Annotated in this window: 50 protein-coding genes and 2 tRNA genes (1 of these 52 only partly in view); 34 read left to right on the forward strand and 18 right to left on the reverse strand. The window is 71.4% G+C overall.

Translation table 11 applies throughout. From position 1 onward, the window contains the following. The first annotated feature begins 131 nt into the window (after positions 1–131). The 4 genes from mobC to AB0C35_RS39530 all read left to right on the forward strand — a co-directional run bounded on the left by mobC (position 132) and on the right by AB0C35_RS39530 (position 2,787). Positions 132–320 (forward strand): plasmid mobilization relaxosome protein MobC, encoded by a 189-nt coding sequence (gene mobC / locus AB0C35_RS39515; protein ID WP_358467513.1) that lies wholly within the window; start codon positions 132–134, stop codon positions 318–320. Continuing rightward, on the forward strand, positions 317–1,849 hold the full coding sequence (locus AB0C35_RS39520; protein WP_358467515.1) for a hypothetical protein: 1,533 nt from the start codon (positions 317–319) through the stop codon (positions 1,847–1,849). The genes mobC and AB0C35_RS39520 overlap by 4 nt, the downstream gene beginning before the upstream one ends. Before the next feature lie 195 nt (positions 1,850–2,044). Continuing rightward, entirely contained in the window at positions 2,045–2,578 is a 534-nt protein-coding gene (locus AB0C35_RS39525) for a hypothetical protein (protein WP_358467517.1), read from the forward strand. A gap of 2 nt (positions 2,579–2,580) precedes the next feature. Then, complete coding sequence (locus AB0C35_RS39530; protein WP_358467519.1) at positions 2,581–2,787, forward strand: DNA-binding protein; 207 nt, start codon at positions 2,581–2,583, stop codon at positions 2,785–2,787. 244 nt (positions 2,788–3,031) lie between these two features. Here the strand turns inward: AB0C35_RS39530 and AB0C35_RS39535 are convergent. Further along, positions 3,032–3,102, reverse strand: a tRNA-Gly gene (locus AB0C35_RS39535). A 124-nt stretch (positions 3,103–3,226) separates the two neighbouring features. Here AB0C35_RS39535 and AB0C35_RS39540 point away from each other — a divergent pair. Then, positions 3,227–3,300: transfer RNA gene (locus AB0C35_RS39540), tRNA-Pro, on the forward strand. 74 nt (positions 3,301–3,374) lie between these two features. Here the strand turns inward: AB0C35_RS39540 and AB0C35_RS39545 are convergent. The 5 genes from AB0C35_RS39545 to AB0C35_RS39565 form a co-directional block, all read right to left on the reverse strand. Next, positions 3,375–3,644, reverse strand: coding sequence for a WGxxGxxG family protein (locus tag AB0C35_RS39545; RefSeq protein WP_358467521.1), 270 nt, complete (start codon positions 3,642–3,644; stop codon positions 3,375–3,377). A gap of 143 nt (positions 3,645–3,787) precedes the next feature. Continuing rightward, positions 3,788–4,279, reverse strand: a complete 492-nt coding sequence (locus tag AB0C35_RS39550; protein ID WP_358467523.1) for a hypothetical protein — start codon at positions 4,277–4,279, stop codon at positions 3,788–3,790. A 59-nt stretch (positions 4,280–4,338) separates the two neighbouring features. After that, a complete protein-coding gene (gene alaS, locus AB0C35_RS39555) occupies positions 4,339–6,963 on the reverse strand; it encodes an alanine--tRNA ligase (protein ID WP_358467525.1) in 2,625 nt (874 codons plus the stop codon). After that, entirely contained in the window at positions 6,950–7,081 is a 132-nt protein-coding gene (locus AB0C35_RS39560; RefSeq protein WP_358467527.1) for a hypothetical protein, read from the reverse strand. The genes alaS and AB0C35_RS39560 overlap by 14 nt, the downstream gene beginning before the upstream one ends. 105 nt (positions 7,082–7,186) lie before the next feature. Continuing rightward, complete coding sequence (locus tag AB0C35_RS39565) at positions 7,187–7,564, reverse strand: helix-turn-helix domain-containing protein (RefSeq protein WP_358467529.1); 378 nt, start codon at positions 7,562–7,564, stop codon at positions 7,187–7,189. Between the two features lie 122 nt (positions 7,565–7,686). On the opposite strand from AB0C35_RS39565, the gene AB0C35_RS39570 reads away from it, so the two are divergent. Next, the gene (locus tag AB0C35_RS39570; protein WP_358467531.1) at positions 7,687–8,268 is read left to right on the forward strand and encodes a YceI family protein; all 582 of its coding nucleotides are present in this window, start codon (positions 7,687–7,689) and stop codon (positions 8,266–8,268) included. Positions 8,269–8,320: 52 nt separating this feature from the next. Here AB0C35_RS39570 and AB0C35_RS39575 read toward each other — a convergent pair whose 3' ends face one another. From AB0C35_RS39575 to AB0C35_RS39590, 4 genes are all read right to left on the reverse strand, one after another. Beyond that, positions 8,321–8,704 (reverse strand): HAD family hydrolase, encoded by a 384-nt coding sequence (locus tag AB0C35_RS39575; RefSeq protein WP_358467533.1) that lies wholly within the window; start codon positions 8,702–8,704, stop codon positions 8,321–8,323. Beyond that, positions 8,701–9,525, reverse strand: coding sequence for an alpha/beta fold hydrolase (locus AB0C35_RS39580; RefSeq protein WP_358467535.1), 825 nt, complete (start codon positions 9,523–9,525; stop codon positions 8,701–8,703). The genes AB0C35_RS39575 and AB0C35_RS39580 overlap by 4 nt, the downstream gene beginning before the upstream one ends. A 159-nt stretch (positions 9,526–9,684) precedes the next feature. After that, on the reverse strand, positions 9,685–11,526 hold the full coding sequence (locus AB0C35_RS39585) for a glycosyl hydrolase family 18 protein (protein ID WP_358467537.1): 1,842 nt from the start codon (positions 11,524–11,526) through the stop codon (positions 9,685–9,687). 195 nt (positions 11,527–11,721) lie between these two features. Next, complete coding sequence (locus AB0C35_RS39590; RefSeq protein WP_358467539.1) at positions 11,722–12,198, reverse strand: MarR family winged helix-turn-helix transcriptional regulator; 477 nt, start codon at positions 12,196–12,198, stop codon at positions 11,722–11,724. 61 nt (positions 12,199–12,259) lie between these two features. On the opposite strand from AB0C35_RS39590, the gene AB0C35_RS39595 reads away from it, so the two are divergent. Beyond that, positions 12,260–12,679 carry a cupin domain-containing protein gene (locus AB0C35_RS39595; protein ID WP_358467541.1) on the forward strand — a complete coding sequence of 140 codons (420 nt, stop codon included), beginning with the start codon at positions 12,260–12,262 and terminating at the stop codon, positions 12,677–12,679. 19 nt (positions 12,680–12,698) lie between these two features. Here the strand turns inward: AB0C35_RS39595 and AB0C35_RS39600 are convergent, their stop codons facing one another. Next, the gene (locus AB0C35_RS39600; protein ID WP_358467543.1) at positions 12,699–13,343 is read right to left on the reverse strand and encodes a response regulator transcription factor; all 645 of its coding nucleotides are present in this window, start codon (positions 13,341–13,343) and stop codon (positions 12,699–12,701) included. Next, positions 13,295–14,602: a sensor domain-containing protein gene (locus tag AB0C35_RS39605; RefSeq protein ID WP_358467545.1), complete on the reverse strand. Its 1,308-nt coding sequence runs from the start codon at positions 14,600–14,602 to the stop codon at positions 13,295–13,297. Before AB0C35_RS39605 ends, AB0C35_RS39600 begins: the two co-directional genes overlap by 49 nt. 322 nt (positions 14,603–14,924) lie before the next feature. Between AB0C35_RS39605 and AB0C35_RS39610 the strand changes: the two genes are divergently transcribed. Continuing rightward, positions 14,925–17,471 carry a Tex family protein gene (locus AB0C35_RS39610; RefSeq protein WP_358467639.1) on the forward strand — a complete coding sequence of 849 codons (2,547 nt, stop codon included), beginning with the start codon at positions 14,925–14,927 and terminating at the stop codon, positions 17,469–17,471. 120 nt (positions 17,472–17,591) lie between these two features. Here the strand turns inward: AB0C35_RS39610 and AB0C35_RS39615 are convergent, their stop codons facing one another. Next, on the reverse strand, positions 17,592–18,770 hold the full coding sequence (locus tag AB0C35_RS39615) for a DMT family transporter (RefSeq protein WP_358467547.1): 1,179 nt from the start codon (positions 18,768–18,770) through the stop codon (positions 17,592–17,594). Positions 18,771–19,091: 321 nt separating this feature from the next. Here AB0C35_RS39615 and tig point away from each other — a divergent pair, with 321 nt between their 5' ends. The 4 genes from tig (at position 19,092) to clpX (ending at position 23,708) form a co-directional block, all read left to right on the forward strand. Next, entirely contained in the window at positions 19,092–20,591 is a 1,500-nt protein-coding gene (gene tig, locus AB0C35_RS39620; protein WP_358467549.1) for a trigger factor, read from the forward strand. Positions 20,592–20,903: 312 nt separating this feature from the next. Continuing rightward, complete coding sequence (locus AB0C35_RS39625) at positions 20,904–21,536, forward strand: ATP-dependent Clp protease proteolytic subunit (protein ID WP_239067243.1); 633 nt, start codon at positions 20,904–20,906, stop codon at positions 21,534–21,536. A gap of 28 nt (positions 21,537–21,564) precedes the next feature. Beyond that, the gene (locus tag AB0C35_RS39630; RefSeq protein WP_358467551.1) at positions 21,565–22,260 is read left to right on the forward strand and encodes an ATP-dependent Clp protease proteolytic subunit; all 696 of its coding nucleotides are present in this window, start codon (positions 21,565–21,567) and stop codon (positions 22,258–22,260) included. A gap of 173 nt (positions 22,261–22,433) precedes the next feature. Beyond that, positions 22,434–23,708: an ATP-dependent Clp protease ATP-binding subunit ClpX gene (gene clpX / locus AB0C35_RS39635; RefSeq protein WP_358467553.1), complete on the forward strand. Its 1,275-nt coding sequence runs from the start codon at positions 22,434–22,436 to the stop codon at positions 23,706–23,708. Positions 23,709–23,834: 126 nt separating this feature from the next. Here clpX and AB0C35_RS39640 read toward each other — a convergent pair whose 3' ends face one another. From AB0C35_RS39640 to AB0C35_RS39650, 3 genes are all read right to left on the reverse strand, one after another. Next, a complete protein-coding gene (locus AB0C35_RS39640; RefSeq protein WP_358467555.1) occupies positions 23,835–24,488 on the reverse strand; it encodes a response regulator transcription factor in 654 nt (217 codons plus the stop codon). After that, a complete protein-coding gene (locus AB0C35_RS39645; RefSeq protein WP_358467557.1) occupies positions 24,489–25,286 on the reverse strand; it encodes a sensor histidine kinase in 798 nt (265 codons plus the stop codon). It lies immediately after the preceding gene. A gap of 158 nt (positions 25,287–25,444) precedes the next feature. Continuing rightward, entirely contained in the window at positions 25,445–26,161 is a 717-nt protein-coding gene (locus AB0C35_RS39650; protein ID WP_358467559.1) for a hypothetical protein, read from the reverse strand. 176 nt (positions 26,162–26,337) lie between these two features. On the opposite strand from AB0C35_RS39650, the gene AB0C35_RS39655 reads away from it, so the two are divergent. Beyond that, positions 26,338–28,959 carry a valine--tRNA ligase gene (locus tag AB0C35_RS39655; protein ID WP_358467561.1) on the forward strand — a complete coding sequence of 874 codons (2,622 nt, stop codon included), beginning with the start codon at positions 26,338–26,340 and terminating at the stop codon, positions 28,957–28,959. Positions 28,960–29,062: 103 nt separating this feature from the next. Further along, complete coding sequence (locus AB0C35_RS39660) at positions 29,063–30,118, forward strand: hypothetical protein (protein WP_358467563.1); 1,056 nt, start codon at positions 29,063–29,065, stop codon at positions 30,116–30,118. On the opposite strand, the gene AB0C35_RS39665 is transcribed toward AB0C35_RS39660, so the two are convergent. After that, complete coding sequence (locus tag AB0C35_RS39665; RefSeq protein WP_358467565.1) at positions 30,090–31,292, reverse strand: hypothetical protein; 1,203 nt, start codon at positions 31,290–31,292, stop codon at positions 30,090–30,092. The two genes, AB0C35_RS39660 and AB0C35_RS39665, sit on opposite strands and share 29 nt — an antisense overlap. A 107-nt stretch (positions 31,293–31,399) precedes the next feature. Between AB0C35_RS39665 and AB0C35_RS39670 the strand changes: the two genes are divergently transcribed. The 18 genes from AB0C35_RS39670 (at position 31,400) to AB0C35_RS39755 (ending at position 54,344) form a co-directional block, all read left to right on the forward strand. Beyond that, positions 31,400–32,770, forward strand: a complete 1,371-nt coding sequence (locus tag AB0C35_RS39670) for a folylpolyglutamate synthase/dihydrofolate synthase family protein (protein WP_358467643.1) — start codon at positions 31,400–31,402, stop codon at positions 32,768–32,770. A gap of 5 nt (positions 32,771–32,775) precedes the next feature. Next, positions 32,776–33,120, forward strand: a complete 345-nt coding sequence (locus AB0C35_RS39675; RefSeq protein ID WP_358467567.1) for a DUF4233 domain-containing protein — start codon at positions 32,776–32,778, stop codon at positions 33,118–33,120. Between the two features lie 130 nt (positions 33,121–33,250). Beyond that, a complete protein-coding gene (locus AB0C35_RS39680) occupies positions 33,251–34,684 on the forward strand; it encodes a hypothetical protein (RefSeq protein WP_358467569.1) in 1,434 nt (477 codons plus the stop codon). A gap of 44 nt (positions 34,685–34,728) precedes the next feature. Further along, positions 34,729–35,139, forward strand: coding sequence for a nucleoside-diphosphate kinase (gene ndk, locus AB0C35_RS39685; protein ID WP_358467571.1), 411 nt, complete (start codon positions 34,729–34,731; stop codon positions 35,137–35,139). 180 nt (positions 35,140–35,319) lie between these two features. Next, positions 35,320–36,354: a rod shape-determining protein gene (locus tag AB0C35_RS39690; RefSeq protein WP_132152770.1), complete on the forward strand. Its 1,035-nt coding sequence runs from the start codon at positions 35,320–35,322 to the stop codon at positions 36,352–36,354. Between the two features lie 52 nt (positions 36,355–36,406). Beyond that, positions 36,407–37,399, forward strand: a complete 993-nt coding sequence (mreC, locus tag AB0C35_RS39695; RefSeq protein ID WP_358467573.1) for a rod shape-determining protein MreC — start codon at positions 36,407–36,409, stop codon at positions 37,397–37,399. Position 37,400: 1 nt separating this feature from the next. After that, complete coding sequence (mreD, locus tag AB0C35_RS39700; protein ID WP_358467575.1) at positions 37,401–38,000, forward strand: rod shape-determining protein MreD; 600 nt, start codon at positions 37,401–37,403, stop codon at positions 37,998–38,000. Beyond that, positions 37,997–40,069: a penicillin-binding protein 2 gene (mrdA, locus tag AB0C35_RS39705; RefSeq protein WP_358467577.1), complete on the forward strand. Its 2,073-nt coding sequence runs from the start codon at positions 37,997–37,999 to the stop codon at positions 40,067–40,069. The genes mreD and mrdA overlap by 4 nt, the downstream gene beginning before the upstream one ends. Continuing rightward, on the forward strand, positions 40,066–41,250 hold the full coding sequence (gene rodA, locus AB0C35_RS39710) for a rod shape-determining protein RodA (RefSeq protein WP_358467579.1): 1,185 nt from the start codon (positions 40,066–40,068) through the stop codon (positions 41,248–41,250). The genes mrdA and rodA overlap by 4 nt, the downstream gene beginning before the upstream one ends. Positions 41,251–41,302: 52 nt before the next feature. After that, positions 41,303–43,225 carry a TIGR03960 family B12-binding radical SAM protein gene (locus AB0C35_RS39715; protein ID WP_358467581.1) on the forward strand — a complete coding sequence of 641 codons (1,923 nt, stop codon included), beginning with the start codon at positions 41,303–41,305 and terminating at the stop codon, positions 43,223–43,225. 203 nt (positions 43,226–43,428) lie between these two features. Further along, on the forward strand, positions 43,429–44,289 hold the full coding sequence (locus AB0C35_RS39720; RefSeq protein WP_358467582.1) for a TIGR03936 family radical SAM-associated protein: 861 nt from the start codon (positions 43,429–43,431) through the stop codon (positions 44,287–44,289). 202 nt (positions 44,290–44,491) lie between these two features. After that, the gene (locus AB0C35_RS39725) at positions 44,492–47,614 is read left to right on the forward strand and encodes an Rne/Rng family ribonuclease (RefSeq protein WP_358467584.1); all 3,123 of its coding nucleotides are present in this window, start codon (positions 44,492–44,494) and stop codon (positions 47,612–47,614) included. 288 nt (positions 47,615–47,902) lie between these two features. Then, positions 47,903–48,217 carry a 50S ribosomal protein L21 gene (rplU, locus tag AB0C35_RS39730; protein WP_358467586.1) on the forward strand — a complete coding sequence of 105 codons (315 nt, stop codon included), beginning with the start codon at positions 47,903–47,905 and terminating at the stop codon, positions 48,215–48,217. 12 nt (positions 48,218–48,229) lie between these two features. Beyond that, on the forward strand, positions 48,230–48,487 hold the full coding sequence (rpmA, locus tag AB0C35_RS39735) for a 50S ribosomal protein L27 (protein WP_131894964.1): 258 nt from the start codon (positions 48,230–48,232) through the stop codon (positions 48,485–48,487). A gap of 79 nt (positions 48,488–48,566) precedes the next feature. Then, on the forward strand, positions 48,567–49,964 hold the full coding sequence (gene obgE, locus AB0C35_RS39740) for a GTPase ObgE (RefSeq protein WP_358467588.1): 1,398 nt from the start codon (positions 48,567–48,569) through the stop codon (positions 49,962–49,964). Positions 49,965–49,985: 21 nt separating this feature from the next. Further along, positions 49,986–51,101, forward strand: coding sequence for a glutamate 5-kinase (gene proB / locus AB0C35_RS39745; RefSeq protein WP_358467590.1), 1,116 nt, complete (start codon positions 49,986–49,988; stop codon positions 51,099–51,101). 73 nt (positions 51,102–51,174) lie between these two features. Continuing rightward, positions 51,175–52,506: a glutamate-5-semialdehyde dehydrogenase gene (locus tag AB0C35_RS39750; protein ID WP_358467592.1), complete on the forward strand. Its 1,332-nt coding sequence runs from the start codon at positions 51,175–51,177 to the stop codon at positions 52,504–52,506. Between the two features lie 83 nt (positions 52,507–52,589). After that, positions 52,590–54,344: a TIGR03767 family metallophosphoesterase gene (locus tag AB0C35_RS39755; protein WP_358467594.1), complete on the forward strand. Its 1,755-nt coding sequence runs from the start codon at positions 52,590–52,592 to the stop codon at positions 54,342–54,344. A gap of 75 nt (positions 54,345–54,419) precedes the next feature. Here the strand turns inward: AB0C35_RS39755 and AB0C35_RS39760 are convergent, their stop codons facing one another. Continuing rightward, complete coding sequence (locus tag AB0C35_RS39760) at positions 54,420–55,454, reverse strand: M48 family metallopeptidase (RefSeq protein ID WP_358467596.1); 1,035 nt, start codon at positions 55,452–55,454, stop codon at positions 54,420–54,422. 102 nt (positions 55,455–55,556) lie between these two features. Here AB0C35_RS39760 and AB0C35_RS39765 point away from each other — a divergent pair, with 102 nt between their 5' ends. Beyond that, entirely contained in the window at positions 55,557–56,843 is a 1,287-nt protein-coding gene (locus AB0C35_RS39765) for a phenylacetate--CoA ligase (RefSeq protein ID WP_358467599.1), read from the forward strand. Between the two features lie 51 nt (positions 56,844–56,894). After that, positions 56,895–57,210, forward strand: partial view of a nicotinate-nucleotide adenylyltransferase gene (gene nadD / locus AB0C35_RS39770; RefSeq protein WP_358467602.1) — the beginning only. The gene runs 344 nt beyond the window's last position; the window shows 316 of its 660 coding nt (coding positions 1–316); its start codon is at positions 56,895–56,897; its stop codon lies beyond the right edge, outside the window.

The following is a 57,210-nucleotide window of genomic DNA, read 5'->3' on the forward strand; positions in this document are numbered from 1 at the left end:
CGACTCCGCATCTACCAGGGGCCTCGCCGCATCACCGGCCGGATCCGCCTACCGCAACCAGCCCGTGACCAGCACGATCAGGATGGAAAAGGCTCCATGAACAGCGGCCCCTGGACGGGGCGCTTGTGGCGATGCATGCCGAGCTGCGGAATGCCAGCCGTCAGGTCAACGCGGTCGGGGTCAACCTCAACCAGCTTGTGCGCCATGCCAACGCCTACAACGGGGTCCCGGAATCGGTGTCGTGGTTGGCGGCGTACTGCTTCCAGGTGGTGCGGCGGGCGGAGGCCGTCATCGTGGAACTCGGCAGGCGTCTGCCGTGATCGCGAAGGTCACTCGCGGCTCCGATGTCGGGAACCTGTTGCGCTACCTGTACGGGCCGGGTAAGCGGAACGAGCACGCCGACCCGCACATCGTTGCCGGGTACCGGCACCCGGCTGCACTGGAACCAGTAAGACGCGCGAGCGGGAAGCGCGATCTCCGTCCGGTTGCCGAGGCGCTGCGCTCGCCGCTGGAGACGATGAGGCGAAGTCGGCCAGCCGAGCCGGTCTGGCAGTGCTCGCTCCGGACGGCCCCCACGGACCGCGCCTTGACGGATGAGGAGTGGGCCGACGTCGCCGAGGAGCTGATGCACCAGACCGGCATTGCGCCACGCGGCGATGCAGAGGCGTGCCGGTGGGTCGCCGTGCGTCACGCGGACGATCACATCCATGTCGTGGCAACGCTTGCACGTGAGGACGGTCGTAGACCGAACGTCACCCGGGACTACCTCAAGGCGCGGACGGCGTGTCAGATCGTCGAGCGGCGGTACGGCTTGTTCCGCACTGCGCCTGCGGACGGGACGGCGGCACCGCGTCCATCGCGCGCTGAACGGGAACGAGCAGAGCGCGCTGGCCTGGAGGAACCGCCTCGCGTCAGTCTGCGCCGCCAGGTGGCGACAGTGGCTGCGGTCGCCGAGAGCGAAGACGCGTTCTTCGTGGGTCTGCGTGAGCGCGGTCTCCTGGTCCGGTTGAGATTCAGTGTCCAGACACCGGGCCAGATCACCGGATACGCGGTAGCGGTTCCGGGATACACGAACAGCGCGAACGCCCCGATCTACTTCTCTGGAGGCAAGCTTGCCGCTGACCTCACATTGCCGAAGCTGCGGTATCGGTGGGGTGTGGGGTTGACCGCCCCGACCGCGCGGCGGGTGACCAGGACTCGGCAACCGGTTCTCGGCCATGAGGCGCGAACCGCGGCCTACCAGGAGGCCGCACATGCGGCGGCTACGGCGGCCTGGCACATGCGACATACCAGTGATCCGGGAGTGTGCGCGGACGTCGCATCTGCGGCCTCCGACGTCTTGCACGTGACAGCGGATATCACCGGGAACAGGGAGCTTGCGAAGGTCGCCGATGTCTACGACCGTGCTGCGCGGGAACCGTTCGGACGCCCTTCTCCGACTTCCTCGTCCGGCAACGGGCTGAGGGTAGCCGCGCGGATCATGGCCGTCACCAACATCGGTAGGGGAGACCAACGTGATCGGAGTCGGGATCTCACGGTCGAGCTACTGTTCCTGATCGCCAACCTGGTGGAGATCATGGATGCGGTCGCTGCCCATCGGGAGTCGCAGCAACGTTCCGCGCAGGCTGGGGCAGCGCGGCAAGCCGCCGGACGACTTCGTACCGTCCAGCGACAAGCGTCCTTGCTCGTCCGACCGACGCCGCCCCGAGTTGCCGAAGTACAGGACGCCGGACGACTGGCGGCGGAGTCCTTCCCCATACCGCTGAGTGATGGCTTGCGGCGGGAGTCGGCGGGACTCCCGCGCCCTGACCGGGACCACCAGCCCCGCCGTCGCGGCCCCAAGCGCTGACCTGGGGCAGACGGAACACGCCGCGTGCACGCAGATCGTGGAGTAAAGATCATCGCGCATGCACAATTACGGAGCGTAAAGAACACCAAAGCGTGCCAGGTGAACCTACCTGTCACTCCCGCGAGGAAGGACGAGCCATGACCGCGCTTACCCCTGCACGAGACGCAGGAAGACAACGCAGCAAGGAGCATGTGCATGACCCATGACCGTTACGACCTCGGAGCCACCTCCGAAGATGACGGGGCGACCGAGCAGATCGTCCATGACCTTCGCGAGCGCGTCCGAGACCTCAACCGTGCCACCGCAGGACCACCGGGTCTGACGATGCCGGCGACCGCCTATGCGGTGCTGGGAGCTCTCGCGTCGGCCGCCTACGGGCTCGACCAGACCATGCGGCAGTTGGACGAGTTCCTACTGCGGGAGCACCGAGAGCACCGCCTCGGCCACGATCACGGAGCGGACCTGGACGAGGTCCTGGACGCCTACAGCCGCGCCATCCTCCACGCACGTCATCTCACCACCGGGCTCGGCGACGCCGCCGGACACGCGCAGAGCGCGATCAAGTCCGTCAACGGCCTTCCTCGTCTGGACGATCACCGGTCGCCCGTGAGGAGCGCAACACCCTCAGCGCGTCCTGAACTGGACGACCCGGGACCGAACGTCGAAGCGCCACCACGTAGACAGCCTCCACGTCCGCGATGGGCCAGGAGCCGGGGGAAGGGGGCCTGAAGATGGAGTTGATGAGCCGCGAGGAACTCCTCGCGCTGCCCACCACCACGAACATCGAGACTGCCGCGCGTGCCATCGGGCTCGGACGCACCCGCGCTTACGAACTCGCTCGGACGGGAGAGTTCCCCTGCAAGGTGATCCGCGTGGGGGCCAGCTACCGCGTCATCACCGCCGACCTGCGTCGGCTGCTCGGGGGAGAAGCGAGCTAGAAAGACGTCCGCTGGCTGAAGGTCCGGTTCCCCCCGACGGGAGCCGGGCCTTCGGCGTTGAGGCTGCCTGCTCCTGCGCCGTGTCGATCTTCGCCAGAGACGCTCAAACCATGATCACCAAGGTTCGCAGTTGAACCAGGATGCCGCTCAGACGTGCCAGATCCCAGTGACAAATGGGTGACAAATGATCTTCAGAGGGTCGATCAAGATCGCCCCACAAGGCTCTGACCTGGGGAAACAAGAGAGCGGGCGACGGGAATCGAACCCGCGTAGCCAGTTTGGAAGACTGGGGCTCTACCATTGAGCTACGCCCGCGAGCGGGAGGGCTGGGCCCTCGATCGCCAACCCGTAGCGTACAGGGTTCCGGGGGTGGTGCGGGCGCGGGGTAAGGAGCGGCGGCGGGGGTCGATCGGGTCTAGACTTCTCGCGTCATCGTGTGCGGGCTGTAGCGCAGTTTGGTAGCGCACCGGCTTTGGGTGCCGGGGGTCGTGGGTTCAAATCCCGCCAGCCCGACGTGACGTCCCGGGCCGCCGCTCGGTCGACGCCGTGAGGCGCGCTCGGGCGGCGGCCGGATGCTGGGACATGTCCTACATTCCCGGGCCTTCGCGACGGCCGGTGCCGGTGCGGCTCTCCGCGGTTCCGACCTTCGGCTTGGACTTCCTCATGCCCATCGCGCCGAGGAGGCCGAGGAGGCCGAGGAGGCCCCACAGGCCCGCCTTGCTGCCGCCGTCGTCCTCGTTCTGCGCCTGCTTCACCTGCTGGACGGTCGGCTTCTCGGCCTGTTCCGCGAACGCGGGTGCCGCGGGACCGAACGCGACCAGGGCGGCCAGGCTCACCGCTCCGAGGAACTTGCGCATGCTCTTCCCCATTTCCTTCAGTAATGAGTGGCGGATCCAGTCGGTGTCGGGCCGTTCCCGGAAGGGCTGGCGCGTAACACCTCATACCTGGCGATCGCCGTTTGTTGACGCTTTTCTGAAGCGTGGGAAAGGGGCGGGGCAGGTCAAGAGGGGCGTATAGGCGTGGTGGCGAGGGTGCCGGCGCGGACCTCGCCGAGGACGGTCGCGACGGTGCCGACGACTTCGGGGACCGCTTCGCGGAGGGCCTCGGCGGAGGCGTGGTGGGCGTGGGCGTCCACGTGGGCGGCTTCGAGGAGGGGGAGGACGTCGGAGAGCTGGTGTTTGAGCCAGCCCATGGGGTCGGCGGTGAGGCCGGGGGCGAAGACGCGCGGGCCGGGCTCGCTGTCGATCATGGCCGGGTGGTGGTGCATGCGGTCCTTGGAGCCCGGGCCGCCGGCGGCCGACTCCAGGAAGTCGGCCCGCCAGACGGCCCGGTCCGCGATGATCTGCTGGGACGCGTTGGGGGAGCCGCGCCAGGGCGGTGTGCCGAGCAGCCGCAGTTCGACGCGGACGCCGCGTTCGTGTCCGCCGCGGGGGTCGGGGTCGGCCAGGCAGAGGTCTTCGACGGTGATTCCGAGGGTGTGGAAACAGAACATGCGCAGCACTTTCAGGCTCCCCTCGCTGTCCTGTTTCGTACGATACGTGGAGTTTTGGGCTAATCAAGGGCGAGGAGTGCCCGGGCCTGCCGTGCCGCGGTGGTGATCGCCTTCGGCAGGTTGCCGGGGTTGCGGCCGCCCGCGTTCGCGATGGGGCCCTTGCCTCCGGCGCCGCCGCCGACCTCGCGGGCCGCGTCCGTCAGCAGGTCGCGTGCGCGGATCCCGGTGTCCGCGGCGACGGCTGCCACGAGCGCCGCCTTGCCTTCTGTTTCGGTGCCCAGGACGACGATGCCGCGGCCCTTGTGGTGGGTGAGGATCTTGGTGGTGAGGGTGCGGAGGTCTGCGCCGGTCTTGCTCGGGACCATCTGGGCGACCAGCCATCCGCCGGGTACGGGCTCGGCGAGGGACGCCAGGTGTTCCGCCTGAGTGTCCAGGCCCGCCTGGCGGAGGGTTTCCAGGTGTCGCTGGGTCTCCGCGAGGGTTTCCAGGCGTTGCCGCAAGCGGTCGGGCGCCTGGTCGGGACGGACGTTCAGCATCGCCGCGAGTTCGTTGAGGATGTCGCGCTGATGGTCGTGGTGGCGTAGTGCATCGGCTCCGGTGAGCGCCTCGACGCGCCGCAGCCCCGTGCCGATCGACGATTCCCCGACGATGTGGACGGGACCCGCCTGGGATCCGTGCCCGACGTGCGTCCCTCCGCACAGTTCGCGGGACGCGTCGCCGATGTCCACGATGCGGACGTCCTGGCCGTACTTCTCGCCGAACAGCGCGAGCGCGCCCGCCGCCTCGGCTTCGGCGCGGGTCGCCTCCCAGACCCGGACTTCGGGGTCGTCGAGGAGGTAGTCATTGACGAGGGTCTGGACGGGGCCGGTGTCGACGGGGGAGAAGTGCGCGAAGTCGAAACGCAGGCGTCCGGGCTCGACGCGGGAGCCGCGTTGCGCCGCGTGGTCGCCGAGGAGCCGGCGCAGCATCGCGTGCAGGACGTGGGTGGCGCTGTGCGACCGTGCGGTGGCCGCCCGGCGGTCCGCGTCGACGACCGCCTCGGCCTCGTCGCCGGGACGCAGTTCGCCGTCCAGTATGCGGACGGTGTGCACGTGCAGATCGTCGAGGCCGAGGCGGGTGTCCAGAACTCGCAGGGTCGCTCCGGAGGTGCGCACCGTGCCCGTGTCACCGACCTGGCCGCCCGATTCCGCATAGAACGGGCTGCGCGTCAGGATCACCTCGATTTCGTCGCCTTTGCCCGCTGTGTTCAGTGTCCCGTGCGGGCCGAGCAGCGCTTGGACGCGTGTTTCCGCCGTTGTCGACGCGTGGCCGACGAAATGCGTCGGCCCGTGTTCGGCGGTGATGCGCCGGTAGGTGTCCTGGCGCGCCACCGCGTCGCCCTTCTTGTCCTGGCCGGCCCGGTGCGCCTTGTGGCGCTGTTCTTCGAGGAGCGCGGCGAACTCGTCTTCGTCGACGGTGAGGCCTGCCGAACGTGCGGCGTCGATGGTCAGGTCGATCGGGAAGCCGTAGGTGTCGTGCAGGTCGAACGCGGTGCGCCCGGAGATGGTGGTGGTCGCGCGGCCGATCGCCGATTCCAGGAGGCGGGAGCCTTGGCGCAGCGTCCGCTCGAAGCCCTCTTCCTCGGCCGTGACGACCTGGCGGATCAGTTCGGACTGCCGTGCCAGCTCCGGCCATGCCCGGCCGAGGGTGCCGATGACGCTGGACGTCAGCGCCGGCAGGGCGAGGTCGTCGATGCCGAGCCTGCGCGCGTGCCGGACGGTGCGGCGCATCAGGCGCCGCAGCACGTAGCCCCGGCCGTCGCGCGCGGGCATGACGCCGTCGGCGATGAGGAACGCGATCGACCGCGCGTGCTCGGTGACCACGCGGATGGACGTGGAGTCTTCGCCGGCGCGTCCCGGGTATTCGCGGCCCGCCATTTCCTGGACGAGGCGGAACGTCGGCGCCAGCAGGTCGGTTTCGCACACCGTGTCCACGTCCTGCAGGATCGCGGCGAGTCGGTCGAGACCGAGCCCTGTGTCGATGTTCCTTGCAGGCAGTTCACCGAGAATCGGATATTCGTCCTTGCCGGAGCCCTCCCCACGGAGGTTCTGCATGAAGACCAGATTCCACAGTTCCTGGTAGCGCTCGCCGTCCACGGCCGGTCCGCCTTCACGGCCGAAGGACGGCCCCCGGTCGTAGTGCAGTTCGGAGGACGGTCCGCAAGGGCCGGGTATGCCCATCGACCAGTAGTTGTCCTCCATGCCGAGTCGCTGGATCCGCTCCTGGGGGACGCCGACGCGCCGCCACAGGCGTACGGCCTCTTCGTCGTCCAGGTACACGGTGACCCATAGACGCTCTGGGTCGAGGTTGTAGTGGCGGGTGAAAAGCTCCCACGCCCAGGAGATCGCCTCCGCCTTGAAGTAGTCGCCGAAGGAGAAGTTGCCGAGCATTTCGAAGAACGTCGCGTGCCGGGTCGTGCGGCCCACGTTCTCAATGTCGGACGTACGTGCGCACTTCTGCACGGACACCGCGCGAGGGTGTTCGGGTGTGGTCTCGCCGAGGAAGTAGGGCTTGAACTGGTTCATGCCCGCGTTCGCCAGCAGAAGTGTGGGATCGGACGGGATCAGCGGGCTGGACGGCACGACGCGGTGGTCGCGCTTCTGGAAGAAGTCCAGGAATGTCGAACGTATGTCAGTCGAGCGCATGGGACGGCCTCACGAGGTCGATGGGATGACGGCCCACACCGCCGAGCCGGGCCGGGCACGACTGCTCGTCCCCCAGCTCGGCGCGGCTAGCTCGCCGTCCCACCTCGTGAAAGTCCATCGCCTCGAAACTACCGCCCTGCGCCGAGCGACGGCACATGAATTTCGCGTCGCACCACGCCTGCGTCTTCGGAGTCCTGGATGTGCGTCTTCTGCGGCGCGGATCTCACGGTGCCTTGAGGGCCTCCGCCTCCGCGGTACGGATGTCGTAGTCGGCGCGGGCGGCGTCGATGTCGTTGAGGTGGGATTCCGCCCATCTCACGAGGGTGCTGGCCGCGTCCATCAGCGTCGCGCCCATCGGGGTGAGCGAATAGTCCACGCGCGGCGGCATCACCGGGTACACGGTGCGGCTGACGATGCCGTCGCGTTCCAGGCCGCGCAGCGTGACGGTGAGCATTCGCTGGCTGATGCCGTCGATCTCGCGCTTGAGTTCGGTGAAGCGCTTGGTGCGCTCGCCGAGCAGTGAGATCACCTGCAGCGACCACTTGTCGCCGACGCGGTCGAGGATCTCGCGGGCCCGGCAGTTCGCCGCCGTGTGCTCCATGGTTATCTCCAAGTGACCAGGGCAGAAAAAAGTGCCTTCTTGTGCCGACTCCCGGGGTGTCCGCACCATGGAGGCGGTTCCGCATCGGAACCGCCTTACTACTCGTAACCCTAGGAGACACGATGACCGCCGAGCTTGTCGAGATCCCCGGCTACATCGCCGGAACCTGGACCATCGACCCCGTCCACTCCGACGTCGGCTTCACCATCAGGCACCTGATGGTCAGCAAGGTCCGCGGGCGCTTCGGGACGTTCGAGGGGACGGTCGTGACCGGCGACGACCCCACCGGGTCGTCGGTGACCGCGACGATCGACCTGGCCTCGATCGACACCGGCAACGCCCAGCGCGACGCGCATGTCAGGTCCGCGGACTTCCTCGACGTCGAGACGTACCCGACGATGACGTACCGCTCCACCGGCGTGCGTCCCGACGGGGACGATTTCGTCCTGGACGGCGAGCTGACGCTGCGCGGCCTGACCAAGCAGGTCCCGCTCAATCTGGAACTGGGCGGGTTCGGTCCGGACCCGTTCCGGCAGGACGACCCGTTCAAGGGCGCACGCGCCGGTTTCACCGCGACCGGCGAGATCAGCAGGCTGGAGTTCGGTGTCGGCGACACCACGAAGGTGCCGGGCGGCAACGGGCTCGGGCTGAGCGACAAAGTCCAGATCATCCTGGAGATCCAGGCGAGCCTCCAGACGTCCTGACCCGGATGCGCGCCGGGCGGCGCCGGGACACGGTCGGCGCCGCCCGCGGGGATCACCCGACCAGGCGGGGGAGCGCGTCCAGTGACGTGATGCGCGAGACCTCCAGGTCGTCCAGGACCCGCCCCGCCTCGGGAAACGGGCGCCAGGCCGCCTGGTACAGGGCCAGGAACCGGGCGATCTGCGCATCGGCGCGGGCGTCGTCCCAGTCCCCGAGCCCCAGTTCCCGGGCCAGCGGGACGATCCGGGCGCGGCGCTGCGCGGCGAGGCTCAGCTCGCCCGCGAGGTACCGGTCGATCGCCGCCTCGCTCAGCTCCGTCCAGCGGGGGACGAGCCACGCCGGGTCCGCGTCCGGGAACGAGCGGATGATCGCCTCGGCCGCCGCGCCCTCATGGTCGAGGAGCGTCCCGTCGAGGTCGAACAGCACTGCCGCGATCATGTGAGGAAGCCGGCGAGCGCGGCGGTCAGCTCGGCGGGCGCGTCCTCCTGCACCAGATGCCCGGCCCCGTCGATCAGGTGGAGGCGCGAACCGGGGACGAGGGCGGCCAGCTCATGGCCCTTGGCGACGGGGATCCAGGTGTCGGAGGCGCCCCAGCAGATCAGGACCGGGAGTGTCAGCTCGCCGTAGCGGCCTTGGACCTCGTCGGTGTAGTGCTGGTCCGCCTGGGCGATCTGCCGGTAGAACGCCGGCTGCCCGGCGTCCCCCAGCCAAGGGTCCACCAGCGCCTCCAGGGCCGCTGGGTGCAGGCCACGGTTGCTCGCGGACGACACGTATTCGCGGACGAGCGCCCCGTGCAGCGCTGGCGGGAGCTGCTCGAAAACCTCCGCGTTGGCCCCGACCAGACGGAAGAACGGCGACCCCCACGGGGCGAGCGCCACGGGATCGACAAGCGCGAGGGCACGATAGCGGGCGCCGTGCAGGAGGTGCGCCCGGAGGGCCACGGCACCGCCGAAGTCATGCGCCACGACATACGGCTCGTGCAGACCCCAATGCGCCAGCAGTTCGGTGAAGACTTCGCCCTGCGCGGCCAGCGAGACGTCCTGCCCGGCGCTCATCTCGGACGTCCCGTACCCCGGCATGTCCCACACGTACACGCGGTGGGTCGTCGCCAGAGCGCGCGCGACACCACGCCACACGTAGGACGAGAACGGAGTGCCGTGCAGGAGGACGACCGGGTCCGCGTGCTCGTCCCCATGCACGTCCCACCGGACCTCACCGGCCTTGCTCCGGTACGTCTTGCCCAGCGTCCAGTCGTGCAAGGGAAAGCTCCTAACGTCGTCGGACGAACAACCCTCTCCATATCCTCGTGCCTTCGCCCGCAACGCGTGGAACGGGCCCCTGACCGGCGTCCAAGGTGGTCAGGGGCCCGATGTCTCGGCTGCCTGCGGGGGCTGGGAGGTCCCCCTATGGCGAACGGCTCAGCCGAGACCGTTCTTGATCGCGGTGATCAGCTCACCGTTCGCGGTGTCGCCGCTGAGCTCCCAGAAGAAGGCGCCCGCCAGGCCCTCGTTCTGGGCGTAGGTCATCTTCCCGCCGATGGTGGACGGTGTGTCGTAGCTCCACCACTGGCTGCCGCACTTGGCGTACGCGGTGCCGGCGACGGTGCCGGTCGCGGGACACCGGCCCTTGAGGACCTTGTAGTCCTCGATGCCGGCCTCGTAGGTGCCGGGTGCGGCTCCCGTCGCGGTCCCGCCCGGCTCGGACTGGGTGACGCCCGTCCAGCCGCGGCCGTAGAAGCCGATGCCCAGCAGCAGCTTGCTCGCCGGGATGCCCTTCGACTTCAGCTTGGCGATGGTGTCGGCGCTGTTGAAGCCCTGCTGCGGGATGCCCGGGTAGGACGTCAGCGGCGAGTGCGGTGCCGTCGGTCCCTGGGCGGCCCAGGCGCCGAAGTAGTCGTAGGTCATGGGCATATACCAGTCGACGTACTGGGCGGCGCCCGCGTAGTCGGTCGCGTCCATCTTTCCGCCGGCGCTGGCGTCGGCGGTGATCGCGGCCGTCACGAGGTTGTTCGAGCCGAACTTGGAGCGCAGCGCCGACAGCAGGTTCTCCAGCGCCTCCGGGCCGCTGGTGTCGCAGGTGAGGCCGCAGGCGTTCGGGTACTCCCAGTCGATGTCGATGCCGTCGAACACGTCCGCCCAGCGCGGGTCCTCGACCAGGTTGTAGCAGGACTCGGCGAACGCGGCCGGGTTCTGCGCGGCCTGGCCGAAGCCGCCCGACCACGTCCAGCCGCCGAACGACCAGATCACCTTCAGGTCCGGGTGCAGCTTCTTCAGCTTGCGGAGTTGGTTGAAGTTGCCGCGCAGCGGCTGGTCCCAGGTGTCGGCGACGCCGTCGACGCTCTGGGCGGCGGTGTAGGCCTTGTCGGTGGCGGCGTAGGCGTCGCCGATGGTGCACTGGCCGCCCTGGACGTTGCCGAAGGCGTAGTTGATGTGGGTCAGCTTGTCGGCGGACCCGCTCGTCTCGATGTTCTTGACGTGGTAGTTGCGCTGGTAGACGCCCCACTCGGCGAAGTATCCGATGACCTTCTCGCCGCCGTTCCCGGGGCCGCCGCCGCCCTCCTCGGTGGTGACCGAGACGGAGGCGGACGCGGGGGAGCTGTTCCCGGCGGCGTCGTGGGCCCTGACGGTGAAGGAGTAGGCGGTGCCGGCCGACAGCCCGCTGACGGTCGCGCTCGTGCCGGTCACGGAGGCGGCCTTCGCGCTGCCGTTGTAGACGTCGTAGCCGGTGACGCCGACGTTGTCGGTTGACGCGTTCCACGCCAGCGAGACGCTCGTGGCGGTCTTGCCGGTGGTCCGCAGACCGGACGGGGCGGCGGGCGCCTCGGTGTCGTCGCCGGGTCCGCCGGGCCCGCCGGAGCCGTCGCAGGCCGCGCCGTTGACCGTGCAGCCGGTGAACCAGCCGGGCCCGGTCCCGTTGAACCCGAAGCTGGCCTTGGCGCCGGCAGCGAGTGTCCCGTTCCAGCCGGCGTTGGTGAACGTGTAGTGGTTGCCGGAGACGCTCTTGGTCGCGTCCCACACCGACGTCACGGCCGTACCGGACGGCATGTCGGCCTCGAGGGTCCAGCCGTTCAGGGACGCGTCCGTCCCGTTGGTGATCGTGCACGTGCCGCCGAAGCCCGTGCCCCAGTCCTGGGTCTTGGTACAGGTGGCGGTGACCGTCCCCGCCGACGACGCCGGTGGCGCCGTGAGCAGGGCGGTGGCCACCGCCAGTGATGTCGCGCCGGCGAGCGCCATGGCCCGCCGTCCGCCCGGTCTTGACATGATTCTCCGTTCGTTCGGCCCCCGAGCAAACAGGAATCCCCGCTCAATTCTTAGGAAAGTTTCCTAAGAATTGGCCAGATGGTAACCGGGTGGAACGGTGCGTTCAAGGGGTCCGGGACGGCCCGTGAACGCCCGCGATCGGTGGTCTAAGCGGCTGCCTGGGCACATACGGGCGGACGTTCCCGGAAAGAATCTTCACGGCGTCCCGAACCAGCCGGGGAAGTCCAGCCGCCACATGTCTGCGGGGGTGACCTGCCGGAGGTCGTGCTCCAGAGCGCGGACGCGGCCGGCGCCCAGCCGCCGCACCCAGTCGTCCCGGATCCGGTCGAAGATCCGCGCGGACCGGTCCAGGGAGTCCGCGCCCCGCGCCGTCAGCCGGACGATCTTGCGCCGGGCGTCGGACGGGTCGGCGGTGCGCTCGACATAGCCGATCCGCTCCAGCGACTCGACCATCTTGCCCGCGGCCTGCTTGGACACCCCGAGCCGGCGGCCGAGCTCCACGGCCGTCGTGCCGTCCGGGCCGATCGCCTGGAACACGAAGCCGTGCATCGGGCGCAGGTCGGGATGCCCCTGGTCGGCCAGTTCGGCGTGCAGCTCATCGATGATCACCCGGAAGGCGAGGAAGAGCCGCAGCGGCAGCTCGAATCCCGGGGCGTCGCCGTCACTTGACATAGAAGACAACCTCATTGACTATATGGACAACCACATTGTCTAACTTAGGGGATCGGGGCTCATGACGCTCATCCGCGACGCCGAAAGCCGCCGCACCGAGACGCCCAACGGCACCATGACCACCTTCGCGACGCCCACCCAAGGCGGCACGCGGGGCCTCGCCGTCTGGCGCGTCGACATGGCGCCGGGCAAGACCGGCCCGCTGCACGCCTTCGACACCGAGCAGGTCTGGACGTTCCTGGAAGGCGCCGCCACCATCGACCTGGACGGACGCAAGCTGGAGGCGGGCCCCGGCGACACCGTCGTCCTGCCCGCCGACGCGCCGCGCCAGATGACCTCGCGTCCCGACGCCGGATTCACCGCCGTCGTCGCCGCCCACGCGGGCTGCCTCGCCTTCGACCCGGACGCGGTCGTGGACGAGACGAAATGCGAGATCGCGCCCCAGGGCGACGAGCGGCTCATCCCGCCCTGGGCGCGGTGACCCCGGCGCGGTCGAGCCGTCAGGCGCCCAGGTAGGCGAGGACGGCGAGGACCCGCCGGTTGTCGTCCTCGGACTGCGGCAGCCCGAGCTTGCCGAAGATGCTGTTGGTGTGCTTGCTGATCGCCTTCTCGGTGACGAACAGCTTCCCGGCGATCGCCGCGTTCGAGCGGCCCTCGGCCATCAGCCCGAGCACCTCGCGCTCGCGGGGGGTCAGCCGCTGCAGCGGCTCCTCGCGGGCGTGCCGGGTCAGCAGCTGCGCCACCACGTCCGGGTCGAGGGCGGTGCCGCCGTCCGCGACCCGGCGCACCGCCTCCACGAACACCTTGACGTCCGACACCCGGTCCTTCAGCAGGTAGCCGATGCCGCCCCGGCTGTCGGACAGCAGCTCCCGCGCGTACAGCTGCTCCACGTGCTGCGACAGCACCAGCAACGGCAGCCCGGGGATCTCCCGCCGCGCCTCCAGCGCCGCCTTCAGGCCCTCGTCGGTGAACGTCGGCGGGAGCCGCACGTCCACGACCGCCACGTCCGGACGGTGCGTGGTGAGCGCCCGCAACAGCGACGGGCCGTTGTCGACGGCCTCGACGACCTCGAACCCGAACGCCCCGAGCAGGCGGATCAGCCCGTCTCGGAGGAGGGCGAGATCTTCGGCGATGACAACGCGCACGGCAGCTCCATGGTCACGACGGTCGGCCCGCCGGGCGGGCTCGTCACGGCCATCGTCCCATCGAAGGCCGCGAGCCGGCGCTCGATGCCGCGCATGCCGGAGCCCCGCGCGGGGTCGGCGCCGCCCGTCCCGTCGTCCCCGATGATCATAAGCAGCCGGCCGTCCGAGTGCTCGATCTGGAGCCACGCACGCCGTGCGCCCGAGTGCTTCACCACGTTGGCGAGCATCTCCGCCACCGCGAAGTACGCCGCCGACTCGACGGGGGCGTCCGGACGCCCGGGGAGATCGACATGGACGTCCACGGGCAGCGGCAGGGTCAGCGCCAGCGCCCGGACGGCCCCGTCCAGACCCCGCTCGGCCAGGACCGGCGGGTGGATGCCCCGGACCAGGTCGCGCAGCTCGGTCAGGGCCGTCCCGCTGGCGGCGCGGGCCTCGGCGAGCAACTGCCGCGCGGTCTCAGGATCGTGCTTCATCATCTCCTCGGCGAGCCCGATGTTCATGCTCAGCGCGACGAGCCGCGCCTGCGCGCCGTCGTGCAGGTCCCGCTCGATGCGGCGCAGCTCGGCGGCGGACGCGTCGACCGTCTCCGACCGCGTCTCGGTGAGCCGCTGGACGCGCTCGGTCAGGGCGCCCCGCGTCGGCGCCAGCAGCGACCGGCCGAACAGCGCGAGCGCCTTCAGGAACACCGGCCCCAGCGGGACGGACGCCGCCACCATCCCGGCCCCGAGGACGATCGGGCCGACCAAGCCGAGCAGCCCGTAGTCGTCCAGCATCCAGAACGGGCCCCAGCCGAAGGTTCCGAACAGCGCGAACCACGGCGCGACGAGAACGCCCTCCAACCCGTACACCGCCAGACCGCCCGCCAGGATCCCGAGGACGAGCGCGACCGGGATGCTCACGAACGTCCACAGCAGGTCCCGCCACGACGCCGGATCGGCCAGCAGCCACCGCAGGCGCGCGAACGGGCCGAGCCCGCCCGGCGGCTCCGGCCGGTAGGGGACGGCGATCTGCACGCCCGACCACTCGGCCGCCCACACCCGCTGCTGGTTGGCGATCGTGCGGATCGCCTGGAACACGACCGGTGTCAGCACGACCCCCACGCCCAGCGGGATGAACACCAGCGACAACACCGCGAGGATGAACAGCGGCAGGTTCACCGTGAACGCCAGCACGATCTGGACGACCCCGCGGAGGAAACTCGTGTAGACGCGCCGTGCGTACTGTGCGAGCAGCTCGACGACGCGCTGGCGTTCGCTCACCTGGTCCTCCGTGGGCGTTTCCATCCGGTCAATCCGGTTGATTCCGATCCCCTCATTGTGGTCTGCCCCGGTCCAGGGCTCGGTGGTGCTAAGCCCACTCTTACGGGCCCGAGCAGGGGGCCTAGACCTACCCCGCACCTGGCGCAACCACGTGTTCGACGGCGATCGAGCGGTAACAAGACACCGCGGTGACAAGACAACGAGGCCCGTTCCCTGGACAATGCACGCTGACATCCAGGGGAGAAAGCGAATTCAAGCTGTGACAGCGACCACCAGCCAGACGTCCACCGGCCAGCAGGGCACCGAGCCCGCGGTCCGGCCCATCACCCAGCGCATCGCCGAGGAGATCGGTGTCGGCGAGGGACAGGTGCGGGTCGCGGTGGACCTGCTCGACGGCGGGGCGACCGTCCCGTTCATCGCCCGCTACCGCAAGGAGGCGACCGGCACCCTCGACGACGCGCAGCTGCGCGCGCTGGAGGAGCGGCTGCGCTACATGCGCGAGCTGGACGAGCGCCGCGCCGCGATCCTGGAGTCGATCGAGTCGCAGGGCAAGCTCGACGACGCGCTCAAAGCCCAGATCATCGCGGCCGACTCCAAGGCGCGGCTGGAGGACATCTACCTCCCGTACAAGCCGAAGCGGCGCACCAAGGCGCAGATCGCCCGCGAGGCCGGTCTCGAACCGCTCGCCGCCCTGCTGCTGGACGACCCGTCCCACGATCCGCAGGCCGCCGCAGGCGACTACGTGGACGCGGACAAGGGCGTCGCCGACGCGGCCGCCGCGCTGGAGGGCGCGCGGGCCATCCTCGTCGAACGCTTCGCCGAGGACGCCGACCTCATCGGCGCCCTCCGCGAACGCATGTGGAACCGGGGCCGGGTGGTCTCGCGGGTCCGGGACGGCAAGCAGGAGGCGGGCGCGAAGTTCTCCGACTACTTCGAGTTCGCCGAGCCGTTCACGAGGCTGCCCTCGCACCGTGTCCTCGCGCTGTTCCGCGGCGAGAAGGAAGAGGTCCTCGACCTCGACCTGGAGCCCGAAGAGGCACCGGAGGAAGGCGCGCGCAGCTCGTACGAGGTGGAGATCGCGCGCCGGTTCCGGATCACCGACCAGGGCCGTCCGGCCGACAAGTGGCTGTCGGACGCCGTCCGCTGGGCGTGGCGCACCCGCATCCTCGTCCACCTCGGCATCGACATGCGCACCCGGCTCCGGCAGGAGGCGGAGGACGAGGCGGCCCGCGTGTTCGCCGCGAACCTGCGCGACCTGCTGCTCGCCGCGCCGGCCGGGACCCGGGCGACGATGGGCCTGGACCCCGGCCTGCGCACCGGCGTCAAGGTCGCCGTCGTGGACTCCACGGGCAAGGTCGTCGCCACCGACACGATCTACCCCCACGAACCCCGCCGCAAGTGGGACGAGTCGATCGAGACGCTCGCCCGCCTCGCCCGCGAGCACAAGGTCGACCTGGTCTCCATCGGCAACGGCACGGCCTCCCGGGAGACCGACAAGCTCGCCGCCGACCTGATGGCCCGGCACCCCGACCTCAAGCTCACCAAGATCATGGTGTCGGAGGCCGGCGCGTCGGTGTACTCGGCCTCCGAGTACGCCGGACGCGAACTGCCGGGCATGGACGTCTCGCTGCGCGGCGCCGTCTCCATCGCCCGCCGGCTCCAGGACCCGCTCGCCGAACTCGTCAAGATCGACCCGAAGTCGATCGGCGTCGGCCAGTACCAGCACGACATCTCCGAGGTGAAGCTGTCCCGGTCGCTCGACGCCGTCGTCGAGGACTGCGTGAACGCCGTCGGCGTCGACGTCAACACCGCGTCCGCGCCGCTGCTCACCCGCGTGTCGGGCATCGGCGACGGGCTCGCGGAGAACATCGTGGCCCACCGCGACGCCAACGGCCCGTTCCGGACCCGCGGCGGGCTGAAGGACGTCCCGCGGCTCGGCCCGAAGGCGTTCGAGCAGTGCGCGGGCTTCCTGCGCATCCCCGGCGGGGACGACCCGCTCGACGCCTCCAGCGTGCACCCGGAGGCGTACCCGGTCGTCCGCCGGATCCTGGACGCGGCCGGCAACGACATCAAGGCGCTCGTCGGCAACACGGCCGCGCTGCGCTCGCTCAGGCCCGCGGACTTCGTCGACGACACGTTCGGGCTGCCGACCGTCACCGACATCCTCGCCGAACTGGAGAAGCCCGGCCGCGACCCGCGCCCCGCGTTCAAGACCGCCACGTTCAAGGAGGGCGTCGACAAACTCGCCGACCTCGAACCCGGCATGATCCTTGAGGGCGTCGTCACCAACGTCGCCGCGTTCGGCGCCTTCGTGGACGTCGGTGTCCACCAGGACGGGCTCGTCCACATCTCCGCGATGTCCGACAAGTTCGTGTCCGATCCGCGTGATGTCGCCAAGCCCGGCGACATCGTCCGCGTCAAGGTCCTGGACGTCGACCTGCAGCGCAAGCGCATCTCCCTCACGCTCCGGCTGGACGACGAGCCCGGTGGTGGCAAGCAAGGTGGAGACAGGCAGGGCGGTGGCAAGCAGGGCGGTGACAGGCAGAGCCGCGACAGGCAGGCCGGTGACGGGCAGGGCGGCGACAGGCAGGGCGGCCGTGACCAGCAGGGCGGCGGCCGGCGCGGTGAGCAGCGCGACCGGGGCGGCCGCCAGAACCGCGGCGGCGGACGAGGCGGCCAGGGCGGCCAAGGCGCCGGTCAACGCGGAGGCCAGGGCGGAGGCCAAGGCGGCGCACGCGGCGGGCAACGCGGTGGCGGACGCGGCGGCCAGGGAGGCGGCGACGCCCCCGGCGGCGGCGCCATGGCCGACGCCCTCCGCCGCGCGGGCCTCGACAAGGGCCTCCCCGCCAAGGACCGCAAGAACCGCTGAGTTGTGGCGTGTCGCCCTTAACGCGGCCTCAAGGGCGACACGCCGCGACGAACATCGGACGGACGCGCGGGCGGGCGCGCGGGCGGACGCGCGGGCGGGAGCGCGGGTGGGGGGAACCGGTCAGTCGCTGAAGCCGCGCCAGCGTCCGTCGTTGCCCGTCTCCGTAGGGCTCTGCGGGCGGACGGGCCGGCGCGGCGGCCGCGGCTCGGCCCCCGGCCGGTTGTACGGGCCCTGGCCGAGCGGGTCGTGCGCGTACGGGGAACGCTGCGGCGGTACCGGCGGGTGCCGAGTGCCGTCCTCGGCCCACTCCCCGTCCCCGGGGAGCGGCTGGTCCGCATGGCGGAACTGCGGCCCCCCGAGCGCCGGCCCGCCCACCGCGGAACCGCCGAACGGGTCGTTGGCGGAAGCGGCGGCCTCGCCGGAGTCGCGGGGCTCCTCCGCGACGGGCCTGTGCCGGGGGAACTGCAGGACGGCGATCGCGCCCAATGTCAGCGCGCCCAGCCGCATCGCGGAGTACGCCGCGTCCCGCGGCCACGGCTCCTCGTACATGAACGTGCCCATCGCCAGCAGGTAGGTCTTGGCGCTGACCGTCATCACGGTCGCCACGATGGACACCCGGCAGCGCTGGAACGCCATGACCATGATCCCGAACCCGATGGCCGCCGCGATCACCGTCAGATACGGCCACGGCGTCAGCGCGATCCGCAGGCTGGTGGCGTCGGCGTGGTCGCTCCAGCCCTTGATCGCCAGCTCGGCGGTGCCGACCGGGAAGCCCGAGCTGAGCCCGTAGGCGATCCCGGTGACCGGGCGGGCGTGCCGGCCGTCCGGCCGGTAGTCGCCGAGCACCAGGATGAGCACCGGCACCAGCACCGCCGGGGCGACCACCACCGCGATCTTCCACAGCGGCGCGTCCGCCGAGCCGATCGGCTCGTCCCCGCTGAGCGACGCGGTGAGCAGCAGGATCGCCGCGCCGATCAGCACCACGCTCAGCCACTCGCGCGGGGTGAGCCGCTCCCCGAAGAACACCAGCGCGATCAGCAGCAGTGGGACCATGCCGGACATGAAGATCGGCACGGCGGTGGACAGCGGCAGCATGCTCAGGGCGAGGATCTGCAGGCCGAGGCCGCCGAGCACGAACGCGAGCGCGATCAGGAAGATCCAGTTGCTCACGATCGTCCAGATCATGTGCAGGATGCGATTGCCCCGGAGCGGGGCCATCCGGTCCGCCGCCAGTTTGAAGACGGCGAACCCGAGGTAGTAGAGACCGGTCGCACTGAAGGCCGCAGCTATCCCGTTCATCCCGGACGAGTATGGGGGTTCCGATGGGTTATGTCACTGCCCGTGCGGGATCGTTGACGCGGATTCGCCGGTCTTGTGGGCGTCCGATGTCCGCACACGGCGCCGCTACCCCATAGACTTGGCCGCGCGAAGGCGCGGAGCCGTATTCGGCGTGCCCGCGCCGCTGAGAGACTGACCGGCTGAGTGACGACGCAGACGGACCGGGTATCGGGCCCGTAGGCGTGCAGGCCGAGGGCTCGCAGGCAACAAGCTCGAAGGCAAGAAGAAGTACGCGTCGAACGCCGCGGCCGAGACAGCGCCCGATCAAGGAGACCTACCCCAGTGAAGACCGATGTCGAGGAGCTGACCCCCACGCGGGTCAAGCTCACCGTCGAGGTTCCGTTCGACGAGCTCAAGCCGAACCTCGACAAGGCGTACAAGGAGATCTCGCAGCAGGTGCGGATCAAGGGCTTCCGGCCCGGCAAGGTTCCCGCCCCGCTGATCGACAAGTACGTCGGCCGGGGTGCGGTCCTGCAGGAGGCGGTCAACGACGCGCTTCCCGAGCTGTACGGCCGCGCCGTCGAGGAGTCCGAGATCTTCGTGCTCGGACAGCCCGAGGTCGAGGTGACCGAGCTGGAGGACGGCACCCAGTTCGCGTTCACCGCCGAGGTCGACATCCGGCCGAAGTTCGAGGTGCCCGACTACGACGGCCTCGAGGTCGTGGTGGACGACGCCGAGGTCACCGACGAGCAGGTCGACGAGACGATCGACAACCTGCGCGAGCGGTTCGCGTCCCTCACCAACGCCGAGCGGGCCGTCGAGGAGGGCGACTTCGCCACCGTCGACCTGGTCGCGCGGATCGACGGCGAGGAGATCGAGGACGCCTCCACCAGCGGCTACTCCTACGAGGTCGGCAGCAAGTCGGCCGTCGAGGGCCTGGACGAGGCGCTCATCGGCCTGGCCGCCGGCGAGGACAAGACGTTCACCGGCACCCTGGCCGGCGGTGAGCACGCCGGCGAGGAGGCCGAGATCACCGTCACCGTGCAGGGCGTCAAGGTGAAGAACCTGCCCGACCTGGACGACGAGTTCGCCCAGCTCGCCAGCGAGTTCGACACCATCGGCGAGCTCCGCGACGACGTCCGCTCGCGGCTCGGCCGGCAGGTGAAGATGCAGCAGCTGTCCGATGCGCGCGACAAGGCCCTCGAAGCGCTGCTGGAGAAGGTCGAGATCCCGCTCCCCGACAAGGTCGTGGAGGAGGAGATCGGCCGCCGCAACCAGCAGCTGGAGCAGCAGCTGCAGATGGCGGGCATGACCAAGGACGACTACCTCTCCGGCGAGGAGAAGACCGCGGAGGAGTTCGACACCGAGGTCGCCGACGCGGCCCGGCTCGCGGTCAAGGGCGGGTTCGTGCTCGACCAGCTCGCCGTCCAGGAGGAGCTGAACGTCGAGAACGAGGAGCTCAGCGAGTACGTCGTCACGCAGGCGATGCAGATGGGCGTGCAGCCGCAGCAGCTCGCCGAGTACCTCACCCAGAACAACCAGCTCCCGGCCATCGTCTCGGAGGTGCTGCGCAGCAAGGCGCTGAACCTCGTCGTCGAGCACGTCACCGTCAAGGACGAGTCCGGCAACGAGATCGACGTCGAGGCCGTGCAGCGTGAGCTGAACGGCGAGACGGGCGAGACCGTCCAGGCCGAGGACGCCGACGGCGCCCAGGACACCGACGGCACCGAGGACGCCGAGACCGCCGGGGACGCCGGGGAGGAGCCCGCGCAGACGGCTGAGGACTCCGCAGCGGAGGCCCCGGCCGCCGACGCGAAGGACGCGCAGGACAAGGACTCCTAGGTCGTCCTGGACGTTCTCTGAGCATCGGGCACGCGCCCCGCATCCGGTCACCGGGTGCGGGGCGTCTGCTTTGGGGGCGGCTGCTCGGAGGAGTGCGAGCCAAGGGGGCGGAGCGGTGTGAAACGGGTGTGGGAGACGTCCCCGGGGGGATGTCGCCTTCATGAAGATCGCCGGGAGTGTCGGGAGGCATCCGGTGCCGCGCGGGTACGCCCCTGGCGAAAAGGCGGCCCCCCGGGCTTAAGCAAGCCCGTACGCGCGTTAATGTCCAATCATCCGAACCGATTAAAAAGGACCGGAGGAACACCGGTGAGCATGCCTCCGACTTTCGACGAGTCGTCGCGGATCCAGGCGCGGGTCGCCGAGGCGCCCCTGTCGCCTCTGGGCGACCAGCTGTTCCAACGGCTGCTGCGCGAGCGGATCGTCTTCCTCGGCCAGCAGGTCGACGACGACATCGCCAACCGCATCTGCGCCGAGCTCCTGCTGCTGTCGGCCGAGGACGGCCGCCGCGACATCACTCTCTACATCAACTCGCCCGGCGGCTCCGTCACCGCCGGCATGGCGATCTACGACATCATGAAGTACGTCCCGAACGACATCGTCACGGTGGGCATGGGCCTGGCCGCGTCGATGGGCCAGTTCCTGCTGTGCGCCGGGACCACGGGCAAGCGCTACGCCCTGCCGCACGCGCGCATCATGATGCACCAGCCGTCCGGCGGCATCGGCGGCACGGCCTCCGACATCAAGATCCAGGCAGAGCAGATGCTCTACGTCAAGAAGACGCTCGCCGAGAAGATCGCCGAACACACCGGCCAGTCGCTCGAGCAGATCGAGCGCGACTCCGACCGCGACCGCTGGTTCACCGCCGACGAGGCCAAGGACTACGGGCTGGTGGACCACGTGGTTCTCAGCGCCACCCAGGTGCCCTCCGAAGGCACCGTCTCCTGACGACCTGTTCACTTATCGGAGGCACACAGTGAGCGACCACATCCGACCCGGCTTCAGCGATCCGGTCCGGCCCGGCGTCCAGGCGGGCGGCTCCCCGGCGCCGGCGCAGAGCCGCTACATCATTCCGTCGTTCGTCGAGCGCACCACGTACGGGGTCAAGGAGATGAACCCGTACAACAAGCTGTTCGAGGAGCGCATCATCTTCCTCGGCGTGCAGATCGACGACGCGTCGGCCAACGACGTGATGGCCCAGCTGATCACGCTGGAGTCGATCGACCCCGACCGCGACATCAGCATCTACATCAACTCGCCCGGCGGCTCGTTCACCGCCATGACGGCGATCTACGACACGATGCAGTTCGTCAAGCCCGACATCCAGACCGTCTGCATCGGCCAGGCCGCCTCGGCCGCGGCGGTGCTGCTCGCGGCGGGGACGCCGGGCAAGCGGGCCGCGCTGCCCAACTCGCGGATACTGATCCACCAGCCCGCGACCGAGGGCACCTACGGCCAGTCCAGCGACATAGAGATCCAGGCGCGCGAGATCATGCGGATCCGCGAGCTGCTGGAGAGCATTCTGGCCGAGCACAGCGGCAGGAGCATCGACGAGGTGCGCCGCGACATCGAACGCGACAAGATCCTCACGGCGGACGAGGCGAAGGACTACGGTCTCATCGACGATGTCTTCGCCAGCAGGAAGCGCAAGGCCGAGGTAGTGTCGTCCTGAGACGACACGAGGACGCGGAGGTCCCCGAGCCCGGCCGCCACACTTCCGGGCGAGGGGCTTTCCAAGTCCGTTGGAGGCGGTAACGTCGAGTCCAACGTCGAGAGCCTTCGGGACGCAACCGAGCTGCGCCGCATCCTCCAGGGCGGGCGGCCCCACGAAAAGGAGACAGTTGGGTGGCACGCATCGGCGACGGTGGTGATCTGCTGAAATGCTCGTTCTGCGGGAAGAGCCAGAAGCAGGTCAAAAAGCTCATCGCGGGTCCGGGCGTGTACATCTGCGACGAGTGCATCGATCTCTGTAACGAGATCATCGAGGAGGAGCTCTCCGAGACCTCCGACCTCAAGTGGGACAACCTGCCCAAACCGCGGGAGATCTACGAGTTCCTGGACTCCTACGTCATCGGGCAGGACACGGCGAAGAAGGCGCTGTCCGTCGCCGTGTACAACCACTACAAGCGGATCCAGTCGGGTGACACCGGCAGGGACGACCCGGTCGAGCTGGGCAAGTCCAACATATTGCTGCTGGGCCCCACCGGATCGGGCAAGACGCTGCTCGCGCAGACGCTCGCCAAACTCCTCAACGTCCCGTTCGCCATCGCGGACGCCACGGCGCTGACGGAGGCCGGATACGTCGGGGAGGACGTCGAGAACATCCTCCTCAAGCTGATCCAGGCGGCCGACTACGACGTCAAGAAGGCCGAGACCGGGATCATCTACATCGACGAAGTCGACAAGATCGCCCGTAAGAGCGAGAACCCCTCGATCACGCGGGACGTCTCGGGCGAGGGCGTCCAGCAGGCTCTGCTGAAGATCCTCGAGGGCACCACCGCGAGCGTCCCGCCGCAGGGCGGCCGCAAGCACCCCCACCAGGAGTTCATCCAGATCGACACCACGAACGTGCTGTTCATCTGCGGCGGCGCGTTCGCCGGCCTGGAGAAGATCGTCGAGTCCCGGGTCGGCAAGCAGGGCATGGGCTTCGGCGCTCAGATCCGCTCCAAGTCCGACTTCGAGGAGTCGTCGGCCGTGTTCGGCGAGGTGATGCCCGAGGACCTGCTGAAGTTCGGGTTGATCCCCGAGTTCATCGGCCGGCTCCCGGTGATCACCTCGGTGCACAACCTGGACCGCGAGGCCCTGATCAACATCCTCACCGAGCCGAAGAACGCGCTGGTGCGCCAGTACCACCGCCTCTTCGAACTCGACGGCGTCGACCTGGAGTTCACCGACGACGCGCTGGAGGCGATCGCCGACCAGGCGATCCTGCGCGGTACCGGCGCGCGCGGCCTGCGCGCCATCATGGAGGAAGTGCTCCTGTCGGTGATGTACGAGGTGCCGAGCCGGCAGGACGTCGCCCGCGTCGTCATCACCCGCGAGGCCGTCCTGGAGCACGTCAACCCGACCCTCGTCCCCCGGGACCGCCCCAAGCGCGAACCGAGGGAGAAGAGCGCCTGAACAGAACACCCGAACGCCCCCGGCCGCGGGGGCGTTCGCGTGTTCCAGGCCACGCGTCTGCGGGCCGTCAAAGACTTTGCAGCGGCGCCTCGGCCATGCACGCGAGCGCGGTGGGCCGTACCGCGATCAGCGCGCGGTTTCGCCGAGGCCGGCCTCGCGGGCGAGGACGATGGCCTGCGCGCGGTCCGCGACGTGCAGCTTCATGAAGATGTTCGACACGTGGTTGCGGACGGTCTTCTGGCTGAGGAACAGCGTCCCGGCGATCTCGGCGTTGCTGCGGCCCTGCGCGATCAGTTCGAGGACCTCCCGCTCGCGCTCGGTCAGCTCCGGGAACGCGGCCCGCCGCGGGTCGGGCATGTCGGTGAAGTAGGTCAGCACACGGCGGGCGATCTCGGGCCCGTAGATGGCCTCACCCGCCGCGACGGCCCGCACGGCGCGGGCGATCTCCTCGGCGCCCGACTCCTTCAGCAGGTAGCCGCGGGCGCCGGCGCGCATCGCCGCGAAGACCGAGTCGTCGTCCCGGAACATCGTCAGGACCAGCACGCCGATGCGCGGACTGGTCCGGGTGATCGTGCGGGTGGCCTCGATGCCGTTGCCGCCCGGCATGTGGAGGTCCATCACGACGACGTCCGGCTGCAGTTCGGCGGCGAGCCGCACCGCCTCCGGCCCGTTCTCGGCCTCGCCGACGACCTCCACGCCCAGCGCGTGCAGCAGCCCCTTCAGGCCCTGCCTGAACACCGGGTGGTCGTCGGTGATGAGGACCCGGATGTTCTCGGTCATCTACGCCCGCCTCTTCCCGGTCGAAGGACGATGATACCCGGCGGCGGTCTCCGCGGCGGCGAGCGGCAGGCGGACCGAGACGACGGTCCCGCCGCCGTTGCGGGACGTGATCGTGCAGCTGCCGCCGAGCTCGGCGGCCCATTCCTTCATCGCGGCCATCCCGCGCCGGGACCTCGGCTGGCCGCCGTTGCGGGCCAGGTCGGGCAGGCCCGGCCCGGTGTCGGCGACCACGAGCCGGAAATCGGCGTCGCGGGACAGCCGGACCGTCGCGGTGCTCCCGGGCGCGTGCAGCCGGACGTTCGTCAGCGCCTCCTGGACGATCCGGTACGCCGCCACCTCCACCGCCGCGGGCAGTTCCAGATGCTCGCCGTCGAACCGCACGTCCACCCGTTCGCAGCAGCCCTCGGCGAACGACTCGATGGCGGCCACGAGCCCGAGGTCGTCCAGGGCGGGCGGGCGCAGCCCGTGCGCGAGGTCGCGGATCTCCCCGACGGCCGTCGCCAGCCGGTCCCGGACGTCCGACAGCAGCGGTTCCATCCGCTCCGGCTCGCCGGCGAGCGTGATGCGCGCCGCGTCCAGCGACATCGCGAGGCTGGCCAGCGTCGGCCCGAGCCCGTCGTGCAGGTCGTGCCGCAGCCGCCGCCGTTCCTCCTCGCGGCTGGCGAGGATCCGCTCCCGCGAGCGCTGCAGGTCGGCGGTGAGGCGGCGGAGGTGAGGGATGGTCGCGGCACGTGCCGCCACGGCCCCCGCGGTGAACGCGCCGGCCAGCACGGCGGCGCGTGCCAGTACCGCTCGCATCCCGTCCCTCTCCTTCCGCCCCGCCGTCGCGGGCGTTCACCATCACCCTTTCCGGCGGGGCGACCCGGTGTCAGGGGACCTGTGTCCCGACCCTCACGGGAAAACGCTCTCAGGGAGCGGGCCGCCGCGCGAACACGCGTCCGGCGCCTCCGTTCGGGTCAGTCCTCCACGTCCGCGCGGAGCCGGCGCGTGATCTCCGCGACCTCGTCCCTGGCATAGGTGGTCGTGGGCGTCAGAGCACCCGGCTCCGGGGCCGGCGCGACCCAGCCGACGCTGCCGGCCGTCGACCACACGCACAGGGCGGTTTCGCGGATCTTGGGGTCCGCCAGGCTGGGAGGCGGATTGTAGATCGTCGAGCAGGCCATCTGCCCGTCGGCGCCGTTCGTGCCGGCGATCGTCGTCAGCGTGAAGACGGCGGCGGCCCCCCATCTGTCGTCCATCGTCTTGGTGAGGTTGGTTCTGAGCTTGTCGGGCTCGAACGAGCCGGTCCCCCCGACGAACAGATAGCGCTCGGCGCCGGAGCCGTATACGCCGATCCTCGGATTCCCGCGGGGACCGAAGCCCGACGCGATCCCGATGGCCTTCAGGGCGTCGATCTGCTCGGCGAACGCGCCGCCCTGGACGTCCTCGCGATCCATGCCGCCGGCCCGGGAGGGGGTGGTGATCGTGTGCTCCTTCTCGGCGTTCAGCAGGATGACCGCGCCGACGCCGATCGCGATGAGCACGGCGAGACCCGCGGCGGCCAGCCCGATGACCAGCCCCCCGGACGACCGCCGGGCGGGCGGGTAGGGCGTGCCCGGGCCGGGCGGGGCGCCGTGGGGGACGCCGCTCGGGGGCATGCCGCCCGGGGGAGGAGGGGGATTCCAACCGCTCATGTCGACTCCTTCGACGAGGCCGGGCGAGCGGTTGGGAGCAGGATGCCCGCCGCTGGGGTTTCCGTTCAATGGACGCACCGCCGGCACCCCGCGTTCCGGCGTTACTCCTAAAATAGGACGGGCATGGGGCCGGGGCGGGGAGTTCTGGTGTTCCGGTCCCCGTAGAATCGTCAGCCGTGACACAGCCCAGCACTGAGCGCGGCCAGGGGGCCGCCGCGGACGTCGACCTGCCCACCCAGTACCGACCGGCCGATGTCGAGGGCCGGCTCTACGAGCGGTGGGTATCGGAGGGGCTGTTCACCGCGGACCCGGGGCGCGCCCCCGACCGGCCCCCGTTCTCGATCGTGATCCCGCCGCCGAACGTCACCGGCTCGCTGCACATGGGGCACGCGCTCGACCACTCGATCCAGGACGCCCTCGTCCGGTGGCACCGGATGCGCGGCCACGAGACCCTGTGGCTCCCGGGCATGGACCACGCCGGCATCGCCACCCAGAACGTCGTGGAGCGCGAGCTGGCCAAGGAGGGCGTGTCGCGGCACGACCTCGGGCGCGAGGCGTTCATCGAGCGGGTGTGGGAGTGGAAGACGGAGTCCGGCGGCCGGATCCTCGGCCAGATGCGCCGGCTCGGCGACGGCGTCGACTGGACGCGCGAGGCGTTCACGATGGACGACGACCGTGCCACCGCCGTCCGGACGATCTTCAAGCGGCTGTTCGACGACGGGCTGATCTACCGGGCCGAGCGCATCATCAACTGGTGCCCGCGCTGCCTGACGGCCCTGTCCGACATCGAGGTCGAGCACGAGGACGTCGACGGCGAGCTGGTGTCGATCCGGTACGGCTCCGGCGAGGACGCGATCGTCGTCGCGACCACGCGGGCGGAGACGATGCTCGGCGACACCGCCGTGGCCGTCCACCCCGGGGACGCCCGGTACGCGCACCTGATCGGCCGGGAGATCGAGCTCCCGCTGACCGGCCGCCGCATCCCCGTCGTGGCCGACGAGCACGTCGATCCCGAGTTCGGGACGGGCGCGGTGAAGGTGACCCCGGCGCACGACCCGAACGACTTCGAGATCGGCCGCCGGCACGCGCTGCCGTCCCTGTCGGTCATGGACGAGCGCGGCGTCGTGACCGCGTCCGGCCCGTTCGAGGGGCTCGACCGGTTCGAGGCGCGCCCGGCGGTCGTGGCGGCGCTGCGCGAGCAGGGCCGGATCGTCAAGGAGGTCCGCCCCTACGCGCACTCGGTCGGGCACTGCCAGCGCTGCGCCACGGTCGTCGAGCCGCGCGTGTCGCTGCAGTGGTTCGTGAAGGTCGAGTCGCTGGCGCGGGCCGCCGGCGACGCCGTCCGGGACGGCCGCGTCACGATCCACCCGCCGGAGATGGCGGCCCGCTACTTCGAGTGGGTCGACAACATGCACGACTGGTGCATCAGCCGGCAACTGTGGTGGGGGCACCGCATCCCCGTCTGGTACGGGCCCGGCGGCGAGGTCGTCTGCCCGGGCCCCGGCGAGGAGCCGCCCGCCGGCTGGACGCAGGACACCGACGTCCTCGACACCTGGTTCTCCTCGGCGCTGTGGCCGTTCTCCACCCTGGGCTGGCCCGACGAGACGGCGGATCTGAAGCGGTTCTATCCGACGTCGGTGCTGGTCACCGGGTACGACATCCTGTTCTTCTGGGTCGCCCGGATGATGATGTTCGGGCTGTACGCGATGGACGGCGTCCAGCCGTTCGACACCATCGCCCTGCACGGGATGGTCCGCGACCAGTTCGGCAAGAAGATGTCCAAGTCGTTCGGGAACGTCATCGACCCGCTCGACTGGATCGACGAGTACGGCGCCGACGCCACCCGCTTCACGCTGCTGCGCGGCGCGAACCCCGGCGGGGACGTCCCGGTGGCCGAGCAGTGGGCGCAGGGTTCGCGCAACTTCTGCAACAAGCTGTGGAACGCGACGCGGTTCGCGCTCATCAACGGCGCGCACGTCCGCGGGGACATGCCCGCACAGGTGTCGACCGTGGACGCCTGGATCCTGTCGCGGCTCCAGTCCGTCATCGCCGAGGTGGACGCGTACCTGGAGGGCTACGACTTCGCCAAGGCGTGCGAGACGCTCTACCACTTCGCGTGGGACGAGGTCTGCGACTGGTACGTGGAGCTGGCGAAGGTCCAGCTGGCCGACGAACGGGCCGAGGGCACGCGCCGTGTCCTGGGCGAGGTCCTCGACAAGCTCCTGCGGCTTCTGCACCCGGTGATCCCGTTCGTCACCGAAGAGCTGTGGATCTCCCTGACGGGTGCCGGCACCGTCGTCACCGCGCCGTGGCCGGCCGCCGAGCCGGCCCGCGCCGACCGGGCGGCCGAGGCCGTCGTCGAGTCGCTGCAGCGCCTGGTCACCGAGGTCCGCCGGTTCCGCGCCGACCAGGGCCTCAAGCCGGGCCAGAAGGTCGCCGCGACGCTGGAGTGGGGCGCCTCGCCGCTGTCCGCGCACGAGGAGGGCGTCCGCTCGCTGCTGCGCCTGACGGAGCCGGGCGGCGGTTTCTCCGCCACCGCGTCCCTGCCGGCCGAGGGCGTCACCGTCCGGCTCGACACCGCCGGGGTCATCGATGTGGCCGCGGAGCGCAAGCGGCTGGAGAAGGATCTCGCCGCCGCCCGCAAGGAGGTCGAGCAGGCGTCCCGCAAGCTCGGCAACGAGGCGTTCATGGCGAAGGCGCCCGAGGCCGTCGTCGCCAAGAACCGGGAGCGTCTCGCGCAGGCCGAGGCCGACATCAGCCGGCTGGAGTCGCAGCTGACCGCCCTTCCGGCGGGCTGACAGGGGAGCTGACCCGGCGAACGGTCGGCGTGCCCCGTCCGTCGCGGTTACGATCCGGGGTGTGCCCCCGGGGCTTGCCGGCAGCCGAACGATCAGGAGCGCAATGGCCGAATCACCCCCTCGGTCCGACACGCAGGACTCCGCGTCCGGCGATGACCTGAACCCACCCCAGGTCGTCGAGGACGGGGACGTACCCCGGCGGGCCCGCGGCGCGCCGGAACCCTGGGGCGGCTCACGTCCGTGGTGGTCGGCGGACTCCGGCGACGGCACGGGCCCGCACCCGATGCCGGGGCCCGCGAACAGGTCGGGAGCGCATCCGATACCCGGCGGGACGGGGCCCCACGGTGTCCTGCGCGACGGCACCGGCCCGCAGGTCGTGATCTCGGACGGCACGGGCGGCCACCCCGTCGTCACGGGCGGGTCCGGCGCGCATCCGGTGATGCCCGGCGGGTCCGGCGCGCATCCGATCATCCCCGGCGGGACGGGCCCGCTGCCGGCGGTTCCCGGCCAGGCCCGGCCGCCGGGTGCGCCGGCTACCGCCGGGAGACGGCGGATTCCCAGGTTCCTGCTGGTCACGGGAGCCGCCACGGTCGCGGCCGGTGTCCTGATGGTGGGCGTGCTGGCGTTCCGGATGGACGGCGGCGGCACCGGCGGGGGCGGCAAGAAGGACGCCCGCACCACCGGCGTCCCGGCGTCCGGCAAGGTGATCGTCGCGGGCGCGGTGGCCGGCGGGCTGCGCAAGGACGCCCTGACCGCGCCCCAGGCGAGCGCCGCGTACCCGTTCGTCGCGGCGGCGGTCCAGGCGGCCGGGGTCCCGGTCGCGAAGGGCGGCCGGGGCGTCTACGGCGAGGAGACCGCCGGGCCGGTCAACGTCCTGTTCATGGGCGGGACGGGCCCCGTCGGCAACCCCGAGACGTTCCTGCAGAAGGTGCAGCCCACGACGTTCATCGCCGGGCAGGACGCCGACCCGGGCCGCAAGGGCGGGAAGGCCGTGTGCGGGACGTTCGCCGTCCTCGCCGACACCCACACGTTCTGCGCGTGGGCGACGCGGGACTCCTTCGGGATCGTCGCCTCCAACCGTCCCACGCTGAGCCCGCAGTTCCCGCTGATGGCCGACGTCATGCGCCGGATCAGGAACGACGTCGAGAAGCCGCGGTGAGGAAGAGCCGTTCGGTGTCGGCGCCCACCACCCCGAGGACGAGCCCGGTGAAGTAGCCGGTGCCGAGGACGGCCACGCGGTGCCCGAGCGTGGCGAGGGACTCGGGCGTGATGGCGTCGGCGCCGACGACGTCCCACGCGGACGGCAGCGGGCGGGTGAAGTGCAGGTGCGGCAGCGGCAGCCGGACGAACGTCACGGGCAGCCCGCCGAGTTCGGCGACGGCCCCGTCCAGGTCCTTGTGGTCGGGGAGGCAGACGACGGCGTGGTCGATCGTCCCCCAGGCGCACCGCGCGGCCGCGAGGGCGGCGGCGACGCCCGTCCGGTCGACGGCGGAGTCGATGAGCAGCCTGGTCGCCGAGCCGGGCACGTTGTGCCAGGAGAGCCGCCCCGGCAGGACGACCGAGGACAGCACGTCCCGGAGCGGCCCCGCCGGGGGCTCGGCCACTCCCGGGAGCCGCCGGGCCGCGGCGACGCCCAGTTCGGCGTTGCCGCGCCCCAGCCCGGCGGGCAGCAGCTCCGCCGGGAGCCCGCTGCCGCCGGGTTCCACCCGTTCCACGGCCCCGAGCGCCTCGGTGACCTCGGGGGACTGCGGCGCCGACAGGACCACCGTCTCCGGGCCCGCCACGCCGCGCTTCTCCTCGGCGATCTGCGCCGGGGTGTCGCCGAGCACGCCGGCGTGCTCGCGGAAGACGGGCGTGATCGCGGCGACGGCCGGCGGGAAGAGGGCGGCCTCGTCCGACCGCCCGCCCATCCCCGCCTCCAGGACGATCGCGTCCGCGCCGGTGCGCCGCGCGTGCAGGACGCCCGCGAGGGTGAACAGCCCGGACGGCGACAGATAGCCGTCCGAGGGCGGCGGGAGCGTGGCGACGGCCTCGTCGAGCGCGTCCGCGAGGGAGGCCAGTTCCGCTTCGGTGACGGCGCGGCCGTCCACCCGGATCCGGTCGCGGTCGGTGCGCAGGCCGGGGCTCGTGACGGTGCAGACACGAAGGCCGGCGGCCGCGAGGAAGGCCGACGCGTAGAGCGCCGCGGTCCCCTTCCCCTTGGATCCGACGACGGTCAGAACGGGCGCGTCCGGCGCGAGGACGTGCAGGGCGCTCGCCAGGGCGCGGGCCCGTCCGATGTCGCGGGTCTCGCCAGGGGCGCGACCGTCCCATTCCCGGAAGAACACGTCCATGTCTCCAGTGTGGGCCCGGACGGGACCACCGGCACCGCCGAGTAGGCTCTGTGACCGTGAGTCAGCCATCCCAGCCGTCCGGATATCAGCGCGCAGTCGGCGCGATCATGGCCCGCGGGGTCGAGTGGGAGATCGATCCCACCCTCGACCGGATCCGGGACCTGGTCGACGTCCTGGGCGAGCCGCACCGCGCCTATCCGGTGATCCACATCGCCGGGACCAACGGAAAGACCAGCACCGCACGGCTCGTCGAGTCGCTGCTGCGCGAGCGCGGGCTGCGCACCGGGCTGTTCACCTCCCCGGAGATGAACACGCTGCGGGAGCGGATCGCGATCGACGGGGAGCCGCTCAGCGAGGAGCGGTTCACCGAGGCGTTCGAGGACGTGCTGCCGTTCGTCCAGCTGGTCGACGGCAAGCACCAGGCGGGCCTGTCGTTCTTCGAGGTCCTCACCGGCATGGCGTTCGCGGCGTTCGCGGACGCGCCGGTCGACGTGGCGGTGGTCGAGGCCGGCATGGGCGGCGTGTGGGACGCCACGAACGTGGCGGACGGCGCCGTCGCGGTGATCACCCCGATCGGGCTGGACCACACCCGCTACCTGGGCGACACGCTGGAGGAGATCGCCGGGGAGAAGGCGGGGATCATCAAGCCGGAGTCGGTCGCGGTGCTGGCGCAGCAGCCGGTCGAGGCGGCCGAGGTGCTGCTGCGGCGGGTCGTGGAGGTCGGCGCCGCGGCGGCGCGCGAGGGCGTCGAGTACGGGGTGCTCGACAGGGACGTCGCCGTGGGCGGCCAGATGCTCGGCCTGCGCGGCCTGCACGGCGTCTACGACGAGATCTTCCTTCCGCTGTTCGGCGACCATCAGGCGAGCAACGCCGCGACGGCGCTCGCCGCCGTCGAGGCGTTCGCGAGCGGCGCGCCGACCAGGGGAGAGGCGAACCTGGAGGCCGCGACCCGCATCGCGGCGGGCGAGTCTTACATCGGCGGCGAGGAGGGGCAGCTCGACCCGGCGCTGGTGCGCAGCGGCTTCGCCAAGTCGGCGTCCCCGGGACGCCTCGAAGTGGCCCGCACCGGCCCGACCGTCCTGCTGGATTCGACGCACAACCCGGCGGGGATGGCCGCGACCGTCGCCACGATCACCGAGTCGTTCGGTTTCACCCGGCTCGCGGGAGTCCTCGCCATCGCCGCGGACAAGGACGTCGCCGGCGTCCTCGACCAGCTCGAACCCGTCCTGGCCGAGCTGGTGGTGACCCGAAACTCCTCGCCGCGCTCGATGCCGCCCGAGGAACTGGCCGAGCTGGCCGGGAGCGTCTTCGGCCCCGAGCGGGTCCATCTCGAGCCCCGCCTGGACGACGCGATCGACCGGGCGATCGGCCTCGCCGAGGAGACCGGCGAGTACCGGGGCGCCGGCGTCCTGATCACCGGCTCGGTGGTCACCGCCGGGGACGCCAGGACGCTGCTGCGCGTCGCGGAGGGACGGTGACCGGCATGAGCTCGGCGAAGGCGGCGAACCCGGCGCGGAGGCTGTTCGCCGCGATCCTGGCCTGCGAGGCCATCGTCATCGCGCTCGCGATCCCGGTGGCGGTGACCGTGCTGGACGTGGACGGCGGCACCGCCGGGGCGGTGTGCGGCGGGCTGGCCGTCGCCTGCCTGGTGATGGCGGGCCTGCTGCGCTTTCCCTGGGCGGTCGCGGCCGGAAGCGTCCTGCAGGTGCTGATCATCGCGACCGGGTTCATGGTGCCGGCCATGTTCTTCCTCGGCGTCGTCTTCGGGGCGCTTTGGGCGACGGCCATTTGGATGGGACGCAAGGCGGCGGCGGTTCAGGCACGCTAAATTCGCGGGGAAACGGCAAGCCTTCCATCCGCCGATCCGGCAATTCGAGCGAGTGCGTTAATTCCGACATTATTCCCTTTTGGGAAATGTGCGTCCGGTGGATGGCCTCGACTCTGCGAAGGAGCAGGCCGTGTCCCCGCACGCACACGACCACCGGCCCGCGGCCCTCGGCACCCTGCTGCTGACGTTCACCGCGCTGCCCGCCGCCGTCCTGACGGTGCCCGACGCCGCCTTCCACGTCGTCCCCGCCGCGGCGAGCGCCCTCGAACTCGGCGACGCCGAGATCGCCGGCCTACTGCGCGCCACCGGGCTCACCCTGACCGCGCTCCTGCTCGCGGTGCCGCTCGCCGCCGTGGCCGCGCGCCGGTTCCGCGCGTGGGCCGTCCTCATCGCCGGCCTGGCCGTCCTGCTGGCCGGACTGGCCGCCGTCCGGTTCGTCGACTCGGTGCCCCTTGTCGCGGCGGTCCGCACCGCGCAGGGCCTGGGCGCGGGCATCGTGGTCCCCGCCTCTCTCGTCCTGGTGTGGGAGCGCGGGGGCCGGGTCCTGGCGGCCGCCTGGGCGGGCGCCCTCGCGGGCACGCTGATCCTCGCCATGCCGCTCGCGCTGGAGGCCGTCCCGATGCCCGCCGAGGGTACGGCCGTCCCCGACTGGCGGGTCGCGCTCGCGCCCGTCCCGTGGCCCGCCGCTGCCGCCGCCGTCGCCGCACCGGCCTACCTGCTCCTTCGCCGGCGCGTCCCGTGGACGCTGACCGCCGCCCGGCGCGCCGAACGCGCCCAGTTGCTCCTCCCGTTCGTCCCGGCCGCGGGCTTCGCGTTCCTCGCCGTCGTCGCCGCGCAGGACTGGTCGCCCGGCGCCCGGCTCGTCGTGGCGGGGCTCGCGCTGCCCGCCCTGCTCGGCCTCGCCCTCGCCGGCGGCCGGGACGCCACGGCCGGCAGCCCGTTCGGCTGCGCGATCGTCATGATCGCCGTCGGGCTGCTCTGCCACCCGGTCGCCGGGCCGCTCGCGGGGCTCGCCTCGGTCACCGCCCACGCGCGCGAGGACGCCGCGGGCGTGCCGCTGCTCCCGGCCGCCGCGGCCGCCGTTGCCGCGCTCGCCGGCGCGCTCGCCTCGACCCGCCTGCGTGCGCGCCTCGCCGTCCCGGCCGGGTACTGCCTGATGACCGCGGGCGTGCTGCTCGGCCTCGCCGCCCCCCCGCACGACCCCTGGGCGCCGCTCCTGCCGCTCGCTCCGCTCGGCGCCGGCGCCGGGCTGGCCCTCGCCGCCTCCCTGCGGGACGCGGGCGTCGGCGCCGCGCTCTTCGGCCTGTCGCTGTGCTTCCCGGCGCTGCTGACCGGGCAGCTGCTCGTCCTGTCACTGCAGGCGTCCCGGCTGGAACGGCTGCGGCCGGCGACCGGGGCGCAGCAGGCCGCCGCGCTGCTCGACGCCTACCACGTCTGGCTCCTGATCGCCGCGGCCGCCGCCGCCCTGCTCGCCGCCGCCACCGCACGCGTGAGCGCGCGGTGCGCCGGCACGACGACTGCGACGCGCACCGGAAAGGCGGCCGCAACGCCGCGAGCCGGGTAGGATTCGCGCGCTGCACCTTCCGAATTCTTCGAGGAGAACCACCCGTGTCCGAGCGCACTCTCGTCCTTGTCAAGCCCGACGGCGTCCGCCGCGGCGTCATCGGTGAGGTCATCTCCCGCATCGAGCGCAAGGGCCTGGCGCTCGTCGCGCTGGAACTCCGCACCCTGACCCGCGAGACGGCCGAGACCCACTACGAGGAGCACGCCGAAAAGCCGTTCTTCGGCGATCTGGTCGAGTTCATCACCGGCGGCCCCCTCGTCGCCATGGTCGTCGAGGGCCCGCGCGCCATCGAGGCGTTCCGGTCCCTGGCCGGCGCCACCGACCCGGTGAGCGCCGCCCCCGGCACCATCCGCGGCGACCTCGCCCTGGAGATCGGCGAGAACATCGTCCACGGCTCGGACTCCACCTACTCCGCCGACCGCGAGATCAAGCTCTTCTTCCCCGACCTGGGCTGAGTTCGATTCCGGCCCGGGGAACCAGCCCCGGGCCAGACTTCTTTTTGGTCGCCCGAGCAGGTCAGGGGACGTTTCTTGGGCGACGCGCGGCGGCCGGGTTACTGCCCGCGGACGCGTGTTCACGTTACGATGGACGCGCCGCTATACACGCCCGTCAATCGTGAAGGGCTCCCTTTCTTCATGGGTAACAAGTTGTCGTTCCTTGGCCGCGACATGGCGGTCGATCTTGGTACTGCCAACACCCTGGTGTACGTGCGCGGGCGTGGCATCGTCCTCAACGAACCGTCCGTCGTGGCGATCAACACCAATACCGGGAAGATCGTCGCGGTCGGCATCGAGGCGAAGCGGATGATCGGCCGCACACCGGGCAACATCGTCGCGGTCCGCCCGCTCAAGGACGGCGTCATCGCCGACTTCGACGTCACCGAACGGATGCTGCGCTACTTCATCCAGAAGGTCCACAAGCGCCGGCACTTCGCCAAACCGCGGATCGTGGTGGCGGTGCCGAGCGGGATCACCGGGGTGGAGCAGCGCGCGGTGAAGGAGGCCGGCTACCAGGCCGGCGCCCGCCGCGTCTACATCATCGAGGAGCCGATGGCCGCCGCGATCGGCGCCGGGCTGCCCGTCTACGAGCCGACCGGCAACATGGTCGTCGACATAGGGGGCGGCACCACCGAGGTCGCGATCATCTCCCTCGGCGGCATCGTCACCAGCCAGTCCGTCCGCGTCGGCGGCGACGAACTCGACCAGGCGGTGATCTCCTTCTCCAAGAAGGAGTACTCCCTGATGCTCGGGGAACGTACCGCCGAGGAGATCAAGATGGCGATCGGGTCGGCCTATCCCGGCGGCGAGGAGGAACCGCACGCCGAGATCCGGGGCCGCGACCTCGTGAGCGGGCTGCCGAAGACCGTCGTGATCTCCGCCGAGGAAGTGCGGCGGGCCATCGAAGAGCCGGTCAACGCCGTGGTGGACGCGGTGAAGACCACGCTCGACAAGTGCCCGCCCGAGTTGTCCGGCGACATCATGGACCGCGGGATAGCGCTCACCGGCGGCGGCGCGCTGCTGAAGAACCTCGACGAGCGCCTCCGCGAGGAGACCGGGATGCCGATCCACCTCGTGGACAACCCGCTCGACTCGGTGGTGCTCGGCACCGGCAAGTGCGTCGAGGACTTCGAGGAGCTCCGGCAGGTCCTCGTGCCGGAGCCGCGGCACTGAACACCCCCCGACGGACTAGGACCGAGCGGACTGGGAAACGGGAGGTCGGTGGGTGAAGGACACCCGGCGCACCCGCGTGGTCCTCGCCGCGCTGCTCGTGGTGGCGCTAGCGATGATCACCATTGACCATCGCGGCGGGGACGATTCCCCGCTGCGCGGACTGCGCAGCATCGGCGCGACCGTGTTCGGCCCCGTGGAGCGGGCGTCGGCGTCGGTCGTGCGGCCGGTGAGCAACACCTTCGAGTCGATCACCGACGCGCCCGGACAGCGGCGCCGCGCGGAGCGGCTCGAACGCCAGAACCAGAAGCTGCGCGAGAAGCTGCGCGCCTCCGGCCTCGACGAGGACCGGTCGGCGCAGCTCCAGCGGCTGCTCGGCACCGCCGGAATGGGCGGCTACAAGATCCTCGCCTCGCAGGTGATCTCCGCCGGGCAGGGCTTCGAGGACACCGTCACCATCGACGTCGGCAGCGGCGACGGCATCAAGCCCGACATGACCGTGATGAGCGCGGCCGGGCTCGTCGGCCGCGTCACCCGTGTCGGGCCCGCGACGGCGACTGTCCTGCTCGCCACCGACCAGACGTCGTCGGTCGGGTCCCGCCTGGAGGACTCCAAGGAGATCGGGATCGTGCAGGGCCTCGGGCGCCGCGGCCTCGGCGGGCACGGCGCGACCCCGCTGCGCTTCCAGCTCCTGGACGCCGCCGCGCCGATCCGCGTCGGCCAGCGGATCGTCACGCTCGGGTCGCAGGGCCAGCGGCCGTACGTGCCGGGCGTCCCGATCGGCGTGGTCGAGCGGATCGAGAACTCCAACGGCCTGACCCGCATCGCCTACGTCCGGCCGTTCGTGCGCTTCACGAGCCTGGACGTCGTCGCCGTCGTGGTCGCCCCGCCCAAGAAGAACCCCCGGGACGCTGTGCTGCCGCCGAAGCCGAAGCCGCCCGCCACGCCGAGCGCGAGCCCGTCCGCGAGCCCGTCGCCGGGCGGTGACCGGGGCGAGCGGCCGAGCGGCACGCGGGGCCTCTCCACAGAACCGAACCCGGGGGACTGACGTGCTGAACCCGCCCGAGTCGTCGCCGGCCGGCCGCACCGCGGTGAGCGCGGTGGTGATCGCGGTGACGCTGATCCTTCAGGTGTCGGTGGCCAACCGGCTGCCGCTGCCCGGCGGCGTCCAGCCCGACCTGGTGCTGCTGGCCGTCGTGGCGCTGGCGCTGGTCGCCGGCTCGATGACCGGGATGGTCACCGGGTTCCTGGCCGGCCTCGCCGCCGACATCATCCCGCCCGCCGACCACACCCTCGGCCGGTACGCGCTCGTCTACTGCCTCATCGGCTACCTGTGCGGCGTCGCGTCCGCCGAGATGGACCGGCAGTCGGCCGTGCCGTTCGTCGCCGTCGCCGCCGGCGCCCTCGCCGGGACCGTCCTGTACGCCGGGACGGGAATGATGCTCGACGACCCGCGCGCCGGGTGGGACACCGTGTCCAGCATGGTGCCGCTGCAAGTCCTGTACGACGTCATCGCGAGTCCGTTCGTCGTGTGGGCGGTGCTGCGCGCCACCCGCCGCTACGAACGCGGCGAACGATCCCGGGGCGACAGCCTCTCCGTGCCCGCCGCCCGCTACCGCGCGATGTCCGGCCGGGGCGGGAACCTGTGAACCCGCGAACCCACTTCCGCCTCGTCGTCCTGTACGTGATGGTCGGCGTGCTGCTGCTCGTCCTGGTGGCGCGCATGTGGACGCTGCAGGTCCTGGAGGGCGAGCGCTACGAGCGGATCGCCGCCGAGAACCGCACCCGCGACATCGTCGTCCCCGCCCTGCGCGGCATGATCCTGGACGACCGGGGGCGGCCCCTCGCGCGCAACACCAGTTCCCTGGTCGTGTCCGTCGACAGCACCACGCTGGCGCGGCTGGAGGACGGCGGCGAGGCCGTCCTGAAACGGCTGGCGGGCGTCCTCGGGACGAGCTACGAGGAGATCTCCAAGCGGGTCCGGCTGTGCAGCCCCACCGTCAAGCGGCCCTGCTGGTCGGGCTCCCCCTACCAGCCGATTCCCGTCGAGGACGACGCCGACCCCCAGCGCGCCCTGCAGATCATGGAGCGCCAGGAGGACTTCCCCGGCGTCACGGCGCGGATCCAGCCCGTGCGCACCTACCCTGAGCCGCACGGCGCCGGCGCCGTGCAGGCCCTCGGCTACCTGCAGCCGATCACGCAGGAGGAGCTGGAGAAGCGCGAGAGCATCAAGGTCACCGGCTACAGCGGCGTCGACCTCGTCGGACGCGCCGGCCTGGAGGCCCAGTACGACCGCGACCTGCGCGGCAACGCCGGTTACCGGCGGGTTCTGGTGGACAGCCACGGCCGCGTCACCGGCGTGGCCGACGAGGAGAAGCCCGTCCCCGGCAGCAACCTCGTGACCAGCCTCGACGCGCAGGTGCAGGGGGTGGCCGAGAAGGCGCTGAAGGAGGGGATCGAGGCCGCGCGCAAGGGCGGCAGCCCCGCCGACTCCGGCGGCGCGGTGGTCATGGACGTCCGCACCGGCCGGGTGGTCGCGATGGCGAGCTACCCGAGCTACGACCCGGGCGTCTGGACCGGCGGCATCTCCCAGAAGAAGTACGACGCGCTCCTGGGCGAGAAGAACAACCATCCGCTGATCTCCCGGGTGACGCAGGGGATGGGCCCGCCCGGCTCCACCTTCAAGGTGTCGTCGCTGGCCGCCGCGGTGAAGGACGGCTACGACCTGCACGGCACCTACAACTGCCCCGGCTCCTACATGGTCGGCAGCCGCGCGTTCAACAACTTCCAGAGCGCCAACCTCGGCTCCATGAACCTGCACACGGCCCTCGTGAAGTCCTGCGACACGATCTTCTACAAGTTCGCGCACGAGATGTGGCTGCACAACGGCGGCAAGAACGCCCCGCCGGACGCCGAGAACCCGATGGTGCAGATGGCCCGCGGCTTCGGTTTCGGCTCCCGCACGGGGATCGACCTGCCCAGCGAGAGCACCGGCCGGATCCCCGACCGGCGGTGGAAGCGGGAGTACTGGGAGGCGACCAGGGAGAGCAGCTGCAAGGGCGCCAAGGAGGGCTACCCGAAGGTCGCCAAGACCGATCCCGCCCGCGCCGCCTACCTCAAGGCCGTCGCCAACGAGAACTGCAAAGAGGGCTTCGTGTGGCGCGCCGGCGACGCCGCGAACCTGTCGATCGGACAGGGCAACGTGATGGTGACGCCGCTGCAGCTCGTCCGTACCTACGCGGCGATCGCCAACGGCGGGACGCTGCACACGCCGCGCATCGGCGTCGCGGTCGTCCGGCCCGACGGGAAGGTCGTCCGCAAGATCGACGCCCCGAAGCCGCAGAAGGTGCCGGTGGACGACAAGGTCCTGGCGTACATGCGCAAGGCGCTCGCCGACGTGCCGAAGGAGGGCACCGCCGCCGGGGCTTTCGCCGGGTTCGACCTTAAACGGATCGCAGTGGGCGGCAAGACCGGAACCGCCGAACGGTACGGCAAGGAAGACATGTCCTGGTTCGCTTCGTTCGGCCCGGTGAAGGAACCGCGTTACGCCATCGTCGCGATGGTCTCGCAGGGCGGCTACGGCGCCCAGACGTCGGCGCCCATCGTCCGGAAGATCTGGGAGGCGATGTACGGGACGAAGGACCGCGAGCCCATCCTCAAGGACGGCAAGCTCCCCACCGGCATCCCCGAGATGCCCGGCTCCGGGACCGCCCCGTGATCACCGGCAGCAGCGTCGGGAGCGTCGAGGGGTACGGCGGGCGGCGGACGTGGAAGGGCCGGCTCGCGGGCCTGCGGCGGCTCGACTGGCCGCTGTTCCTGGCCGTGCTGGCGCTGTCGGTGCTGGGCGCGCTGCTCGTGCGGTCGGCGACGTTTCAGCTCCTGACCGAGCAGGGCAAGGACCCGGAGGGCTTCCTCAAGCGGCACATCCTGAACCTGAGCATCGGGTTCGTGCTCGGCGGCGTCGTCACGCTCCTGGACTACCGGCTCCTGCGCGCCTACGTCCCCATCCTGTACGGGCTGGCCTGCGTGGGGCTGGTCGCCGTCCTCAGCCCGCTCGGCGAGACGATCAACGGGTCGCACTCGTGGATCGTGCTCGGCGGCGGGTTCCAGGTGCAGCCCTCGGAGTTCGCCAAGGTCGGCCTCGTGGTGCTGCTCGCGATGATCCTCGGGGAGCCGCGCGACGGCGAGATCGGCCCCGGGATGCGCGATGTGCTGCTCGCGCTGGTGCTGGCCGGGGTGCCCGCCGTGCTCATCATCCTGCAGCCCGACCTCGGCACCACGCTGGTCTTCATCGCGGTGGTCGTCGGGATGCTGGCGATCTCCGGCGCGCAGAAGCGCTGGCTCGCCGGCCTGGTCGGCACCGGCGCGCTCGCGGTGGCCGCGGTGTGGCTTTTCGGCCTGCTGGAGGACTACCAGGTCGACCGGTTCACCGCGTTCATGGACCCGGACGCCGACCCGCGCGGCGCCGGCTACAACGCCCGGCAGGCGCGGATCGCGGTCGGTTCGGGCGGCCTGTTCGGCAAGGGCCTGTTCCAGGGCGAGCAGACCGGCGGCCACTTCGTCCCCGAGCAGCAGACCGACTTCATCTTCACGGTGGCGGGGGAGGAGCTCGGCTTCGTCGGAGGCGCCGCGATCGTCGCGCTGCTCGGCGTGGTGCTGTGGCGCGGGCTGCGGATCGCGACCCAGGCCGCCGACCTGTTCGGGACGCTGGTCGCGACCGGCGTCGTGTGCTGGCTGGGGTTCCAGACGTTCCAGAACGTCGGGATGTCGATCGGCATCATGCCGATCACCGGGCTGCCGCTGCCGTTCACGTCCTACGGCGGCTCCGCCACGTTCGCGAACATGATCGCGTTCGGGCTGCTGCAGGCCGTGCACGTGCGCCGCCGTGCCTTCGACTGAACGGCGGTAGGCTGGGCCGTCTTCCCACGTTTCCTGCACGGAGGGTTCCGTCATGCCGGTCGAGTCGCTCTTCCCGCGCCTGGAGCCGCTGCTCCCGAGCGTGCAGAAGCCGATTCAGTACGTTGGCGGCGAGCTGAACTCCCAGCTCAAGGACTGGGACGAGGCCGAGGTCCGCTGGGCGCTGATGTACCCCGACGCCTACGAGGTGGGGCTGCCCAACCAGGGCGTCCAGATCCTTTACGAGATCCTCAACGAGCGCGACGGCGTGCTCGCCGAGCGGACGTACTCGGTGTGGCCCGACATGGAGGCCGTCATGCGGGAGAACGCCATCCCGCAGTTCACCGTGGACGCGCACCGCCCGGTCGCCGCGTTCGACGTGTTCGGCGTGTCGTTCTCCACCGAACTCGGCTACACCAACCTGCTGACGGCCCTCGACCTCGCGGGCATCCCGCTGGACGCCGCCGACCGCACCGACGATCACCCGATCGTCATCGCGGGCGGGCACGCCGCGTTCAACCCCGAGCCGATCGCCGGCTTCCTCGACGCCGCCGTCCTCGGCGACGGCGAGGAGATCGCGCTCGGCATCACCGAGGTCGTCCGCGAATGGAAGGCCGAGGGCGGGCCCGGCGGACGCGACGAGCTGCTGCTGCGCCTTGCCGCGTCCGGAGGCGTGTACGTCCCGCGCTTCTACGACGTCACCTACCTGCCGGACGGCCGCATCCAGCGGGTCGCGCCGAACCGCCCGGGGGTCCCGTGGCGGATCGAGAAGCACACCGTCATGGACCTCGACCAGTGGCCGTACCCGAAGAAGCCGCTCGTCCCGCTCGCCGAGACCGTCCACGAGCGCTACAGCGTGGAGATCTTCCGCGGCTGCACGCGCGGCTGCCGGTTCTGCCAGGCCGGGATGATCACCCGTCCGGTCCGCGAGCGGTCGATCACCACGATCGGGAACATGGTCGAGGAGGGCCTGAAGGAGTCCGGCTTCCAGGAGGTCGGGCTGCTCAGCCTCTCCAGCGCCGACCACAGCGAGATCGGCGACGTCGCCAAGGGCCTCGCCGACCGCTACGAGGGCACCAACACCTCGCTGTCGCTGCCGTCCACCCGCGTGGACGCCTTCAACATCACGCTCGCCAACGAGTTCTCCCGCGGCGGACGTCGCTCCGGCCTCACGTTCGCGCCGGAGGGCGGCTCCGAGCGGATGCGCAAGGTGATCAACAAGATGGTCACCGAGGACGACCTGATCCGCACCGTCACCACCGCCTACGAGAACGGCTGGCGGCAGGTCAAGCTGTACTTCATGTGCGGGCTGCCCACCGAGGAGGACGAGGACGTCCTCGCGATCGCCGACATGGCCAAGCGGGTCATCCGGGCCGGGCGCGAGGCCACCGGCCGCAAGGACATCCGCTGCACGGTGTCCATCGGCGGGTTCGTGCCGAAGCCGCACACGCCGTTCCAGTGGGCCGCGCAGTGCGACCACGAGACCGTCGACCGCCGCCTGCACGCCCTCAAGGACGCCCTGCGCGGCGACAAGGAGTACGGCCGCGCCATCGGCCTGCGCTACCACGACGGGCAGCCGTCCATCATCGAGGGCCTGCTGTCGCGCGGCGACCGCCGCGTCGGCGAGATCATCCGCGCGGTGTGGGAGGACGGCGGCCGCTTCGACGGCTGGAGCGAGCACTTCTCCTACGAGCGCTGGACGGCCTGCGCCGAGCGGGTCCTCGCCGACGGGCCCGTCGACCTCGCCTGGTACACCGTCCGCGAGCGCGACGAGGTCGAGGTCCTGCCGTGGGACCACCTCGACGCCGGGCTCGACCGCGAGTGGCTCTGGCAGGACTGGCAGGACGCCGTCGACGAGACCGAGGTCGAGGACTGCCGCTGGACGCCCTGCTACGACTGCGGCGTCTGCCCCACGATGGGCACCGAGATCCAGATCGGCCCCACCGGCAAGAAGCTGCTGCCGCTGTCGGTCGTCTGACCGTTTCGGCCTCCACCCGGGGCGGTTCGCGCCCCGCCCGGGTGCCCGGATGCCCGGAATCGGTCGCGTGAACCCCCTGAGCTGCGGGGCTCGGGGCCTCGCGGGGGCGGCCGGGGGTCAAACGATGCCGGGCGACCCGTACTCTATAGGGAGACCTTTATTTCGACTCGCCACGAGTAGGAAGGACCAGAACCCTGGCACCCATGCCGGAGGGTCCGGCGCCGGCCCCCGTGACCCAGCGACTGCGCGTCCGCTACGCCAAGCGGGGCAGGCTGCGGTTCACGAGCCATCGCGACATTTCCCGGGCCGTGGAACGCGCCGTCAGGCGTGCCGGGATCCCTGTCGCGTTCAGCGGCGGATTCACCCCCCACCCGAAGATCTCGTACGCGGGTGCGGCGGCGACAGGGGTGGCCAGTGAGGCCGAGTACCTCGAAATCGGGCTCACCGACACCCGCGACCCTGCGCGGGTGCGGGCCGATCTCGACGCGGCCCTGCCCCCCGGGCTCGACATCGTCGATGTCGTGCCGGTACGGGCGGGAAGCGGCGGCGACGCGCAGCCGAGACCGAGCGCGTTCGCCGAACGGCTCCAGGCGTCCGAATGGCGGATCAGGCTGGACGGCGTGTCATCCGACGATGCCGCCGCCGCCGTGGCCGCCTTCATGGCCGCCGGGAACATCGAGGTCGAGCGCCTCACGAAGAAGGGGCGACGCCGTTTCGACGTGCGCGCTGCCGTGTCCTCCTGTGAGCTGGACCGGCGCGCCGCGCAGGCGGCGGATGCCCCTTGTGCCATACTTCGAATGGTTGTTCGGCATTCCACACCGGCCGTACGACCCGACGACATCCTCACCGGACTGCGCCAAGTCGCCGACCTGGCGCCGCCGTCACCCCCGCTGGTGACCAGGCTGGCGCAGGGGCCCCTCGACGCGGACACCGGTGGCCTCGCGGATCCCCTGGATCCCGACCGGGTGACCGGCCTGCCGTCCGGCGACGACGCCGGCACGGCCGACGGCCCGCAGCGGCCGCAGCCCGGGGACGCCGCGAGCGTGGATGCCGTCAGCGCCTGACCGTGAGACCGAAGCCGTGGCAGCACGGAACCGGTCCCGCAGGGTACGGCCGGCGCACCCCCGACGACTTCGTCGTCATGACCGGACACCGTCCGGCCAGGACGACACCGACTGACGAGAGCTCTCGTGCGGCGCACCGCACCGATCCGCCACCGGCGGAGCGGAGCGGACGCGCCCGGGAGCCTGACGGGAGATTGCCCGCATGCGTGAGAACGAAGCCGATTCGGCCACGGCCGAAGGCACCGAGAACGAGAACGCCGATTACGAGAACGCCGAAACGGAGGGCACCGGCACCGAGAGCACGGACGCGCTGACGTCGCGCCCGCGCCGCGCGAGCCGTCCGGCGGGCCCGCCGCCCGACGTGGACGACACCCCCGCCGAACCCCCCGCCGCCGCGGAGACGCAGCCGCAGGAGCCCGCCGAGGCCCCCGAGCCGCCGAAGAAGCCGGCCCGCACCCGTACCCGCACCCGGAGCGCGAAGGCCGCCGAGACGCCCGAGCCCGTCCCGATGACCGGTGCCGAGACCTCCCCTGAGACCGACGCCGAGCCCGCGCCCGCCGATGAGTCCCCGGCGCCGCGCACGCGGACCCGCCGGCGTTCCGCGGCGGCGGACGCGCCTGCCGTGCCGGCCGTCCCGTCCGTTCCGGAGTTTCCCTCCGTTCCGGCCGCGGGGGCCGAGACGCCCGCCGAGCAGGTGTCGGAGATCGAGCCCGCCAGCGGCGTCGGCGTGCCCGGCGTGACGTTCCAGCCGCCGATGGTCGTGTTCCAGCCGCCGCAGCCGAAGGCCGAGACCCCGGTCCGTCCCAAGGACGAGCCGCAGCGCCCCGCCGAGCCCGCCGACACCGAAGCCGACGACGGCGATGTCGACGAGGAGCACGGCGAGCCGCCGTCCGACGAGGACGACTCCGACGACCGGCCGTCCCGCCGTCGCCGCCGCCGCGGCGGCCGCGGCCGGGGCAGGGCCGGCAAGGACGGCGCCGAGGACGAGTCGCCGGCCGAGGAGGCCGAGGAGCCCAAGGACGAGCAGCCCGCCAAGCCCGCCAAGAAGGAACGGCCCAAGAGGGACCGGGTCGTCAAGGGCAAGGAGAAGGAGCCCAAGGCCGAGGAGGCCGAGCAGGAGGACTCCGACGACGACGGCGACGGCGAGTCCGGCACGAGCCGTCGCCGTCGCCGCCGCAGGCGCCGGTCAGGGACCGACGGCGAGAACGGGAACGGCACGGACGACCCGCCGAACACCGTCGTGCACGTCCGCTCCGCCCGCGCCGCCGAGGCCCGCCCGGCCGAGGACGAGGTCCAGTCGGTCCGCGGCTCGACCCGGCTGGAGGCCAAGAAGCAGCGCCGCCGGGAGGGCCGCGAGCAGGGCCGCCGCCGCCCGCCGGTGATCACCGAGGCCGAGTTCCTGGCGCGCCGCGAGGCCGTCGAGCGGGTCATGGTGGTCCGGCAGGAGGGCGAGCGCACCCAGATCGCCGTCCTGGAGGACGGTGTGCTCGTCGAGCACTACGTCAACCGCGCCACCCACCAGTCGTACGTGGGCAACGTCTACCTCGGCAAGGTGCAGAACGTGCTGCCGTCGATGGAGGCGGCGTTCGTCGACATCGGCAAGGGCCGCAACGCCGTCCTGTACGCCGGCGAGGTCAACTGGGACGCGTCCGGCCTGGAGGGGCAGCCGCGCCGCATCGAGTCGGCGCTGAAGTCGGGCCAGTCGGTGCTCGTCCAGGTCACCAAGGACCCCCTCGGCCACAAGGGCGCCCGCCTCACCAGCCAGGTCTCGCTGCCCGGCCGCTACCTCGTGTACGTGCCGGACGGCTCGATGACCGGCATCAGCCGCAAGCTCCCCGACAAGGAGCGCAGCCGCCTCAAGTCGATCCTGAAGAAGGTCATGCCGGAGAACGCGGGCGTGATCGTGCGGACCGCCGCGGAGGGCGCCACCGAAGAGGAGCTTTCGCGGGACGTGTCGCGCCTCGCCGCCCAGTGGGACAACATCCAGAAGAAGGTGAAGACGGCCTCCGCGCCCTCCCTTCTCTACGGCGAGCCCGACCTGACGATCCGGGTCGTCCGCGACATCTTCAACGAGGACTTCACCAAGCTCGTCGTGTCCGGCTCCGAGGCCTGGGACACGATCTCCGAGTACGTCGAGTACGTCGCGCCGCATCTCGCCGACCGCGTCGAGCGCTGGACCGGCGGCCCGGACGCGCTGTCGGCGTTCCGCATCGACGAGCAGATCGCCAAGGCGCTGGACCGCAAGGTCTGGCTGCCGTCGGGCGGCTCGCTGGTGATCGACCGCACCGAGGCGATGACGGTCATCGACGTCAACACCGGCAAGTTCACCGGGCAGGGCGGCAACCTGGAGGAGACCGTCACCCGCAACAACCTGGAGGCGGCCGAGGAGATCGTCCGCCAGCTCCGGCTCCGCGACATCGGCGGCATCGTCGTGATCGACTTCATCGACATGGTGCTGGAGAGCAACCGGGACCTGGTGCTGCGCCGCCTCGTGGAGTGCCTGTCGCGGGACCGCACCAAGCACCAGGTCGCCGAGGTCACCTCGCTGGGCCTGGTGCAGATGACCCGCAAGCGCGTCGGCCAGGGGCTGCTGGAGGCGTTCTCGGAGACCTGCGAGTCCTGCAACGGCCGCGGCATCCACGTCCACCTGAGCCCCGTCGAGCCGAAGGCGGACAAGGCGGCCGCCAAGGACACCGGCCGCCGCCGCAAGCGCAAGGGCGAGGTCGAGAAGGCCGTCGAGGAGAAGCTGGCCCGCCACGAGCCCACGCCGTCCGAGCCCGAGCCCGAGCCGGAGCCCGAGCCGGTCGTCGCGATCGTGGCCGAGCCCGCGGAGCCGGAGGAGACCAGGCCGGAGCCGGTGCGTTCGCGGCCGAGAAGGTCCGGGCCGGCCAAGCGGCCCGCGGGCCCGCCGCCCGAGGTCGACGCCGACGAGTCCCCGGCGCAGGCCGCGGTGGAGGCGGCCGAGGCCGCCGACGAGGTCGCCGAGGCGCCCCCGGGCGTCCTGGAGTCCCTGGACTCCACCGAGCCCGTCACGGCCGCCGCGAACGGCACCGACCCGAACGGCACCGACCCGAACGGCGTCGTGCCGGGCACGGCCGAGCACGGCGTCACCGAGGCGCCCGCCGTTGAGGCGAACGGCACCGAGCCGCACGGCACCGAGCCGCACGGCACCGAGCCGCACGGCACCGAGCCGCACGGCACCGAGCAGAACGGCTCCGCACCTGCCGAGGACGAGGCCGAAGCCGGTACGGGTGCCGGCCGCCGCCCCCGCGCCGCCGCGCAGGCCACCTCCGACCCGGGCGCCGCAGGCGATTCCGGGGACTGACGACGACCGGCCCCGACCCGGACGCATTCGCGTTCGGGTCGGGGCATCCGGTATTCTTGTGGTTCGGCGCGTCGTGGGCGCGTCATTCGACCTGCACCGCGACCCCCGTCCGGGGGGCGTTCGGTGTTCATCTCACCGATCCGGTGAGGAAAAGCAGAGAGCGCCGGGGTCTCCCCCTGGTGTGCCGCCCTCGGCCCGGTGCCGGGGGTAGGCCCCCACCCGGGGGCTGGTAAGCCACGCGCGGGACCGGTTCAGTCCGGAAGCGCGCGCAGACGAAGGGTTTCCGCGGTGTACGCGATTGTCCGCGCAGGCGGCAGGCAAGAGAAGGTCGCCGTCGACGACGTGCTGACCGTCGACAAGCTGGCCGGCGACGTCGGTTCGACCGTCACGTTCCCGGCCGTGCTGGTCGTGGACGGCGACGACGTCGTCAGCAAGTCGGCCGACCTCGCGCGCTACGAGGTGACCGCCGAGATCCTCGGCGCGGTCAAGGGCCCGAAGATCAAGATCATGCACTACCGGAACAAGACCGGCTACAAGCGGCGGATGGGTCACCGTCAGCCCTACACCGAGGTCAAGATCACCGGTATCAAGGCCGGGAAGTAAGGGAGCGGTCAGATGGCACACAAGAAGGGCGCATCGTCCAGCCGCAACGGTCGTGACTCCAACGCCCAGCGGCTCGGCGTGAAGCGGTTCGGCGGCCAGGTCGTCAACGCCGGCGAGATCATCGTCCGGCAGCGCGGCACCCACTTCCACCCCGGCCCCGGCGTGGGCCGCGGCGGCGACGACACCCTGTTCGCGCTGGTCGCGGGTGCGGTGCAGTTCCGCCGTTACCGCGGTCGCAACGCAGTGAGCATCGTTCCCCCGGCGGAATAGTCCGCCTGGGGCCAGAACGTTTTCAAAGGGGCGGACCGATCTCGGTCCGCCCCTTTGCCTTTCACCGAGGAGAGTCACCGTGGCCGCTGGAGCGGGATCGGGCGCGCAGTTCGTCGACCGGGTGGTACTGCACGTCGCCGCGGGCAACGGCGGGAACGGCTGCGCCTCCATCCACCGGGAGAAGTTCAAGCCGCTCGGCGGCCCGGACGGCGCGAACGGGGGCCGCGGCGGCGACGTCGTCCTGGTCGTCGACTCGAACGCCGCGAGCCTGCTGGAGTACCACCGGCGCCCGCACCGCAAGGCGGGCAACGGCCGCCCGGGGCAGGGCGGCCACCGGACGGGCGCGGACGGCGGCGACGTGGTCCTGGCCGTCCCGGACGGCACCGTCGTGAAGGCGGGTGAGGAGATCCTGGCCGACCTGGTCGGCGAGGGCACCCGCTTCGTGGTCGCGCGGGGCGGCAACGGCGGGCTCGGGAACGCGGCGCTGGCGTCCGCCAAGCGCAAGGCCCCCGGGTTCGCGCTGCTCGGTGAGCCGGGGGAGGCGCGGGACGTCGTCCTGGAGCTCAAGAGCGTCGCCGACGTCGCGCTCGTCGGCTTCCCCAGCGCGGGCAAGTCGTCGCTGATCGCCGCGCTGTCGGCCGCCAAGCCGAAGATCGCCGCCTATCCGTTCACGACGCTGGTCCCGAACCTGGGCGTGGTGAGCGCGGGCGACACGACGTTCACGGTCGCGGACGTGCCGGGCCTGATCGAGGGCGCCAGTGAGGGCCGGGGCCTCGGCCTGGACTTCCTCCGCCACATCGAGCGCTCGTCCACCCTCGCGCACGTCCTCGACTGCGCCACGATGGAACCGGGCCGCGACCCCGTCAGCGACTTCGAGGTCATCGAGCGTGAGCTGCAGGCCTACGACCGGGTCCTGGGCGACCGGCCGCTGTCGGACCGTCCCCGCATCGTCGTCCTGAACAAGGTGGACGTGCCGGACGGCCGCGACCTCGCCGAGATGGTCAGGCCCGAGTTCGAGGCGCGGGGGCTGAAGGTCTTCGAGGTGTCGGCGGCGACGCACGAGGGGCTGCGGGAGCTGTCGTTCGCGATGGCGGCGATGGTGGGCGAGTACCGCGCGTCGCTGCCGCCGGCGGAGCCGACCCGCATCGTGATCCGTCCCGAACCGGTCGGCGGCGGCACCGACTTCGAGGTCAAGGGCCTCGGCGACAACACGTACCTGATCACCGGGACGAAGCCGGTGCGGTGGCTGCGGCAGACGGACTTCGCCAACGAGGAGGCCGTCGGCTACCTCGCCGACCGTCTCGCGCGCCTCGGGGTGGAGGACGCGCTCGCGAACGCGGGCGCGGCGGCCGGCGCCACGGTCCTGATCGGCACGGCCGACGACTCGATCGTCTTCGACTGGGAGCCCGAGGTCCCGGCCGGCGACGGCGTCCCCGGACCGCGGGGCACGGACCGGCGCCTCGGCGGACATCGCTAGACCCTTGGAGGAGAGAGCTTCATGAGCGAGCGCGAGGCGGTCGCGAAGGCCCGGCGGATCGTGGTGAAGGCGGGGTCGTCGTCGCTCACCACGCCGGAGGGCGCGATCGACGCGGGCCGCATCGACGCGCTGGTGGACGTCCTGGCCGGCCGCCGCGTGGACGGCACCGAGATCGTCTTCGTCTCGTCCGGCGCGATCGCCGCCGGGCTCGGGCCGCTGGGGCTGACCCGCCGCCCCCGGGACCTCGCGACCCAGCAGGCGGCGGCGAGCGTCGGGCAGGGCCTGCTGTTCGCCCGCTACACCGAGTCATTCACCCGGTACGCGCTGACGGTCGGGCAGGTGCTGCTGACCGCCGACGACATGATGCGCCGCTCGCATCACCGCAACGCGCAGCGCACGCTCGCGCAGCTCCTCGCCCTCGGCATCCTGCCGATCGTGAACGAGAACGACACCGTCGCCACCGACGAGATCCGGTTCGGCGACAACGACCGGCTCGCCGCGCTCGTCGCCCACCTGATCCGCGCGGACGCGCTGATCCTGCTGTCGGACGTGGACGCCCTCTACACCGGCGATCCGCGCCGGCCCGGAGCCCGCCGCGTCGACGACGTCCACGGGCCGGACGACCTGAAGGACGTCGAGCTCGGCCGCTCGGGCCGCGTCGGCACCGGCGGCATGGTCACCAAGGTCGAGGCGGCCCGGATCGCGGGCATCCCGGTGGTGCTGACGAACGCCGCGTCGGCCGCGCAGGCGCTCGCCGGCGATCAGGTCGGCACCCTGTTCCATCCGGCCGAGGGACGCCGCATGTCGACGCGGAACCTGTGGCTCGCCCACGCCACCACCGGCCAGGGCCGGGTCATGCTGGACCCCGGCGCGGTCGAGGCGGTCGCGCGGCGCCGCAAGTCGCTGCTGCCCGCGGGGGTCACGGGCGTGGACGGCGACTTCGCCGCCGGCGACCCCGTCGACCTGTGCGACACCGCCGGTCACGTCGTGGCGCGCGGCCTGGTGAACTACGACGCGTCCGAGATCCCCGAGCTGATGGGGCGCTCGACGCGCTGGCTGGCCCGCGAGCTGGGCGCCGAGTACGAACGCGAGATAATCCACCGCGACCACCTGGTGGTCCTGACCGACGAACGCTGAGGTGCGGCGTGGCGCCCTTGTGCGCCCGCTCACGACGGCGGCACGCCGCGAGCCGACGAGAAGAGGAGCTGTGATGAGCGAGCCGGAGCGTGCGGACGCGCACGGACTGGGGGACGAAGGCCGCGCGGGTGCAGGCCGAGGCCGCGAAGGCGCGGAAGGCGCGGAGTTCCTGCGGGTGGCGGTGCGCGCCAGGGAGGCCGCGGCCGTGCTGGCGCCGCTGCCGCGTGCGGCGAAGGACGCGGCGCTGCACCGGATCGCGGACGCGCTGGTCACCGCCGCGCCGGAGATCGTCAAGGCGAACGAGGGCGATGTCGCGCGGGCCCGCGAGAACGGCATCTCCGAGTACATGATCGACCGGCTGAGCCTGTCGGCGGAGCGGATCGCCGCGATCGCCGAGGCCGTCCGGCAGGTCGCCGCGCTGCCGGACCCGGTGGGGGAGTCGCTGCGCGGGAACGTGTTGCCGAACGGGCTGGAGTTGCGGCAGGTGCGGGTGCCGCTCGGCGTCGTCGGGATGATCTACGAGGGCCGGCCGAACGTGACCGTGGACGCCGCCGCGCTGTGCCTGAAGAGCGGGAACGCGGCGCTGCTGCGGGGCTCGTCGTCGGCGTACGACTCGAACACGGCGCTGGTTGGGGTGATGCAGGGCGCGCTGGCCGGCACCGAGGTCCCGCCGGACGCGGTCCAGCTCGTGCCGGGGACGTCCCGCGAGTCGGTGAAGCACCTGATGCGGGCGCGCGGCCTGGTGGACGTGCTGATCCCGCGCGGCGGCGCCTCGCTGATCAACTCGGTGGTGGAGGAGTCGACCGTCCCGGTGATCGAGACGGGCGTCGGGAACTGCGCGGTGTACGTGGACGCCGCCGCAGACGTCGACATGGCCGTGGAGGTGCTGCTGAACTCGAAGACGCAGCGTCCGTCGGTGTGCAATGCGGCGGAGACGTTCCTGGTGCACGCCGACGTCGCCGACGCGTTCGTCCCGCGCGCGCTTGAGGCGCTGAAGGACGCCGGGGTCACGGTCCACGGCGATGACCGCATGCGGTCGTACGGCGAGGACGTCGTGGAGGCGACCGAGGACGACTGGCGCGCCGAGTACCTTTCGCTCGACATCGCCGGACGCGTCGTGGACTCCCTGGAGGACGCCGTCGCGCACATCCGCCGGTACGGCTCGGGCCACACCGAGTCGATCGTCACGACGTCGCAGCCGGCCGCGAAGCGTTTCGTCGCCCTGGTCGACTCGGCGGCGGTGATGGTGAACGCCTCGACGCGTTTCACCGACGGCGAGGAGTTCGGCTTCGGCGCGGAGATCGGCATCTCGACGCAGAAGCTGCACGCCCGCGGCCCGATGGGGCTTCCGGAGCTGACGTCCACCAAGTACGTGGTGACCGGTGAGGGCCACCTGCGCGGCTGACACCTCGCCCGATGCGACGCGGCGCAAGTTGTGACAATTTTGCCATTGATGTCACGTTGTCGGGTGTGGTCTGATTCACGATTGTGACTCGTGAGTACAGCCGCCGCCGTGTCCTGAAGGGCGCCGCCCTCGGCGCCGGGATCGCCACCACCGGACTGACCGCGTTCCCGGCGCGTCCCGCCGCCGCGGCCGCCCCCGCGCTGCGCGGTCCCGCCGCCGGAACCACCCTCGACCGGACGTACGTGCTCGGCGCCGCGGGCGCGGGCGGGTACCGTCCCGTGATCACCGGGCCGGGCGAGCCGCATCTGCTGCGCCGCGACCTCGGCGGCACCGCCTCCGCGCGCCGCGCCGCCACCCGCCGCGGCGTCCTGGCCTTCGGGCATCTCACCGACGTGCACGTCCTCGACGCGCAGTCGCCGGCGCGCGTCGAGTTCATCGACCGTTTCAGGGACGTCATCAGCGGGTTCCCCGAGGGCGGGTACCGCCCGCAGGAGATCCTGTCGACGCAGGTCGGCGAGGCGATGGTGCAGGCGGTGAACCGGGTCGGGCGGGGCCCGGCGACCGGGCTGAACCTGGCGTTCACCATCAACACCGGCGACACCACCGACAACGCCCAGTACAACGAGGTCCGCTGGATCATCGACCTGCTGGACGGCGAGCGCATCAGCCCCGACTCCGGCGACCCGAACCGGTACGAGGGCGTCATGGACTGGGCGTCCTACGACCGCGCGTACTGGCACCCGGAAGGGCCGCCGCCCGGCGCCGAGACCGACTTCCCGATCGCCAAGTACGGCTTCCCCCGCGTGCGGGGCCTGATCGACGCCGCGCGCAGGCCGTTCCAGGCGACCGGGCTGAACTCGCCCTGGTACGCCGTGTTCGGCAACCACGACGGCCTCATCCAGGGCAACCTGCCGGTCAACCCGCTCATCTCGGGTCTCGCCACCGGCGGCATCAAGATCGGCGCCCCGGCGGACAGCGGCCAGGCCGAGCGGCTCGCCCGCATGGTCAGCGAGGGCGACGCCGCCGAACTCGTCCGCCTCAGCCGCGAGCAGGGCGGCGCCGGCGGCCTGTTCCGTCCCGTCACGCCCGACTGGAACCGGCGGATGCTATCGCGCGGCGAGGTCGTCGCCGAGCACTTCAAGACGAGCAAGCCCCTGCGCGGTCACGGCTTCACGTGGGCCAACCTGCTCCATGGGACGGCCTACTACGCGTTCGACAAGGGCATCGTGCGCGGCCTCGTCCTCGACACCGTCAACCAGAACGGCTACTCCGAGGGGTCACTCGACAAGGAGCAGTTCGCGTGGCTGGAGTCCCAGCTGAAGGCGGGCAGCAGCCGCTACCTCGCCGCGGACGGCTCGGTCGTGAAGCACGCCGCGAAGGACCGGCTGTTCGTCCTGTTCAGCCACCACCCGATCGGTTCCATGGAGAACGGCCTCGGTGGTGACCGCGTCCTCGGCGACGAGGTCAAGGCGCTCCTGCTGCGCTACCCGAACGTCATCCTGTGGGTGAACGGTCACACGCACCGCAACCAGGTGATCCCGCACGCCCGCCAGGGCGGGGGAGGCTTCTGGGAAGTCAACACGGCCGCGCACATCGACTTCCCGCAGCAGAGCCGCATCGTCGAACTCGCCGACAACGGCGACGGCACACTGTCGGTCTTCGCGACGATCCTGGACTCGGCGGGCCCCGCGTCCTACGGCGGCCGCCTCACCGACCCGGTCCGGCTCGCGTCCCTGTCCCGCGAACTTGCGGGCAACGACTGGCAGGACCGCGACACCGACCGCCGCGGCGAGGCCGCCGACCGCAACGTCGAACTCCTCGTCCCGGCCCCGTTCTAGGGACGCCGCCGCGCCCGGCCGGGCATGCGGAAGGGCCGCCGCGTCCGTGTCGCGGCGGCCCCTGGCCGCACGATCTCAGCCGCGGTCCGTCGGCCCGTTGTCCCGGCGGGCGAAGCGGTCGAACAGCCCGCCGGCCGCGCCCGCCGCCGCGTCCGCCATGTCGCGGACCTTGCCCACGAACGGGTCGGCCGTCCGCTCCCACGACTCCCGGTAGGACTTGGCGGCCTCCTTGACCCCGTCGCCGACCGACGCGTCGCCGTCGTCGTCGCGGCGCGGGTAGTTTCCGGCCAGGATCCGCTCGTACTCGCCGCTGTGCGCCCACCGGTCGATCTCGGCGAACCGGATCACCGCGAACGGGTGCGACTGCCCGAGCAGGTTCAGGAACTTCAGGATGCCGTCGCGCACATCGCCGGCCGCGTCGTACTCGCGGGCCTGCTGCAGGAACGCCTCGCTGCTCATCTCGCCCAGCTTGACGCCGCCGGCGAGCTTCATGTTCACCCGCTTCGCCGCGTCCAGGTCCTGGCCGACCAGCAGGCCGGCCCGGTCCGACGACAGCTCCGCCTTCCGGAACCACTCCCGCAGCCCGATGATGATCGCCGCGATGCCGATGTTGCCGAGCGGCAGCCACGCGAGCCGCGACCCGAGCTGCAGAAGGATCTGCATCATCGTCTGGTAGACCGCGTGCCCGGACAGGATGTGCCCGACCTCGTGCCCGACGACGAACCGCAGCTCCTCGTCGTCCAGCAGGTCGATCAGCCCGGTGTTCAGCACGATGAACGGGTGGTCGGAGCCGAGCGCCATCGCGTTCGGCGTCGGGTCCTGCCGGACGTACAGCTCCGGTACCTCCGGCATGTCCAGGACGTAGGACGCGTCCCGCACCATGTCGTAGATATTGCGGAACTGGTCCTCGCCGACGCGCACCGTCCCGCCGAGGAACATCAGCCTCAGCGACCGCTCGTTGATGAGCCCCGACATTTTGCGCAGCACGACATCGAACCCGGACAGCGAGCGCAGCGCGACGAGCGCCGATCGGTCCGCCGGGTGTTCGTAGGCCCGGGAACTGATCCCCGGGAACCGCGTACGTGCTCGATCCGGTGTGTTCTCCGTCATGTCTGGCATGGTAGTTCCGACGAACCACCGCGCCACAGGGTTCCCCGCCGTACATCCGAACGGGGACCCCGTCCGGCTCTGGCCCCGCCCGGGAGGCGACCCATGTTCGACCCGAAAGCCGAGGCGATGTCCCCGGACGAGCGCGCCGCGCTGCAGCGGCACCGGCTGTGGGGGCTGGTCGACCGGCTGCTCGCCGCCGGCGGCGTGCAGGGGCGGCGGCTCAAGGACGCCGGTGTCGCGGGCGGCTCCGACGTGACGCTCGCCGGCCTCCGGAACCTCCCGTTCACCACCAAGCAGGACCTGTGGGACAACTACCCGTTCGGGATGCTCGCCGTCCCCCGCGACCAGGTGGCGGCCGTGCACGGCTCCAGCGGGACGCGGGGGCGCCCGACGCTCGTCGCCTACACCAAGGCCGACCTCGACCTGTGGGCGGCGATGTGCGCGCGTTCGCTGTCATGCGCGGGCGCCTCGCCGGGCAGCATCGTCCACAACGCCTACGGCTACGGGCTGTTCACCGGCGGGATCGGCATCCACCAGGGGGCGGTGGCGCTCGGGGCGACCGTGGTGCCGATGTCGGGAGGGATGACCGACCGGCAGGTCCGGATGCTCACCGACCTCCGGGCGGACGTCCTGACCTGCACGCCCGCCTACGCACTGCGCCTCGGGGAGGCCCTCGCCGAGGCGGGTGCCGAACCGCACGCGCTGAAGGCGGGCCTGTTCGGGGCCGAGCCGTGGTCGGAGGAACTGCGCACCGCCATCGAACGCGTCCTGCCGATCAAGGCGATGGACATCTACGGGCTCTCCGAGGTCATCGGGCCCGGCGTCGCCACCGAATGCCTGGAGCAGAACGGTCTGCACGTCAACGAGGACCACTTCATCGTCGAGGCCGTCGACCCCGAGACGGGCGACCCGGTCGAGGACGGCGCCCCCGGCGAACTGGTGTTCACGACGCCGACCAAGCAGGCGCTGCCCCTGCTGCGCTACCGGACGGGCGACATCGCGTCCCTGGACCGCGGCGAATGCCCCTGCGGCCGGACCCTGGTCCGGATGAGCAAGGTCCTCGGCCGCGCCGACGACATGATCGTCGTCCGCGGCGTCAACGTGTACCCGAGCGAGGTCGAGCGCGTCCTGCTCGGATCGGGGCTCGTCCGGCCCCACTACCAGCTCGTCGTCGACCGCCGCGCGCCCGCCGTCCGCCTCCTTGTCGCCTGCGAGGCGCTGTCGGGCGACCCCCGGGACGAACTCGTCCGCGGCCTCCACGAGTCGCTCGGGCTGACCGCCGAGGTGTGCGTCCTGCCCGAGGGCACCGTGCCGCGGGTCGAGGTCGGCAAGGCCGTCCGCGTCGTCTCCTGGGAGGACGGCCGGCCGCCGCTGCCCGGCCTCGCCTGACCCCCGGCCCGGACGTTACGGCCACCGGCCCCGCTGGCTATTCTCGTCGTCATGACGCAAAAGCGGCGGCTGGGGATCATGGGCGGCACGTTCGACCCGATCCACCACGGCCACCTCGTGGCCGCGAGCGAGGTGGCGCACTTCTACTCGCTCGACGAGGTCGTGTTCGTGCCGACCGGCCTGTCCTCGCACAAGGAGGACCGCACGATCACCGCCGCGGAGGACCGGTACCTCATGGCCGTGATCGCGACCGCGTCCAACCCCCGCTTCTCCGTCAGCCGCGTCGACATCGACCGCCCCGGCCCCACCTACACCGTCGACACGCTCCGCGACATGCGCGAGATCCACGGACCGGACGCCGACCTGT

The organism is Spirillospora sp. NPDC048819, from assembly GCF_040650055.1.
Classification (GTDB): domain Bacteria; phylum Actinomycetota; class Actinomycetes; order Streptosporangiales; family Streptosporangiaceae; genus Spirillospora.

What these genes read in the sequence shown, in the direction of transcription:
- AB0C35_RS39550 (WP_358467523.1), bottom strand. Translation starts at nt 4,279, where the DNA reads ATGTTCTGTTTCCACACCCTCGGAATCACCGTCGAAGACCTCTGCCTG.
- mobC (WP_358467513.1), top strand. Translation starts at nt 132, where the DNA reads ATGCATGCCGAGCTGCGGAATGCCAGCCGTCAGGTCAACGCGGTCGGG.
- AB0C35_RS39530 (WP_358467519.1), top strand. Translation starts at nt 2,581, where the DNA reads ATGGAGTTGATGAGCCGCGAGGAACTCCTCGCGCTGCCCACCACCACG.
- AB0C35_RS39615 (WP_358467547.1), bottom strand. Translation starts at nt 18,770, where the DNA reads ATGAACGGGATAGCTGCGGCCTTCAGTGCGACCGGTCTCTACTACCTC.
- AB0C35_RS39765 (WP_358467599.1), top strand. Translation starts at nt 55,557, where the DNA reads ATGTTCGACCCGAAAGCCGAGGCGATGTCCCCGGACGAGCGCGCCGCG.
- alaS (WP_358467525.1), bottom strand. Translation starts at nt 6,963, where the DNA reads ATGCGCTCGACTGACATACGTTCGACATTCCTGGACTTCTTCCAGAAG.
- AB0C35_RS39645 (WP_358467557.1), bottom strand. Translation starts at nt 25,286, where the DNA reads ATGCGAGCGGTACTGGCACGCGCCGCCGTGCTGGCCGGCGCGTTCACC.
- rpmA (WP_131894964.1), top strand. Translation starts at nt 48,230, where the DNA reads ATGGCACACAAGAAGGGCGCATCGTCCAGCCGCAACGGTCGTGACTCC.
- AB0C35_RS39665 (WP_358467565.1), bottom strand. Translation starts at nt 31,292, where the DNA reads ATGGACGTGTTCTTCCGGGAATGGGACGGTCGCGCCCCTGGCGAGACC.
- AB0C35_RS39590 (WP_358467539.1), bottom strand. Translation starts at nt 12,198, where the DNA reads ATGTCAAGTGACGGCGACGCCCCGGGATTCGAGCTGCCGCTGCGGCTC.
- AB0C35_RS39575 (WP_358467533.1), bottom strand. Translation starts at nt 8,704, where the DNA reads ATGATCGCGGCAGTGCTGTTCGACCTCGACGGGACGCTCCTCGACCAT.
- AB0C35_RS39525 (WP_358467517.1), top strand. Translation starts at nt 2,045, where the DNA reads ATGACCCATGACCGTTACGACCTCGGAGCCACCTCCGAAGATGACGGG.
- AB0C35_RS39760 (WP_358467596.1), bottom strand. Translation starts at nt 55,454, where the DNA reads ATGACGGAGAACACACCGGATCGAGCACGTACGCGGTTCCCGGGGATC.
- AB0C35_RS39625 (WP_239067243.1), top strand. Translation starts at nt 20,904, where the DNA reads ATGCCTCCGACTTTCGACGAGTCGTCGCGGATCCAGGCGCGGGTCGCC.
- AB0C35_RS39545 (WP_358467521.1), bottom strand. Translation starts at nt 3,644, where the DNA reads ATGCGCAAGTTCCTCGGAGCGGTGAGCCTGGCCGCCCTGGTCGCGTTC.
- AB0C35_RS39585 (WP_358467537.1), bottom strand. Translation starts at nt 11,526, where the DNA reads ATGTCAAGACCGGGCGGACGGCGGGCCATGGCGCTCGCCGGCGCGACA.
- AB0C35_RS39750 (WP_358467592.1), top strand. Translation starts at nt 51,175, where the DNA reads ATGAGCGAGCCGGAGCGTGCGGACGCGCACGGACTGGGGGACGAAGGC.
- AB0C35_RS39650 (WP_358467559.1), bottom strand. Translation starts at nt 26,161, where the DNA reads ATGAGCGGTTGGAATCCCCCTCCTCCCCCGGGCGGCATGCCCCCGAGC.
- AB0C35_RS39565 (WP_358467529.1), bottom strand. Translation starts at nt 7,564, where the DNA reads ATGGAGCACACGGCGGCGAACTGCCGGGCCCGCGAGATCCTCGACCGC.
- AB0C35_RS39725 (WP_358467584.1), top strand. Translation starts at nt 44,492, where the DNA reads ATGCGTGAGAACGAAGCCGATTCGGCCACGGCCGAAGGCACCGAGAAC.
- AB0C35_RS39670 (WP_358467643.1), top strand. Translation starts at nt 31,400, where the DNA reads ATGGCCCGCGGGGTCGAGTGGGAGATCGATCCCACCCTCGACCGGATC.
- AB0C35_RS39715 (WP_358467581.1), top strand. Translation starts at nt 41,303, where the DNA reads ATGCCGGTCGAGTCGCTCTTCCCGCGCCTGGAGCCGCTGCTCCCGAGC.
- AB0C35_RS39720 (WP_358467582.1), top strand. Translation starts at nt 43,429, where the DNA reads ATGCCGGAGGGTCCGGCGCCGGCCCCCGTGACCCAGCGACTGCGCGTC.
- AB0C35_RS39595 (WP_358467541.1), top strand. Translation starts at nt 12,260, where the DNA reads ATGACGCTCATCCGCGACGCCGAAAGCCGCCGCACCGAGACGCCCAAC.
- AB0C35_RS39640 (WP_358467555.1), bottom strand. Translation starts at nt 24,488, where the DNA reads ATGACCGAGAACATCCGGGTCCTCATCACCGACGACCACCCGGTGTTC.
- AB0C35_RS39690 (WP_132152770.1), top strand. Translation starts at nt 35,320, where the DNA reads ATGGGTAACAAGTTGTCGTTCCTTGGCCGCGACATGGCGGTCGATCTT.
- AB0C35_RS39560 (WP_358467527.1), bottom strand. Translation starts at nt 7,081, where the DNA reads ATGGACTTTCACGAGGTGGGACGGCGAGCTAGCCGCGCCGAGCTGGGG.
- AB0C35_RS39570 (WP_358467531.1), top strand. Translation starts at nt 7,687, where the DNA reads ATGACCGCCGAGCTTGTCGAGATCCCCGGCTACATCGCCGGAACCTGG.
- AB0C35_RS39675 (WP_358467567.1), top strand. Translation starts at nt 32,776, where the DNA reads ATGAGCTCGGCGAAGGCGGCGAACCCGGCGCGGAGGCTGTTCGCCGCG.
- proB (WP_358467590.1), top strand. Translation starts at nt 49,986, where the DNA reads ATGAGCGAGCGCGAGGCGGTCGCGAAGGCCCGGCGGATCGTGGTGAAG.
- AB0C35_RS39660 (WP_358467563.1), top strand. Translation starts at nt 29,063, where the DNA reads ATGGCCGAATCACCCCCTCGGTCCGACACGCAGGACTCCGCGTCCGGC.